This is a genomic window from Undibacterium sp. Di24W, assembly GCF_049340325.1.
Classification (GTDB): Bacteria; Pseudomonadota; Gammaproteobacteria; order Burkholderiales; family Burkholderiaceae_D; genus Undibacterium.
In genome coordinates this window covers 346029-403699 of sequence record NZ_JBMPOP010000004.1, presented here as the reverse complement: position 1 = coordinate 403699, position 57671 = coordinate 346029, and the positions used below count along the sequence as shown (strand labels likewise).

The 57671-nt window shown below is 44.0% G+C and carries 53 protein-coding genes (2 of these 53 cut by a window edge); 46 read left to right on the top strand and 7 right to left on the bottom strand.

Features of this window, described 5'->3' with window-relative positions:
• The 24 genes from ACO0KZ_RS10945 to motD all read left to right on the top strand — a co-directional run.
• Positions 1-756: the 3' portion of an acetyl-CoA carboxylase carboxyltransferase subunit alpha gene (locus ACO0KZ_RS10945; RefSeq protein ID WP_422995188.1), read on the top strand. It extends 219 nt beyond the left edge of the window; 756 of the gene's 975 nt are visible here — the last part of the coding sequence; the start codon falls outside the window, past its left edge; it ends in the stop codon at positions 754-756.
• The gene (gene tilS / locus ACO0KZ_RS10940; RefSeq protein WP_422995187.1) at positions 753-2165 is read left to right on the top strand and encodes a tRNA lysidine(34) synthetase TilS; all 1413 of its coding nucleotides are present in this window, start codon (positions 753-755) and stop codon (positions 2163-2165) included. The genes ACO0KZ_RS10945 and tilS overlap by 4 nt, the downstream gene beginning before the upstream one ends.
• A gap of 40 nt (positions 2166-2205) precedes the next feature.
• On the top strand, positions 2206-2913 hold the full coding sequence (gene dnaQ, locus ACO0KZ_RS10935) for a DNA polymerase III subunit epsilon (RefSeq protein WP_422995186.1): 708 nt from the start codon (positions 2206-2208) through the stop codon (positions 2911-2913).
• A 535-nt stretch (positions 2914-3448) separates the two neighbouring features.
• Positions 3449-3766 (top strand): flagellar transcriptional regulator FlhD, encoded by a 318-nt coding sequence (gene flhD, locus ACO0KZ_RS10930; protein ID WP_315475848.1) that lies wholly within the window; start codon positions 3449-3451, stop codon positions 3764-3766.
• A 48-nt stretch (positions 3767-3814) separates the two neighbouring features.
• Positions 3815-4366 carry a flagellar transcriptional regulator FlhC gene (gene flhC, locus ACO0KZ_RS10925; RefSeq protein WP_422995185.1) on the top strand — a complete coding sequence of 184 codons (552 nt, stop codon included), beginning with the start codon at positions 3815-3817 and terminating at the stop codon, positions 4364-4366.
• Between the two features lie 63 nt (positions 4367-4429).
• Positions 4430-5182, top strand: coding sequence for a class I SAM-dependent methyltransferase (locus tag ACO0KZ_RS10920; protein WP_422995184.1), 753 nt, complete (start codon positions 4430-4432; stop codon positions 5180-5182).
• Between the two features lie 133 nt (positions 5183-5315).
• Positions 5316-6176: a flagellar motor stator protein MotA gene (gene motA, locus ACO0KZ_RS10915; protein WP_422995183.1), complete on the top strand. Its 861-nt coding sequence runs from the start codon at positions 5316-5318 to the stop codon at positions 6174-6176.
• Between the two features lie 17 nt (positions 6177-6193).
• Entirely contained in the window at positions 6194-7111 is a 918-nt protein-coding gene (motB, locus tag ACO0KZ_RS10910; RefSeq protein ID WP_422995182.1) for a flagellar motor protein MotB, read from the top strand.
• Between the two features lie 58 nt (positions 7112-7169).
• Positions 7170-7718 (top strand): chemotaxis protein, encoded by a 549-nt coding sequence (locus ACO0KZ_RS10905; protein WP_422995181.1) that lies wholly within the window; start codon positions 7170-7172, stop codon positions 7716-7718.
• A 50-nt stretch (positions 7719-7768) separates the two neighbouring features.
• On the top strand, positions 7769-8134 hold the full coding sequence (locus ACO0KZ_RS10900; protein ID WP_314862808.1) for a response regulator: 366 nt from the start codon (positions 7769-7771) through the stop codon (positions 8132-8134).
• Between the two features lie 47 nt (positions 8135-8181).
• Positions 8182-10227 carry a chemotaxis protein CheA gene (gene cheA / locus ACO0KZ_RS10895; RefSeq protein WP_422995180.1) on the top strand — a complete coding sequence of 682 codons (2046 nt, stop codon included), beginning with the start codon at positions 8182-8184 and terminating at the stop codon, positions 10225-10227.
• A gap of 88 nt (positions 10228-10315) precedes the next feature.
• Positions 10316-10768, top strand: a complete 453-nt coding sequence (locus tag ACO0KZ_RS10890) for a chemotaxis protein CheW (RefSeq protein ID WP_422995305.1) — start codon at positions 10316-10318, stop codon at positions 10766-10768.
• A gap of 68 nt (positions 10769-10836) precedes the next feature.
• Positions 10837-11724, top strand: coding sequence for a CheR family methyltransferase (locus ACO0KZ_RS10885; protein ID WP_422995179.1), 888 nt, complete (start codon positions 10837-10839; stop codon positions 11722-11724).
• A gap of 3 nt (positions 11725-11727) precedes the next feature.
• Positions 11728-12336 (top strand): chemoreceptor glutamine deamidase CheD, encoded by a 609-nt coding sequence (gene cheD, locus ACO0KZ_RS10880; RefSeq protein ID WP_186942954.1) that lies wholly within the window; start codon positions 11728-11730, stop codon positions 12334-12336.
• Between the two features lie 76 nt (positions 12337-12412).
• On the top strand, positions 12413-13489 hold the full coding sequence (locus ACO0KZ_RS10875) for a protein-glutamate methylesterase/protein-glutamine glutaminase (protein ID WP_422995178.1): 1077 nt from the start codon (positions 12413-12415) through the stop codon (positions 13487-13489).
• 95 nt (positions 13490-13584) lie between these two features.
• Positions 13585-13980, top strand: a complete 396-nt coding sequence (cheY, locus tag ACO0KZ_RS10870; protein ID WP_314862798.1) for a chemotaxis response regulator CheY — start codon at positions 13585-13587, stop codon at positions 13978-13980.
• Positions 13981-14255: 275 nt separating this feature from the next.
• Positions 14256-15470: an EAL and HDOD domain-containing protein gene (locus ACO0KZ_RS10865; protein WP_422995177.1), complete on the top strand. Its 1215-nt coding sequence runs from the start codon at positions 14256-14258 to the stop codon at positions 15468-15470.
• Between the two features lie 320 nt (positions 15471-15790).
• Positions 15791-16942 carry a flagellar biosynthesis protein FlhB gene (gene flhB, locus ACO0KZ_RS10860; RefSeq protein WP_422995176.1) on the top strand — a complete coding sequence of 384 codons (1152 nt, stop codon included), beginning with the start codon at positions 15791-15793 and terminating at the stop codon, positions 16940-16942.
• Positions 16939-19023, top strand: a complete 2085-nt coding sequence (flhA, locus tag ACO0KZ_RS10855; RefSeq protein WP_422995175.1) for a flagellar biosynthesis protein FlhA — start codon at positions 16939-16941, stop codon at positions 19021-19023. The genes flhB and flhA overlap by 4 nt, the downstream gene beginning before the upstream one ends.
• Positions 19020-20309 (top strand): flagellar biosynthesis protein FlhF, encoded by a 1290-nt coding sequence (gene flhF, locus ACO0KZ_RS10850; RefSeq protein ID WP_422995174.1) that lies wholly within the window; start codon positions 19020-19022, stop codon positions 20307-20309. The genes flhA and flhF overlap by 4 nt, the downstream gene beginning before the upstream one ends.
• The gene (locus ACO0KZ_RS10845) at positions 20302-21144 is read left to right on the top strand and encodes a MinD/ParA family ATP-binding protein (RefSeq protein WP_422995173.1); all 843 of its coding nucleotides are present in this window, start codon (positions 20302-20304) and stop codon (positions 21142-21144) included. Before flhF ends, ACO0KZ_RS10845 begins: the two co-directional genes overlap by 8 nt.
• Before the next feature lie 11 nt (positions 21145-21155).
• Entirely contained in the window at positions 21156-21890 is a 735-nt protein-coding gene (locus ACO0KZ_RS10840; RefSeq protein WP_315473022.1) for an RNA polymerase sigma factor FliA, read from the top strand.
• Complete coding sequence (locus tag ACO0KZ_RS10835) at positions 21872-22612, top strand: flagellar motor protein (protein ID WP_422995172.1); 741 nt, start codon at positions 21872-21874, stop codon at positions 22610-22612. Before ACO0KZ_RS10840 ends, ACO0KZ_RS10835 begins: the two co-directional genes overlap by 19 nt.
• Before the next feature lie 15 nt (positions 22613-22627).
• Positions 22628-23413 (top strand): flagellar motor protein MotD, encoded by a 786-nt coding sequence (gene motD, locus ACO0KZ_RS10830; protein WP_422995171.1) that lies wholly within the window; start codon positions 22628-22630, stop codon positions 23411-23413.
• Positions 23414-23501: 88 nt separating this feature from the next.
• On the opposite strand, the gene ACO0KZ_RS10825 is transcribed toward motD, so the two are convergent.
• The 3 genes from ACO0KZ_RS10825 to flgA form a co-directional block, all read right to left on the bottom strand.
• Entirely contained in the window at positions 23502-23990 is a 489-nt protein-coding gene (locus tag ACO0KZ_RS10825; protein ID WP_422995170.1) for a flagella synthesis protein FlgN, read from the bottom strand.
• The gene (flgM, locus tag ACO0KZ_RS10820) at positions 23987-24301 is read right to left on the bottom strand and encodes a flagellar biosynthesis anti-sigma factor FlgM (protein ID WP_422995169.1); all 315 of its coding nucleotides are present in this window, start codon (positions 24299-24301) and stop codon (positions 23987-23989) included. The genes ACO0KZ_RS10825 and flgM overlap by 4 nt, the downstream gene beginning before the upstream one ends.
• 134 nt (positions 24302-24435) lie before the next feature.
• On the bottom strand, positions 24436-25143 hold the full coding sequence (gene flgA / locus ACO0KZ_RS10815) for a flagellar basal body P-ring formation chaperone FlgA (protein WP_422995168.1): 708 nt from the start codon (positions 25141-25143) through the stop codon (positions 24436-24438).
• A 222-nt stretch (positions 25144-25365) separates the two neighbouring features.
• Here flgA and flgB point away from each other — a divergent pair, with 222 nt between their 5' ends.
• The 11 genes from flgB to flgL all read left to right on the top strand — a co-directional run bounded on the left by flgB (position 25366) and on the right by flgL (position 36505).
• Entirely contained in the window at positions 25366-25764 is a 399-nt protein-coding gene (gene flgB, locus ACO0KZ_RS10810) for a flagellar basal body rod protein FlgB (protein WP_422995167.1), read from the top strand.
• Positions 25765-25769: 5 nt separating this feature from the next.
• Complete coding sequence (gene flgC / locus ACO0KZ_RS10805; RefSeq protein WP_422995166.1) at positions 25770-26174, top strand: flagellar basal body rod protein FlgC; 405 nt, start codon at positions 25770-25772, stop codon at positions 26172-26174.
• Positions 26175-26209: 35 nt separating this feature from the next.
• Positions 26210-26878 (top strand): flagellar hook assembly protein FlgD, encoded by a 669-nt coding sequence (locus ACO0KZ_RS10800; RefSeq protein WP_422995165.1) that lies wholly within the window; start codon positions 26210-26212, stop codon positions 26876-26878.
• 95 nt (positions 26879-26973) lie between these two features.
• Positions 26974-28320 carry a flagellar hook protein FlgE gene (gene flgE / locus ACO0KZ_RS10795; protein WP_422995164.1) on the top strand — a complete coding sequence of 449 codons (1347 nt, stop codon included), beginning with the start codon at positions 26974-26976 and terminating at the stop codon, positions 28318-28320.
• 43 nt (positions 28321-28363) lie between these two features.
• The gene (gene flgF / locus ACO0KZ_RS10790; protein ID WP_422995163.1) at positions 28364-29104 is read left to right on the top strand and encodes a flagellar basal-body rod protein FlgF; all 741 of its coding nucleotides are present in this window, start codon (positions 28364-28366) and stop codon (positions 29102-29104) included.
• A gap of 130 nt (positions 29105-29234) precedes the next feature.
• On the top strand, positions 29235-30017 hold the full coding sequence (gene flgG, locus ACO0KZ_RS10785; RefSeq protein WP_422995162.1) for a flagellar basal-body rod protein FlgG: 783 nt from the start codon (positions 29235-29237) through the stop codon (positions 30015-30017).
• A 61-nt stretch (positions 30018-30078) separates the two neighbouring features.
• Positions 30079-30747, top strand: coding sequence for a flagellar basal body L-ring protein FlgH (locus tag ACO0KZ_RS10780; protein WP_422995161.1), 669 nt, complete (start codon positions 30079-30081; stop codon positions 30745-30747).
• 14 nt (positions 30748-30761) lie between these two features.
• Complete coding sequence (locus ACO0KZ_RS10775; protein WP_422995160.1) at positions 30762-31904, top strand: flagellar basal body P-ring protein FlgI; 1143 nt, start codon at positions 30762-30764, stop codon at positions 31902-31904.
• Between the two features lie 21 nt (positions 31905-31925).
• Positions 31926-32837, top strand: coding sequence for a flagellar assembly peptidoglycan hydrolase FlgJ (gene flgJ, locus ACO0KZ_RS10770; RefSeq protein ID WP_422995159.1), 912 nt, complete (start codon positions 31926-31928; stop codon positions 32835-32837).
• A 123-nt stretch (positions 32838-32960) separates the two neighbouring features.
• Positions 32961-35279, top strand: coding sequence for a flagellar hook-associated protein FlgK (flgK, locus tag ACO0KZ_RS10765; RefSeq protein WP_422995158.1), 2319 nt, complete (start codon positions 32961-32963; stop codon positions 35277-35279).
• Between the two features lie 11 nt (positions 35280-35290).
• Positions 35291-36505, top strand: coding sequence for a flagellar hook-associated protein FlgL (gene flgL, locus ACO0KZ_RS10760; RefSeq protein WP_422995157.1), 1215 nt, complete (start codon positions 35291-35293; stop codon positions 36503-36505).
• A gap of 79 nt (positions 36506-36584) precedes the next feature.
• Here flgL and ACO0KZ_RS10755 read toward each other — a convergent pair whose 3' ends face one another.
• Positions 36585-37382, bottom strand: a complete 798-nt coding sequence (locus tag ACO0KZ_RS10755) for a PP2C family protein-serine/threonine phosphatase (RefSeq protein ID WP_422995156.1) — start codon at positions 37380-37382, stop codon at positions 36585-36587.
• Positions 37383-37461: 79 nt separating this feature from the next.
• On the opposite strand from ACO0KZ_RS10755, the gene ACO0KZ_RS10750 reads away from it, so the two are divergent.
• From ACO0KZ_RS10750 to pbpG, 4 genes are all read left to right on the top strand, one after another.
• Positions 37462-37662 (top strand): YdcH family protein, encoded by a 201-nt coding sequence (locus tag ACO0KZ_RS10750; RefSeq protein ID WP_422995155.1) that lies wholly within the window; start codon positions 37462-37464, stop codon positions 37660-37662.
• Positions 37663-37793: 131 nt separating this feature from the next.
• Positions 37794-39818, top strand: coding sequence for an ATP-dependent DNA helicase (locus ACO0KZ_RS10745; protein WP_422995154.1), 2025 nt, complete (start codon positions 37794-37796; stop codon positions 39816-39818).
• Between the two features lie 73 nt (positions 39819-39891).
• Positions 39892-40587, top strand: a complete 696-nt coding sequence (locus tag ACO0KZ_RS10740; RefSeq protein ID WP_422995153.1) for a nitroreductase — start codon at positions 39892-39894, stop codon at positions 40585-40587.
• Positions 40588-40783: 196 nt separating this feature from the next.
• Positions 40784-41866 carry a D-alanyl-D-alanine endopeptidase gene (gene pbpG, locus ACO0KZ_RS10735; RefSeq protein ID WP_422995152.1) on the top strand — a complete coding sequence of 361 codons (1083 nt, stop codon included), beginning with the start codon at positions 40784-40786 and terminating at the stop codon, positions 41864-41866.
• Between the two features lie 70 nt (positions 41867-41936).
• Here pbpG and glnE read toward each other — a convergent pair whose 3' ends face one another.
• Entirely contained in the window at positions 41937-44654 is a 2718-nt protein-coding gene (glnE, locus tag ACO0KZ_RS10730; RefSeq protein WP_422995151.1) for a bifunctional [glutamate--ammonia ligase]-adenylyl-L-tyrosine phosphorylase/[glutamate--ammonia-ligase] adenylyltransferase, read from the bottom strand.
• 338 nt (positions 44655-44992) lie between these two features.
• Here glnE and ACO0KZ_RS10725 point away from each other — a divergent pair, with 338 nt between their 5' ends.
• The 5 genes from ACO0KZ_RS10725 to aroG all read left to right on the top strand — a co-directional run bounded on the left by ACO0KZ_RS10725 (position 44993) and on the right by aroG (position 53982).
• Positions 44993-49297 carry a YhdP family protein gene (locus ACO0KZ_RS10725; protein ID WP_422995150.1) on the top strand — a complete coding sequence of 1435 codons (4305 nt, stop codon included), beginning with the start codon at positions 44993-44995 and terminating at the stop codon, positions 49295-49297.
• A 5-nt stretch (positions 49298-49302) separates the two neighbouring features.
• The gene (locus ACO0KZ_RS10720) at positions 49303-50106 is read left to right on the top strand and encodes a carbon-nitrogen hydrolase family protein (RefSeq protein ID WP_422995149.1); all 804 of its coding nucleotides are present in this window, start codon (positions 49303-49305) and stop codon (positions 50104-50106) included.
• 89 nt (positions 50107-50195) lie between these two features.
• Positions 50196-51656, top strand: coding sequence for a metalloprotease TldD (gene tldD, locus ACO0KZ_RS10715; RefSeq protein WP_422995148.1), 1461 nt, complete (start codon positions 50196-50198; stop codon positions 51654-51656).
• 183 nt (positions 51657-51839) lie between these two features.
• The gene (locus tag ACO0KZ_RS10710; protein WP_422995147.1) at positions 51840-52529 is read left to right on the top strand and encodes a nitroreductase family protein; all 690 of its coding nucleotides are present in this window, start codon (positions 51840-51842) and stop codon (positions 52527-52529) included.
• A gap of 394 nt (positions 52530-52923) precedes the next feature.
• Positions 52924-53982, top strand: coding sequence for a 3-deoxy-7-phosphoheptulonate synthase AroG (gene aroG, locus ACO0KZ_RS10705; RefSeq protein WP_422995146.1), 1059 nt, complete (start codon positions 52924-52926; stop codon positions 53980-53982).
• 60 nt (positions 53983-54042) lie between these two features.
• Here aroG and ACO0KZ_RS10700 read toward each other — a convergent pair whose 3' ends face one another.
• Together ACO0KZ_RS10700 and ACO0KZ_RS10695 are read right to left on the bottom strand one after the other, a co-directional pair.
• A complete protein-coding gene (locus ACO0KZ_RS10700; protein ID WP_422995145.1) occupies positions 54043-54735 on the bottom strand; it encodes a retropepsin-like aspartic protease family protein in 693 nt (230 codons plus the stop codon).
• 15 nt (positions 54736-54750) lie between these two features.
• Positions 54751-55242, bottom strand: coding sequence for a YajQ family cyclic di-GMP-binding protein (locus ACO0KZ_RS10695; protein ID WP_422995144.1), 492 nt, complete (start codon positions 55240-55242; stop codon positions 54751-54753).
• A 195-nt stretch (positions 55243-55437) separates the two neighbouring features.
• On the opposite strand from ACO0KZ_RS10695, the gene murB reads away from it, so the two are divergent.
• Positions 55438-56478, top strand: coding sequence for a UDP-N-acetylmuramate dehydrogenase (gene murB / locus ACO0KZ_RS10690; protein WP_422995304.1), 1041 nt, complete (start codon positions 55438-55440; stop codon positions 56476-56478).
• A gap of 59 nt (positions 56479-56537) precedes the next feature.
• Positions 56538-57671, top strand: the 5' end (the start) of a protein-coding gene (locus tag ACO0KZ_RS10685; RefSeq protein WP_422995143.1) for a Pls/PosA family non-ribosomal peptide synthetase. The gene runs 2868 nt beyond the window's last position; 1134 of the gene's 4002 nt are visible here — the first part of the coding sequence; it begins with the start codon at positions 56538-56540; its stop codon lies off the right edge, out of view.

The following is a 57671-nucleotide window of genomic DNA, read 5'->3' as shown; positions in this document are numbered from 1 at the left end:
TTGGACTACATTTCACAAATATTTACGGATTTCCATGAGTTGCATGGTGATCGCTCCTTCGCGGATGATTTGGCGATTGTTGGTGGCTTGGCTCGTTTTAACGGACAGGCATGTATGGTGATCGGTCACCAAAAAGGTCGCGATACCAAAGAACGCGCAATGCGTAATTTTGGTATGCCTAAGCCCGAAGGCTATCGTAAAGCAATGCGCCTGATGAAGTTGGCTGAAAAATTTGATATTCCTGTCTTTACCTTTGTTGATACAACTGGCGCTTGGCCTGGAATTGATGCTGAGGAGCGTGGACAGTCTGAGGCTATTGGCCATAATTTGTATGTGATGGCGGAGTTAAAAGTACCTTTGATCGCAACTATCATTGGTGAGGGTGGTTCTGGCGGTGCTTTGGCACTGGCGGTTGGTGACTCTGTGTTGATGTTGCAATATGCAACCTATTCAGTGATTTCTCCTGAGGGTTGTGCGTCCATTTTGTGGAAAACTTCAGAACGTGCCTCAGATGCCGCGGAAGCTCTGGGATTGACCGCGAATCGTTTAAAAGCGATGGGCTTAATCGATAAAATTATTAATGAACCCTTGGGCGGGGCGCATCGCGATCCGAAACAGATGTGCGCTTTAGTGAAGCGTGCATTGGCTGACACTTTGCGTCAGTTCCAAGGTATGAAAACGAAAGACTTATTGGCTGCTCGTCACGAAAAATTGATGAGTTATGGTAAGTTTAAGGAAACCCGAGTTGCGGAATGAGTTCATCGCACTTAAACGGTGCTAAGCATTTCGAACAAGTTTTTTTTGCCAGACTTGCTGGCATCATAGAGGGTCAAGTTCCGACTTGTAAGCAAAGTGGCTTTGCGATTGCTTACAGTGGTGGTCTTGACTCAAGCGTCCTGCTCAAGCTCGCATATCGTTTTGCTAAGCAGGAAAACATCCCACTATTTGCCTTTCACATACATCACGGCTTAAGCCCAAATGCTGACGTATGGCTGCGACATTGCCATGATGTTTGTCTTGCGGAAGGTATTAGATTTCGATCGGTGCGTGTTGCAGTCGATTCACGAGGTATGGGTATAGAGTCGGCCGCACGCAGCCTACGTTATGCCGCATTAGGAAAACTTTGTGCGGATGATCAAATTCCTCTCTTACTTACAGCGCATCATCTTGATGATCAGGCTGAGACCATGTTAATGCAGTTGTTGCGTGGCACCGGAGTACGAGGTTTGGCAGGAATGGATCATTTCAATCACGCTGCTTCATTATTGGAGAATGCGGATTTGCTATTGGCTCGTCCGTTACTGCAAGAGACCAAGCAAGCATTGGTGAGATACGCGCAATCGAGCGGGCTCGCGCATATCGAAGATGAGTCAAATACATCAACTTGTTACACCAGAAATGCCCTTAGGCTGTTGGTGATGCCTGAGATTGAAAAAATTGCGCCAGATTTTTCTGAGAGGCTGTTGCGTACCTCCGAGCACGTGCGCTCTGCAAATCGTATCCTAGATGAAATTGCGGAACAAGACCTGGCAGTTTGTCGTGATGGCTCGGATTTGAAAATAGCAGCATTGAGTGCCTTAAGTACTGATCGGGTGACCAATTTATTTCGTTACTGGCTATTGAAGCATGGTTTGCAATTGCCATCGGCTTCTAAATTACGAGAAATGCAAACTCAACTATTTGAGGCTCGTGAAGATGCGCGAGTTACCGTTCCCCATTTAAATCATGTCTTGCATCGATACGACAATAAAGTTAGCTTACAGGATACAAATTGCATCAGTCAATTTGTTGGGGTCTTATGGCACCAGTGGAATGGTGAAGAAAGTCATTATTTTCCAGAGTTGAAAGGGCGACTTTTGTTCAAAAGTGATGAGATAGGTATCGATGCTGAAGTTCTTCTAAAGAGTAAATTAGAAATCCGACAACGCGTTGGAGGCGAACGTCTTCGCCTCGGCAAAATGCGGCCATCGCGTGACATAAAAAGTCATTTTCAGACTTTGCGGATTCCATTCTGGCGCAGAGAGAAATTGCCTTATATATATATTGATAATCGTTTGTTTTATGTAGGTTTAGTCGGTACTGATGCAGCTTTTTTGTGCGAGTCTCCGAGCACAAATAAAGTCAGACTTACCTGGCTTCCTGATCAGACAAGTGTCAGTGTTTGAATTAACGGTATTGAATAATTTAGATAAGAGAGATGAGTCTATGAGCAGACAAATCGTACTAGATACTGAAACCACGGGTTTAAATCCTCGTTTAGGAAATCGAGTCATAGAAATTGGTTGTGTCGAATTACTTGACCGTAAGTTGACGGGAAATAATTTTCATCGCTACATTAATCCGCAGCGTGATTCAGAAGAGGGAGCGCTCGCAGTTCATGGTTTGACCACTGAGTTCTTGAGTGATAAACCAGTCTTTTCTCAGATTTCTGCCGAGTTTGTTGAATTTGTTAAGGATGCGGAAATCGTTATCCATAATGCGCCATTTGACTTGGGATTTTTAAATGCTGAGTTTGAGCGTTTGGGATTGCCTAAGTTTGAAGATCACGTGTCCAATGTAATCGACACTTTAGTTCAGGCAAAAGAACTGCATCCTGGTAAACGTAACTCTTTGGATGCGCTATGTGATCGTTACGAGATTTCAAATTCACACCGTAAATTGCATGGCGCTTTATTGGATGCAGAATTGTTAGCGGATGTATTTTTGGCCATGTCACGTGGTCAAAATAGTTTTAGCATAGAAGTCGAAGAAGAACGGGCAGAGGTCATTACTAAAGTAGTTGAAATCGAAGAGGTTGATTTTAATGTATTAATTTGCTCAGCAAGCTTGGCTGAACTCGATATGCACGAGGACTTAGTCAAGGATATTTCTAAAGCATCCAATGGAAACTGCTTTTGGAAAACGGAAACTTGAGCGAAGACAAGCCTAAACATGGATGAAGCTTTCTTGATTTTTGGAAGTAATTGAAACAATGACCATTAAATTTCATATTTTTTCGATGTTTTCATGCTAAATACCAACAGAAAAAGAAATTTTTTTTGAGCGCCACCCTAAAGTGGCGCTTTTTTTTGCCGTTAAGCTTTGTGGGGTAGGTACAAAAATAATTTAAAAATATTTTCAAGCTAGCCCTAAAGTTTTGCGAATTACTGCCGTTATCAATTTATATGAGCAGTAGTTTTAAATTGCTTTAATCTCTAAGTCGTTGTTTTTATTGGGTTTTGCTTGTGTTGCGCTAAAAAAAGCAAAATACAAATTTCAAATATATATTGCGAATCTTTTTTTGCAATTTTCAATTCATGATCCAATGTAGGATAAATTCCTATTGGGTCTTTCATTATTTTCTGAGTTCAATTCCGTAGTTCCGCTGATACACCTGTATTTTGCTTGGTAACACAATGTATCCCACTGGCAACACATTCTGTCAGGATTAAATAGTGGGAGTGCTAAAATGACACCAAATGATATGATGGCTGAAATTCGCGATGCTAACTTGAGTTACCTCATGCTCGCCCAGCAAATGATTCGTTCGGACAAGGCGACCGCAATCTTTCGTTTGGGTATTGGTAAAGAAATCGCTGATTTGATTGAGGGTTTAAATAATGCCCAAATTTTGAAACTGGCGGGTTCCAATATGATGTTGGCTCGTTTTAGATTTGAAGATAGCTCAATTCTTTGTATGTTGACAAATTACAATAAAGAACGTTCTTTGGCGCATTCTCATGCCGCAATTTTGATGGCTGGCCAAAAAGTCGAAGAAATCGCTTAAATTTTTGATTTGGCGTTCTTAATTGTTTTTGAAGATTGAGGTGTAATCATGGCAACGAAAAGTATCGTAAATGAAGCTAACGAAATTCAGTTGGCAGTAGATTTGGTCAACTTGGGTGCCCGCCTCCAGTTGCTGGAGACAGAAACGTCTCTTTCACGTGAGCGCTTGCTGAAGATTTATAAAGAGTTAAAGGGCGTATCGCCGCCAAAAGGTATGTTGCCATTTTCGACTGATTGGTTCGTTACTTGGCAGCCGAATATTCATTCTTCTTTGTTTATGAATATTTTCAAATATTTGCGTGAGCATGCTGGAATTAGTGGTATCCATGCGGTTGTTAAGGCTTATAGACTTTATCTCGAACAGATGCCGACGCCTGATGGTGAAGAGCCTGTATTGTCATTGACTCGTGCCTGGACCTTGGTTAGATTCTTTGAGGGCAATATGCTGTCATTCGTTAAATGCGAACATTGTGGTGGACAATTTGTTGGGCATACACTTGATTTGCACGATCACTACGCATGCGGCCTTTGCCATGTCCCTTCGAGAGCGGGTAAAACAAAGAAAGCACGGGCACTAGAATTGTCACCAGCATTTGCTTAGTTAGGATAAACTTTGCTCGCTTTAAGTTAGCTTGTATTGATTGACTTGTATGAGGTGGGCAATTTGAAGTTGTCAATTGGATTGAAATCACTGCTCTTGCAGTTGTTAAGCTTGGGTCTGACGTATTTGTTGCTCTTTGCAATTCAATTCTTTTGGGGCGCATCTTTAAGTATTTTTCTTGCACTCTTTCTGCATTGCTGTATCGCTAGTGTCGCTGCGTTAGTGCTGCGTTTCGACTGGTGGTGGGGCGTCATACAGTTTTCCTTTCCCCTTCTTGTTGTTTTTTTTTACTGGCAGAGTCTGCCATCCTTCGTATATTTAATTGGTTTGCTAATGCTGAGCTTGCTGTATTGGTCAACCTACCGAACTCAAGTTCCCTATTATCCTTCTAAATCAACGCTAATCGATCCATTGCTAAATTTGTTGCCCGTTGCTGAACGATTTAATTTTGTCGATCTAGGTAGCGGTATGGGCGGGCTTTTGCTAGATTTGTCTAAGCGCAATCAATTAGGTCAGTTTTCTGGGGTGGAGATCGCGCCTTTGCCTTGGTTGGTGAGTGTGACGCGTGCCCTTTTTTACCGGTCGCCAGTACGATTTTATTTTGCTAATTACATCGATCTGGACTTATCTCAATTTCGCATCGTATTTTGCTATCTATCACCCGCTGCTATGTCAGAGCTTTGGGCGAAAGTTAGCACTGAGATGCTTCCTGGCTCACTTTTTTTGAGTTATGAGTTTGTGGTCCCGGGTGTGGAGCCTGATCTTTGCATTGAATTGGCGCAAGATGGGTCAATGTTGTACGGTTGGCGTATATAATGAAACAACAGAAATATATTTTTTGAGCAATATTCTGGTAAATGTTGCCTCATGCTACCAGATCGCTGGTATTCTTGAGTTGTGGCTCGAAAGCATAAATGTTCGAGAGTAAACAGATTGAGGAGTCTAACTCGTGCTAGTTATTGTGGGTTATATCATCGTATGTGGATCCGTATTTGGCGGTTTTGTGTTAGCTGGCGGCCACATGGCGGTATTGTTTCAGCCTATCGAATTGTTAATGATTGGTGGTGCTGCAGTAGGAGCGGCTTTTGTTGGTAATACACCTAAGTCATTGAAGGCTTCGTTAAAAGCCTTGCCTTCAGTGTTCAAAGGCTCACCGTACTCAAAAGCGATGTACATGGAGCTAATGACGATGCTTTTTGATGTTCTCACCAAAATTCGAAAAGAAGGCTTGATGTCTATCGAAGGTGATATTGAAAAGCCTGAAGAGAGTCCTTTATTTAGTAAATATCCCTTGGTTGTTAAAGATCATCATTTGATGGAATTTCTGTCTGATTATTTACGTCTCATGGTATCTGGAAACATGGATGCATTTCAGATTGAAAATTTAATGGATAACGAGTTGGAAACTCATCACCATGAAGGTGCGATACCTGGACATTTTATGGCTAAACTCGGTGACGGATTGCCTGCTTTTGGTATTGTTGCTGCAGTGATGGGTGTTGTGCATACTATGGAGTCGGTTGGTATTCCTCCTGCCGAGTTAGGGATATTAATCGCAAAAGCGTTGGTGGGCACGTTTTTAGGTATCTTGCTGGCGTATGGATTTGTTGGCCCACTGGCTAGTTTGCTTGAGCAAAAACTAGATGAGTCATCTAAAGCTTTTCAGTGTGTGAAGGTAACGCTGCTGGCGAGTTTAAATGGATATGCACCTGCATTATCAGTCGAATTTGGTCGCAAAGTGCTTTACTCAACTGAGCGTCCTACATTTTCAGAGCTGGAAGAGCATATTAAGCAGTCAAAGTCTAAATAGTCTGACGGACATACAAAATGGCAAATGAGGAACTCAGACCTATTATTGTAAAGCGAATCAAGAAGGTCGCTGGTGGACACCATGGCGGTGCTTGGAAAATTGCTTATGCTGATTTTGTTACGGCGATGATGGCGTTTTTCTTGTTGATGTGGCTTCTTGGTTCTACTGCTAAAGGTAATTTGCAGGGTATTGCGGAATACTTTCAAACTCCATTGAAGGTGGCAATGGCTGGCGGTGATGGAAGCGGCGATAGTTCTAGTGTAATTAAAGGTGGAGGAAAGGATCTTTCACTGCGCGAAGGACAGCAGCGTAAAGGTGAAATTGAAGCGGTTAAAAAAACTTACAATTTGCAGGCTGCAGAAGCTGCTTTAGCAAAAGCTGATGCGGAGCGACTTAAGAATCTCAAAGAAAAAATTGAGGCTGCAATTGAATCAAGTGCCACATTGAAACAATTTAAAAAACAACTACTGTTAGATATTACGACCGAAGGGTTGCGAATACAAATGGTCGATGAAAAGAATCGCCCGATGTTCGCTTCCGCCAAGGCAGATTTACAGCCCTATACTAGGGAGATTTTGCACGAGATCGGTCTTGCCTTGAACGAAGTGCCGAATCGCATTAGTTTATCAGGCCATACCGATGCCGCGCCTTATGGTAGTGGTGAAAAAGGTTATAGTAACTGGGAGTTGTCAGCCGATCGAGCGAATGCATCCCGAAGAGAACTAATTTATGGTGGTATGGATGAGAAAAAAGTCTTGCGTGTAGTTGGATTGTCGTCCTCAGTCTTATTTGATAAAGAAGAGCCATTAAACCCGATAAACCGACGCATCAGCATCATAGTGATGAATAAGAAGGCAGAACTATCTGCATCACAAGATGGTGGGGAAGTTGATCTTGGCAAGCAAATGGAAGTTCCTGTAGAGAGCAAGAAATAAGATAACGGTGATCACTTGATGAAATGCAACCGGTATGTTGCAGAATGGGACGCTAACGATGTCAAAGAGAAAGATGCTCGGATCTAAGGTAAAGCAGCTGTTGGCCGGCGTTTCGGATCACGGTGTGTCTCATTTATTGGAAGTTGAGACAGACTTGATTCAAACCACAATTTTGTTGGCTGAAGCCATAGAAAAGCTTGGAACCAATTTTTTGGATTTACACGCTTCGGTTTTGTCTCAAGAAGAACAGATTAGTATTATTGTCGGAGCAGGACAAGTGCCCGCCGAAAATGTTGAGCGTCTGACTCAAATACAGGCTGATATTGCTCTGCATATAAACAAAGCAGTTACTAGCTTGCAATTTCAAGATCTGACGAATCAATTGATTTCAAGGACTATGCAACGTAGCGCCGGGCTTCGTGAATTGCTGAACACGCTTGATGTGGTTGGCAATGTACTTTCTGCAGACGGTGAAAATGAAGAAATCGAAGGACTTTTAACCGAAGTGACCGGGAAGCTAGAACAACAAAGTGTTGAACTTAAAAATTTATTGCGTAAAACGGTTAATCAAGAGCATCTAAATAGTGGTGATATTGAGTTATTTTAGATTTGCGTTGAGCTGAGAGTTTTTTTCTCAAATTTCTGAATGGAGTGGTGATGGCCAAAACAATTTTAGCGGTGGATGACTCGGGATCTTTGCGTCAAATGGTTGCGTTTAGCTTGAAGGCAGCTGGATACCAAGTCATAGAGGCCGTCGATGGTCAAGATGGTTTGGAAAAAGCCAAGAATCAAGTAGTTGATTTGGTATTGACGGATCAGAATATGCCACGTATGGATGGCTTGACTTTGATTAAATCATTGCGTGCACTCCCTACCTATCAACGGGTGCCAATTTTGATGCTAACTACAGAGTCAAGCGATGATATGAAGGCCAAGGGGCGAGCTGCAGGCGCGAATGGCTGGTTGGTGAAGCCGTTCGACCCACAAAAATTAACCGAAGTAGTGAAGAAAGTTATTGGTTAGTTTGTTTAGCTTTTGCGAAAGTAATCGAGTAAGAATGGGGTGGGACAATGACGATTGACATGAGTCAGTTTTTTCAGGTTTTCTTTGATGAGGCTGAAGAGCTTCTCGCGGAAAAAGAAAAGTTGTTGTTGGGTGTTAATGTAGGCTCTCCAGATGCTGAGGATCTGAATGCCATTTTTCGTACTGCACATTCGATAAAGGGAGGTGCCTCAACTTTCGGTTTAACCGATATGACCGAAGTGACGCACATATTAGAGTCGTTGCTGGATAAAATTCGCAAAGGTGAGATGGCTTTGACCTCGGAGCATGTCGATGCTTTCCTTGCTGCAAAAGACATCCTTAAGATGCAACTGGACGGGCATCGTCTTGGGACGCCAGTTGATTTGGATGCTGTCGGTGACGTTCGTATGCTCTTGCAATCCTTCGCGCAGGAAGAAATTAAAGTAAAGCCAAGTATTGTTGCAGATCTGGGTTCGCATACAAAAGTAGGCAATGAAAATGAAAAATTTCAACACTGTTTCAGAGTTGTTTTCACCGCTGTTGGAAGCGATGATTTAAATTTATTGACTACTGAATTAGGCTTGCTTGGTTCGGTTAAGTCTGAAAAATCAGACGTTGACGGTGCAGTTTTTATCCTAAAAACGAACAGCAGCGAAGATGATATTTTAGCCGTTTGTTCTTTTATTTTGGATGTCGATAAAATCTCAATTACTCCTGAAGAATTGTCTTCGGTAGCTGATGATTCTAGTGGCAAAAGTGAGGAAGAACTTGGCTATGGTTTCTTTCAGCCGCTTGACGAGATGTTCCCACCCGAAGGGAATTTGCAGCCTCAAGAGACCGCTAAGAAAGCTGTTGAAAAGTCCGAGTCCGAGTCTTCAAACCATCCCAAGCACGGTGCAAAGAAAGAATCTGACAAAAATGCTGGATCGCATGAGTCTACGACCATTCGTGTAGGTATAGAAAAAGTTGATCAGATTATTAATTTGATCGGAGAACTTGTTATAACGCAAGCTATGCTAGCTCAGCGAACGCAAGACTTAGACCCTGTGTCTAATGAGCGTCTGCTCAGTAGCGTCGCGCATTTGACTCGCAATACTAGGGATTTGCAAGAAGCAGTTATGTCAATCCGTATGATGCCTATGGATTACGTGTTCTCACGCTTTCCGCGCATGGTGCGTGATTTGGCCACAAAGTTAGGTAAAAAAGTTGAGTTCGTTACTTATGGCGCCTCTACCGAGCTAGATAAGGGTTTGATTGAGCGCATTGTTGATCCTCTGACGCATTTGGTTCGTAATAGCATTGATCACGGTATTGAAATGCCGGCGACTCGCCTAGGAAGTGGTAAAACTGAATCGGGACGGCTTTCATTGTCTGCTGTTCATCAAGGTGGCAACATTGTTATCGAAGTTTCTGACGATGGTGGTGGTTTGCATCGTGAAAAAATTCTTGGTAAAGCAAAACAAAATGGATTGGCTGTCTCTGATTCGATGTCAGATTCAGAGGTGTGGCAATTAATATTTGCACCAGGATTTTCGACTGCTGAAGTTGTTACTGACGTCTCAGGTCGCGGTGTTGGTATGGATGTTGTGAAACGTAACATTTCGCAAATGGGCGGTGTTGTTGACATCCGTTCAGCAAAAGGTTTTGGTACAACCATCACCATTTCATTGCCTCTAACTTTGGCAATTTTAGATGGGATGTCGATCAAGGTGGGTGAGGAGATTTATATCTTGCCGCTTGGGTTTGTAGTGGAGTCTTTACAGCCTAAGCCCGAAGACATAAAAGAAATTAATGGCAAAGGGCGTGTGATCAAAATTCGTGAGGAGTACTTGCCTTTAATTCCTCTATACGAATCGTTTAATATAGAGCCCTGTCATACAGATCCCTCGTGTGGCATTACTGTGATTGTTGAGGTTGATGGAAAGAAAGCTGCCTTGTTTGTTGATGATTTGGTAGGGCAACAGCAAGTCGTTGTAAAAAATATTGAATCTAATTATCGAAAAATTCCAGGAATTTCAGGTGCGACTATCTTAGGCGATGGTGGTGTTTCTCTAATCCTTGATGTTGCAGCCTTGCTGCGCTCTGTACGATAGTTTTGAATTAACTTTGGTTGATGGGGAATTTAACATGGCACAAAATTCTGATAGTTCCGTAGCAAATGGCATCGCAACGCAAGGGGAGATGAATACGAATGAGTTTTTGGCTTTCACCCTTGGAAATGAAGAATATGGCATTGATATTTTGCGAGTGCAGGAGATTCGTGGTTACGAGGCTGTGACTCGTATCGCAAATGCACCTGAGTTTTTGAAGGGCGTCATTAATCTGCGCGGGATTATTGTTCCAATCGTTGATATGCGTATCAAGTTCAATTTAGGCACCCCTACCTATGATCAGTTAACAGTAGTCATTATCCTCAATATCGGTACACGTGTGGTTGGAATGGTGGTCGATAGTGTATCTGATGTTATGACATTACTTCCTGAGCAAGTTCGTCCAGCTCCTGAAATGAATACGACTTTTAACGATGATTTTTTGATTGGCCTCGGTACTCTTGAAGAGCGCATGCTAATTTTGGTTGATATTGAAAAATTGATGTCAAGTCCAGAAATGGGTCTAATGGACCATGCTGGCTAAAAAGAAACCTAATGTTTATGAAAGTTTTCTAAAGTAAGCATAATTTAATTTGGGACAGGAAAATTTGGATGGCCAAGCCAGCAGAACGGTCGGAAGGCGAGAAAGAATTCTTATTTAATCATCGGGATTTTGAACGGGTTCGTGACTTAATTTATCGTCGTGCTGGAATTTCCTTGTCTGAGAGTAAGCAAGAAATGGTATATAGTCGTTTGGCGCGACGTTTGCGCGCGACGGGAATTGTGTCATTTACGACTTATTTAGACCTGTTAGAGCGTCAGAGTGACAGTGACGAGTGGGAAGCTTTCACCAATGCATTAACTACAAACTTGACATCGTTTTTTCGCGAAGAACATCATTTCCCAATTTTGGCCGAGCATGTCAAAAAGAAAAACGGTCCGATACGTATTTGGTGCTCAGCAAGTTCGACTGGCGAAGAACCGTATTCGATCGCGATAACTGTTTGCGAAGCTTTGCATACCACAAAGCCAAACCTGCAAATTGTAGCTACTGATATTGACACCAATGTATTAAGTGTTGCTGCACGCGGTGTTTATAACATTGATCGATTGGAGAAAATGGCGCCGGAGTTGGTGCGAAAATACTTCCTTAAAGGTCGTGGAAATAATGAAGGAACCGTGTTGGTTAGGCAGGAGTTACGCGATTTGATTTCTTTTGAAGCATTAAATTTGCTTGATGATAGATGGCAGATACATGGTGAGTTCGATGCGATATTTTGCAGAAACGTTATGATCTATTTTGATAAGCCAACACAATCCAATATATTGAAAAAGTTTGTTCCTTTGTTAAAGGCGGATGGATTGTTGTTTGCTGGTCATTCTGAGAATTTTTTGTATGTCTCTGATGATTTTAAATTACGTGGAAAGACGGTTTACGTACTGGCTAGCCAGGAGGATAAGCATAAGAAATTAAGTTCTTCTGATCAAAATAAAAGGTGATCCATGAGTCAGTTTAGTGAAGAACACTTTGCAACGAATGTCTATTACGATAGAACTTTTGATTGTGATGCAGCAAAAATATTGCCTGGCGAATTTTATTTTACTGGTAAGGATATGTTGATCGTCACAGTATTAGGGTCCTGCGTGTCTGCATGTATCCGTGATCGGGTATCCGGCGTTGGGGGCATGAATCACTTTATGTTGCCTGATGGCGGTGAGAATTCTGATAATCCCGTCTCAGCTTCAATGCGCTATGGAACTTATGCGATGGAAGTATTGATTAATGAATTACTGAAAGCTGGTGCCCGTAGAGAAAATATGGAAGCAAAGGTGTTCGGCGGTGGTAATGTTTTGCGCGGATTTACGGCGATTAACGTGGGCGAACGTAATGCTAAATTTGTTTTGGATTATCTTCGTATGGAAAGAATGCGTGTTATTGCAGAGGATCTGAATGATATTTATCCACGAAAAGTCTATTTTTTTCCTCGAACTGGTAAAGTTTTGGTGAAGAAGTTAAAAGTTGAACATAACGATACTTTGAAAAAACGTGAACTCGATTATGCTAGTCGTTTGAAGAGCGCACCTGTTGGCGGTGATGTGGATTTGTTTTGAGACTAAATTCAAAATATATATGTATCTGGTTTAATGATGCGAATTCATTTTAGAAGAATACTTAATGGCGGCATCAATGAAAATTAAGGTTTTAATTATTGACGACTCCGCGCTAATCCGGAGTATTTTGTCAGAAATTATTCGAAGTCAACCGGACATGGAAGTCGTGGGTGTTGCACCTGATCCATTGGTTGCAAGGGAGTTGATAAAACAATGTAATCCAGACGTGCTTACTTTAGATGTCGAAATGCCCAAAATGGATGGTTTAGACTTCTTAGAAAAGTTGATGCGCTTACGCCCAATGCCGGTGATTATGGTGTCATCACTGACTGAACGTGGGTCTGAAATTACGATGCGTGCTTTGGAACTAGGGGCTGTCGATTTTGTTACTAAGCCGAAGTTGTCTATCCAGAGCGGGATGAATGAGTATGCTCATGTGATTACGGATAAAATAAGAGCTGCTTCGAAGGCAAGAATTCGTGCAAGAGCAATCGCCTCCAGTACCCAAAGTGGTCAAGCCTTGTCGGTATTGCCGTCGGTCAAAAACCCGTTGGTTAGTAGCGAAAAATTGATTATCGTTGGTGCATCGACAGGTGGAACGGAGGCGATTAAGAATTTTTTGGTTCAGATGCCGTCTGATTGTCCCGGAATTTTGATTACTCAGCATATGCCAGAAGGTTTTACTAAGTCGTTTGCAACAAGGCTAGATGGTTTATGCAAAATATCGGTATCAGAAGCTCGAGGTGGTGAACGGATTTTGCCTGGGCATGCTTATATTGCACCTGGCCATTCACATTTGTTATTGGCTCGAAGTGGAGCAAATTATGTAGCAGAGTTGAGTACCGCAGATCCTGTGAACCGTCATAGGCCTTCTGTTGATGTATTGTTCCGTTCTGCGGCAAAGTCTGCGGGGAAGAATGCAGTTGGTGTGATCCTCACGGGAATGGGTAAGGATGGCGCGGAGGGAATGTTAGAAATGAAGAATTCTGGTGCGTATAATTTTGCGCAAGATGAAGCAACCTGTGTAGTATTTGGGATGCCGCGTGAGGCAATTGCGGTTGGTGCTGTCAATGAAGTGGTTCCACTCAACGATTTACCTCACCGAGTGCTTCATTACTTGGATCAACACGGTAGTCGAGCGTTGCGTGTTTAATCCGGATTCATGGATTTCTGCAAATTGCATACCCAAATAAGTCTATATAACCGATAATATGTACTACTGTCCTTTGTGAAATTATGGAGTAAGTTATGGCTGATCAAAACCTCAAGTTTTTAGTTGTAGATGATTTTTCAACTATGCGTCGTATTGTGCGTAATCTTTTGAAAGAACTTGGATACTCCAATGTTGACGAAGCTGAAGATGGCGCGCTTGGATTGGCAAAGTTAAAAGGCGGAGATTTCGATTTTGTGATTTCTGATTGGAATATGCCCAATATGGATGGACTGACCATGTTGCAGCATATTCGTGCTGATCCTGCGTTGGCGAAGTTACCTGTATTGATGGTTACAGCTGAGGCGAAAAAAGAAAACATTATTGCTGCTGCTCAAGCCGGTGCAAATGGTTATGTGGTGAAACCATTTACTGCTGCGACTTTGGATGAAAAGCTCTCAAAGATTTTTGAAAAATTAGGTAAACCTGCGTAAGTTGTTTAGGTTGAATTGAGGTAACAATCATTATTGGGTCTGCCGACCGTCAAAAGTGCAACGCATATTGATATTTGTGTGGCATTTTGGCGTCTACATGGACAATATTGATTTCAAAATCAAAAAACTAATCATTCATTTTGTACTTTTGAAATAGCTCGATTTTCGTGTTTTGGCATTTTATTCTTCGTATTTCGAATGCTGGAAAATACGAAACCCAGTCAATACTAGGTGAGATAGACCTAGATTTCTAACTAGAAAATAACCGTTAATTTATGAGTGATGTAAATTTCATCGTTAGAGAACCATTGTTAGACCCAGCGCAGCGGGTGATTGGTTTTCAATTGTCTTGGCAGAGTGGCGCAAAAAATGCCGAGATGGATGTCTCGACTTTGAGCTCTTTGATGTCTTTCGTTGCAGCAGAATTTCATGACGATGAAAAAGGTTTTCTTTTAGGTGACAGCCTGATTTTTTTGGAAGCTGTTCCTGGTCTGTTGCAAGCCGAAGGTTTACGTCAACTTTCTGCAAAGAACACGGTTTTGATTTTCTCCAAACGATATTTTGGTGATCCAGCAAGTTTGGAGGCTATCAAGGAGTTGCGAACTCTGGGTTTTGGAATTTGCCTGCGCAATGCGGATATCAGCGCATTAGAGCGGTCCTTCTTTTCCCTAATCACACACATGGAAGTCCAGCTTGACGCTAGTAATTTGGCGTCTCAGGCAAAGATGTATGCAGCGTTAAAGCAATCTAATGTGCAAATGGTGGCTCGCAATGTCGGAAGCTGGCAGGATTTTGATGCTTGTGCAGCCTTAGGTTTATGTAGCTTTGTTGGCAAATTGCATTTGACGCCGCGACCAAATCTGACACAAAAAGGCTTAAATACTACTCAGACTACGATACTTCAGCTGATGGAAATGATACGCAAGAATGCAGACATCCAACAGCTAGAAACTGTAGTAAAACGTGATGCAGCCTTGGCTTATAAACTTTTGCGTTATATAAACTCCGCCGGCTTTGGTTTGCGTACTGAGATTCAGTCGCTTAAACATGCAGTCACCATTCTAGGCTATAGCCCTTTATACCGTTGGTTATCTTTACTTTTGGCAACAGCCAGTACTAATGGAAATTCACCTGTTTTGTTAGAAACAGCCATTATTCGTGGGCGTTTCGCTGAAATGCTTGGACAACCATTTATGTCTAAAACAGAAGCTGAGAATTTATTTGTGGCGGGTATGTTTTCATTGTTAGACCGTTTGCTTGGTCTGCCTATGGAAGAGGTACTATCATCAATCCAATTGCCAGAAGCTGTGGTTGAAGCGTTGGTATCACGTAGCGGAGCCTTTGGGCCTTATCTGGCGCTCGCAGAAGCGTGTGAATTAAATAGTATGCTCGTACAATCTTTGGCAGAGTCCTTGAAGATCAATCATGACGATGTCAACAAAGCGCACCTTTCAGCCTTGGTCTGGGCAAAAAATATTGCTTCTGCTTAGTTCTTTTTGAGAAGCTTTCTATGCGGTTTTAAAAATCGCATTTCATTCTAATGTTTGTAGTGGCCGAACTATAAAATGCGGAAAGCATTTTATGGTTCGGCCATTTTTGTTTTGATTTTGTTTTTACCCTACTCAATTTCTGTTCACTTTCTAATCAGATACTTTTCTAAGAAATATTTGGGCTCTCCGTTCGTCGCCCCTGATTTCTTTGTAAGAAGTAAGGGGTGAATCACTGTCTATTCGGTTGATGTCAAACGGCACTTTTCGTTAATAATTTGTCCTACAGAAATAGTGTTAGTGCAGATCCAAACGGAAAAGAAATGGCTGATGACAGTGGATTAGAAAGAACCGAACCGGCCTCGCCTCAGCGCCTTGAAAAAGCACGCGAGGAGGGCGATGTGCCTCGTTCGAGGGAGTTATCTACCTGCACAGTTTTGCTGGCAGCTGGAGGCGGTTTGTTCGCATATGGTGACGGTTTGTTTCGACAACTTGAAAAAAGCTTAATTACTGGAGTGTCATTTGAGAGGGTAATAGCGTTTGATTCCACTTTTCTTTTGACTAGGATCCAGAATATGGTGGAAGAGGTGATGTTGGCTTTCATGCCTGTTGCCGCATTATTATTGATTACGGCACTCGCTTCTCCTTTGCTCATAGGCGGATGGCTATTTAGCTTTAAGGCTCTCGAGCCAAAATTTTCTCGGCTTAATCCTATCGCGGGTTTGGGTAATTTGGTGTCTGCACAAGCTGGCATCGAACTGGTGAAATCAATCTTAAAAACGATCTTGGTCGGCGTGATTGCATGGGTTGTCGTAATGCGTCAAAAAGATGAAATTTTTGGTCTGGTTCATGAATCCCTACAACAAGGTAGTGCGCATGTTGGTCATATGCTAGGTGTTTGTTTCCTTGCGATTGTAAGTGGATTAGTGTTGATTGCTGCGATCGATGCGCCATATCAAATGTGGGCTTATGCGAATAAGTTGAAAATGACCCATCAAGAAGTCGTGCAAGAATCGAAAGAAGCAAACGGTAATCCGCAAATTAAAGCCAAGATTAGGGCACAACAACGTGAAATGGCACGTCGCCGTATGATGGCTGAAATTCCAACTGCCGATGTCGTCGTTACTAACCCAACTCACTTTTCAGTTGCGCTGAAGTATACCGATGGTTCTGGTGCGCCGCGGGTTGTAGCGAAGGGCGCGGATGCTGTCGCCGCTAAGATCCGCGAAATCGCCAAAGAAAACAATGTACCCATTTTAGAGTCACCGCCTTTAGCTCGTGCACTACATAAACACACCGAGTTAGGCGATGAAATTCCTGAGGCTTTGTATGCCGCTGTGGCTGAAATTCTGGCCTACGTATTTCAGCTCAAAACTTTTAAAAAGGCAGGTGGTTTGCCACCCCAAGAACCAAAAAATATTCCTGTACCTGACGGTCTCGATCCTTTGTCGATGAAAAGTGAAATGCCAATATGAATGCCTTAAAAATTCCTAGTTGGATATCTGGTATGGGGAGCAAAGCACTTGCGGCTCCCGTATTAATCATCATGATGTTATCGATGATGATTTTGCCTTTGCCCGCATTTGCTCTAGATATCTTCTTCAGCTTCAATATCGCGCTTTCTATCATCATATTGTTGACCAGTCTTTATACGGTACGACCATTGGAGTTCATGGTTTTTCCTACTGTTTTGCTGGTTAGCACAATGCTGCGTTTGTCATTGAACGTGGCATCAACTCGTATCGTTTTGACCGAGGGTCATACCGGACCAGATGCCGCTGGTAAAGTCGTTGAGGCATTCGGACATTTCTTGATTGGCGGAAATTACGCGGTCGGTATTGTTGTCTTCATTATTTTGACCATCATTAATTTCATGGTCGTTACCAAAGGTGCTGGCCGTATCGCAGAAGTTGGTGCTCGTTTTGCATTAGATGCTATGCCAGGTAAACAAATGGCGATTGACGCAGATTTGAACGCAGGTCTGATTGGTGAACAAGAGGCTCGTAAGCGTCGTACTGAAGTTGCTCAAGAAGCAGAGTTTTATGGTGCGATGGATGGCGCGAGTAAATATGTGAAAGGAGATGCCGTCGCGGGCATCATGGTAACCATCATTAACATCGTTGGTGGGTTGGTCGTAGGTATGGTGCAGCACGATTTGGATTTTGCTAACGCTTCAAAGATTTATACTCTGTTGGCAATTGGCGATGGCTTGGTAGCACAGATTCCTTCACTGATTATTTCTACTGCTGCGGGTATCGTTGTGTCGCGTGTTGCCAGCGAACAGGATATTGGCAATCAGTTTATTAATCAATTGTTTGCAAAGCCTCAAGTGCTGTATATCACCGCGGTCATTATTGGTGGTTTGGGTGTTATTCCAGGAATGCCACACATCGCTTTCATTTTGCTAGCGGCAGTTTTAGCGGGAGGTGGTTATTTGATAGAGAAGCGAGCTGCATTGCCTGCCATAGCAGATCAAGCTCCAGCTGTCGCCACACCGGCACCGGAAATGGAAGAGGCAACCTGGCAAGATATCCTCCCCGTGGATACCCTCGGATTGGAAGTCGGCTATCGCTTAATTCCTTTGGTTGATAAAACACAAGGCGGCGAACTGTTACGCCGGATTAAAGGAATACGCAAAAAATTTGCACAAGACATCGGCTTCTTGTCGCCTCCCGTCCATATTCGCGACAATTTGGAATTGAAACCTAGTGCCTATCGCATCGCCTTGAAAGGTGTCGAAATCGGTACCGGCGAAGCGAATATGGGGCAATTTCTAGCAATTGATCCTGGAATGGTCTCGGGTCAATTGCCTGGTATTCCTACTGCAGATCCCGCATTTGGTTTGCCCGCAGTATGGATTGATGCAGCGACCAAAGAACAGGCGCAGTCTATGGGTTATACCGTGGTAGATGCAGGAACGGTGATCGCGACGCATTTGAACCATTTAATTACAAGCAATGCCTCGGAATTGTTGGGGCGTCATGAGGTTCAGCAACTGTTAGATCACTTAGCCAAAGACTCTCCAAAACTAATCGAGGATTTGACACCGCGCGTTCTACCGTTATCGACGATTCAAAAAGTACTGCAGAATTTGCTGATTGAAGGAGTCCATATTCGTGATATGCGATCGATCGTTGAAACAATGACTGAGTTTGCAACTCAAACTCAAGATGCTAACGAACTCACGGCACAAGTCAGAATTGCTTTGGGGCGTGCGATTGTGCAACAGATTTTCCCGACTGGGAACGAACTCAGTGTTATGACTTTAGATAACAAATTAGAGCGTCTGTTGATGCAAACTTTGCAGGGTAGTGGGGTCGATGGTGCCAGTATGGAACCTGGCCTTGCCGATACTTTAGCGATGCAGACTGAGGTCGCAGCACAACATCAACAACAATTGGGGTTGACGCCTGTGTTACTCGTACCGGGTCCGCTGAGGGTATTAATGGCGCGTTTCTTGCGCCGTAGCCTTCCCCAAGTAAAAGTCTTATCTCACGCAGAATTGCCAGAAACAAAAACTATACGGGTTACTAGCCTGGTTGGAGGACAGTTATGAACGTTAAAAAATTTATTGCGCCCACTTCACGCGAAGCACTAAGAAAAGTTCGTGCGGAATTAGGTGATGATGCGGTTATTTTATCGAACCGCAACGTCGATGGTTTGGTTGAAATTTTAGCGATGAATGACAGCATGCTAGGATCTATCATGCCAGATCAGGCCAAGGCGCAGGCACCAGTGAATACGCCACAGTTCAATTCAAAAGCGCATTTAGTCGAAACAAAAATGGAGGCCTCCGGTAATTTGTGGGAGATGGGATCGGCGGCTCAAAGAGCACAAGTGATGCCTAATGCAGGAACTAGTCAGGCAGAGATGGCGTTGATGATGAACGAAATCCGCTCAATGCGAGGCATGCTAGAGAACAAAATGTCGGAGATTTCTTGGCTCGGAACGCAGCAGAAGGCACCGCATAAAGCCGATATTTTGCGTGAGCTATTGGCGACGGGCTTTAGCGCAAGTTTGTCGCGCCATCTGGTTGAGAGAATGGCTGACTCTGAAAATGCCATTTCCGGTCTTGAATGGATTAAATCAGTTTTGGTAAAAAATTTGTCCGCTATCAATAACGAAAACGAAATCCTAGAGCGTGGCGGCGTGTATGCACTTGTCGGTCCAACTGGCGTAGGAAAGACGACCACGACGGCAAAATTGGCGGCTCGCTGTGTGATGCGGCACGGCCCCTCAAAATTAGCTTTGATCACGACTGATGCTTACCGTATTGGTGCCTATGAGCAGTTGAGAATTTATGGAAAAATTCTAGGCGTCATGGTCCATTCAGTAAAAGACGAAGCTGATTTGAAAATTGCCTTGCGTGAACTCAAGGATAAACACACTGTATTAATTGATACAGTGGGTGTTAGTCAACGTGACAAAATGGTGACAGAACAAGTTACGATGTTGTCTGGTTCCGGTGTCGATGTGAAACGCTTATTGTGCCTCAATGCGACTTCGACAGGCGAGACTTTAAGTGAAGTGGTGCGCGCCTATAAAGGTAATGGTTTGTCCGGTTGTATACTCACTAAATTGGATGAGGCGGCAACTATAGGTGGAGCGCTGGATATTGCGATTCGTCAAAAATTAAATATTTATTATGTAGCCAGCGGTCAGCGCGTACCTGAGGACTTACATGTCGCAAATAAACAATACTTGGTTGATCGAGCCTTTAAGTTAAAGCGTGAAACTTCAGCTTACAAGTTTGAAAATGACGAGCTACCTTTATTGATGTCGGCTAGTACTTCGTTTGCGAATCTCACAAACCTTGAGAAAGCAGAGGCGCATCTTGGCTAAATTTGATCAGGCTGAAGGTTTGCGCCGCATGCTGGAATTGCCTAAGCTACGTGTTCTTACTTTTATGTCAGCACTACCCGCAGAGGAACGAAATGGAACACTCATTAATTTGTCGGCGACCTTTGCCCGTAGTGGTAAAAATACGTTGATGGTTGATGCAAAATCAACTAGCTCGACGTTAAGTGCGTGGTTGAATTTGAAATCTGATCAGACCTTGTTGGAGGTGGCAAGACATCAGCGTACAATGGATGCAGTGATAAAAGAGGTTTCACCAGGATTGTCTGTCACGAAAGTCGCTAATATCATTCCTAAATCTTTAGGATTGCCACAAAGCGGATATCGTGAATTGTCAAAGGTGTTTGACCTAGCTGCAAATAGATCCGATTTGGTTGTGGTCGATTGCGAATTGAACTCCGACGATTCGTTTATTTTGTCCTCATTTGATGATAGTGAAATGTTGATTCAAGTGTCGACTGATCCAGCAACGATCACTAATGCCTATGGCTTGATCAAACGCCTGAACAATCGCTTAGGCAGACGCACTTATAATATTGTGGTATCCGGCGCGACAGAAGAGCAGGCTCAACGTGTATTTTCGAATCTGTCGCTAACCGCTCGGCGCTATTTGGCAGTAGAGTTGAACTTTGTTGGCTACGTACCTGAAGATATGTATTTGAAGCGAGCCACTGAATTGGGGCGAGCCGTGATTGACGCTTTTCCATTGTCTAAAGCAGCAAATGCTTTTGTTCGCATGGCGGACAAACTGGTGTCTTCTGCGAGTGGAAGTTTTCAATTGAATTCAATACCTGCTTTAGGTGCTCATTTGGAGTATTAACTAGTTTATATATGTACACAGCAAGCGGCAAATCAGATAAAAATTCTATACTTACTGAGCACGCTCCGTTAGTGAAACGTTTGGCTTATCAATTGAAAGCACGTTTGCCACCCAGTGTTGAAGTGGATGATCTGGTTCAGGCTGGAATGATAGGCTTGCTAGATGCAGTGAATCGTTATGAAGACAATCACGGTGCACAATTTGAGACTTATGCTATCCAGAGGATACGTGGCGCTATGTTGGATGAGCTGCGTAGTAGCGATTGGTTACCACGAGGTGTGCGCCAAAACATGCGCAAAATTGAAACTGCGATGAATGAGCTACAACAAAGGTTGGGGCGACCACCTATGGAAACCGAGGTTGCCAAACACTTGAAACTCAATCTTATCGACTATCAAGAGTTATTGGGTGAGAGCGGCGGACATCAACTTTTGTATTACGAAGACTTTCATGACGCGGACACGAAAGAGCATTTCCTCGACCATTTTTGTAGTGATGAGCGCTCGGGTGATCCCTTGCAAGACTTGTTGCATGGTGATTTTCGCGATGCGGTAGTGTATGCCATTAATAATCTCCCGGAACGTGAGAAATTATTAATGGGCTTGTACTATGAGCAAGAACTGAATTTGAAAGAAATCGGCGCGGTCATGGGTGTTTCTGAATCGCGGGTATCGCAATTGCATAGTCAGGCAGTGGCGAGGTTGAGGGCATCTTTGAGGGAGCGCGCGTGGACCGGGCTAGCTTAATTGGTATTATCCTTGTTGTTGCAGGCATTCTCTCTGGACAGGTCTTGGAGGGCGGACACCTTTCATCTTTGCTTCAGCCTGCAGCTTTCGTGATTGTGGTGGTCAGTACCATAGGCGCGGTATTGCTTCAAAGTCGCCTGCCAACTTTTATACGTGGTATCAAATTGCTCAAGTGGATTGCAGTGATGCCCGAGGATAAGAGCAAAAAAAATGTAACGGATGCGTTGGTCTGGAGTGTGGTTGCGCGGCGTGAAGGATTTTTGAGCTTGGAACGCTATATTAGTTCTTCAAAAGATCCATTTATAGAAAAAGGATTAAAGCTGGTTATCGATGGGGTCGATCCCGAACGGCTTAAAGAAATTCTTGATGTTGATATCGCTTTCTATGAAATGGAGCAGCGGCAGGCAATTAAGATCTGGGATGCTGCTGGCGGTTATTCTCCAACCATTGGTATTTTGGGTGCGGTTCTAGGGCTGATTCACGTTATGGAGAATCTCTCTGATCCAAGCAAATTAGGTAGCGGTATCGCTGTTGCGTTTGTCGCAACCATTTATGGTGTGGGCCTCGCGAATCTTTTTTTCCTGCCCGTCGCGAATAAATTAAAAGAAATGGTGGGAAGAGAAGTTGTCAGGCGTGAGATGTTGGCAGATATTTTTTTTAGTATAGCGCAAGGCGACAGTCCACGAATTGTTGAAGAGCGACTGTCGAATCATCGGACATAAAATTACATCTTTGATATGGCACGTAAAAAATACGCAGAAGAACCAGATAATCATGAACGTTGGCTAGTATCTTACGCCGACTTTATGACCTTGTTGTTTGCTTTTTTTGTCGTGATGTACGCAATATCTTCTGTCAATGATGGTAAGTATCGAGTGCTTTCTAATGCTTTGAATGGAGCGTTTGGAGCCGTTGTTGTCCCAGGTGGCGTTATTCCAGACTTAAAAAATTCTCAAACTTCCTTGATTGATAAATTTCCGGTAATTAAGCCGCGGAATGCCGAGTCTTTGCGCAAAGAACGCGAGAAAATGACTACTGTTGCTAAAGACATTTTGACCGTCTTGGAGCCATTGGTACGAGAGGGTAAAGTTCGAGTTACTCAAACGAGTCGCGGCGTTTCAATTGAAATTAATGCTAGTTTGTTATTTGCACCCGGTGAAGCAAAGTTAAATGCTGACTCCATCCAAGCACTAAACGCTATTGCTCAGGTACTCAAAGCTGACAACCATTCGATTCAGGTTGAAGGATTTACGGACAATGTGCCAATTAAGAACTCTACCTTTCCATCTAATTGGGAATTGTCAGCGGTGCGTGCCAGTAGAGTTGCGCGCCTGTTTATGGAAAACGGCGTTGATGAAAATCGTATGACTGCGGTAGGGCAAGGCCCCAAATTTCCTGTTGGCTCGAATGATGTACCTGAAGGAAGGGCGCGTAACCGCCGCGTCACCGTTACCATTCTAGCAGTGTTACCAGAGACGCCAGTTGATGTGCCTGTTAATGGCATTAAGGCGACACTGCAATAATCGAAATGACTTGGGTTCGTTATTAAATTTGAATTTCTGACTTTACACTTTTTTGAATTGGCAGTTTCGCTGATCCATCAATATTGAATTAGCCAGCAACGATACCACGGCCAGCGCTTGGACTATTCTTTGATTGTCCATCCGCGCCATACATAGAGCCGGTCTGATTGTTTTGTTGAAGTACATTTAATGCACTTTGATTACGACTGAGTTGACGGCTGATTAATAAGCCATTGGTGCGATTTTTTTCTTGTGCTTCGCTAGAGATGGAAAGCAATAGTTTCCAAGTTTCTTCTATCTTGGCGTCATTTGTTGGGGCTGAAAAAAAATCTTGCATTCCTTTGGCGTCTGGTGTGTAACCCACAGAAGTTAAGAATAAATTTCTATTTTTTTCTAGCTCAATAATTTGCATTAACACGTTATTTTTTTCGGGTGTGATCGTTCCCAGTTTTTCAGCTTCGTTATCTGTTAATACTGCTTGTTCCTCCATAAGAAGCTGATCCAACGAACGCATTAATACAACTTCATCATCTAAAAATTGTTGTAATTTGCGTGAGTTGGTTAATCCGTCGTTCATGTTGGTTGTCTTCTTGAGTTGAGTAAATCTTTAACGGTTTCCAAAAGGCCATCGGCAACTTTTTCAGCGTCGACCTGAAAACGGCCTTCTGAAATCGCTAATTTAATTTCTTCTACTTTCTTAGCCTCAAAAACTGCAGAGCTTGCCTGCGTATTTTGCAATGCTTGTAGCTGCACTGAAAGTGGGGAAATTTGAACATTAATTGAAGGTGTATTTGCCACCTTCGCATTGTCTCCTGCTTTATCCGCGCGTGGTGCAGGCGGGCTCGTTGGCAGGCCTTGCGTTGAATTGAGAGCGTCATTAATTTTCACAGCGGCACCTTTGGGGTTGGATTTACATACATCTACATCCATTATAACGGCGCACTTATTTTAAACTTTAATCTTATTTAAGCAAATCGCCATCGTGTTCATTTGGTAACGTTTTTTTTGAGTGTAAGCTAGCTTTAATTGACCTCGATAACTCCACCCACCCTAGCTATCCCTGAAATAATTTGTCCACCCGCTGTTTTCGCTTTGGCGACCTGGCCTTCCGCTGCATTGTTGAGGGCAGTTGCTTCATTCGATACCGTGAATCCATTACCGGAACTACTTACCTTAATCGATTGACCCTGCTGAATTACTGGAATGAGTTTAAACATTTCTTTTCGCAGGTTGACCCCCGCTGGATAGTTAGCCAGCATGGTTTTGCCTATTGCTTGCTTTTCGTCGGTAATAGTACCCGGGGGGAGACTACTGATTTCACCCTGAATCTTAACGAGATCCTGCTCAGTCAACATCTGTCCCATGCTGACTGCTTTGTTGGTGACAAAATAGCCACCAGATACCTTTACATTTGCACCAAGATAAATCGTCCATGGTTTTGGTGTGCTGCATTGCACGCCTATAGTGATTTTACCCCAAGCTTTACTTCCCGGCGTTAAGAACGGAACTAGCTGATCACAGGCTTGTAATTTAAGTCGTGGATCTAACTTATTCACGGTAATTTCGACTTTTCCCTCGTTTTCCTCTAGTAGCTTAGTTTGATTTTTTAGAAAAATCTCAGCCTCTCGTATGATCGTGGCTGAATCAATATTTTGTGTGACTTGTGCGCTCAGATTGAACGCCAACGAGCAAGTGAAAAAAACACATATAAGTTTCTTTAGTTTCTTCATAGCGCGACTGATTCATTCCGTGATGTTGCTGAACATAACCAAAGTGTAGGCCGAAAGTTTCCTTTCTATTGCTTGAATAGATGGACTTTTAGTGGGTTTATCTAGGTATTGAATCTGAGCCCCGAGTACTACTATGCATGGTAACGAAAACCGCAATACGTTCGAATCGTGATTTTGTTGTGGTTCGTGATACGAGCCGAGAGGAAGAAGTGAAAGGGAGTAATGATGAATAAGCTTGATGATTACATGCGTTTTCACCAGTTGGCACTGTCTGTTCGAGGCCAGCGTCAGCAATTGCTCGCTTCAAATATTGCGAATGCTGACACTCCGAATTATAAGGCTAGAGATATTGATTTTGGTTCGGCAATGCACGCTGCTCTTGGTAAAACAAACGGTGCACAAGATTTGACAAAAACTGCTCAGGCACATTTGAGCCAACCGGGAACCATTGCTGGTTTGCCACCTGCCTATCGTAAAGAAGTTCAAGGCAATGTAGACGGCAATACCGTAGACATGGATGTTGAACGTAATGAGTTTACTGAGAATGCTTTGCGCTATGAGGCAAGTTTGACAATTATTAATATGCAGATCAAAGGTCTGCTATCTGCTATTCAGGGGTAATGACTATGTCCTTATTTAAAATATTTGATGTCTCTGGATCGGCAATGAGTGCGCAGGCGCAGCGTTTAAATGTGGTGTCTAGTAATCTTGCGAATGCTGATAGTGTGACCAGTGCAAATGGACAACCATATAAAGCTAAGCAAGTAGTTTTTAGTGCGGTGCCAAGCGCTAATGCTGCTTCAACATCCGTCAAAGTAACTCAAGTCGTAGAAGATCCCAATCCACCAAAAATGATGTACGACCCAAAACATCCCTTGGCTGATGAAAAGGGTTACGTGGCGATGCCAAACGTGAACGTGGTTGAAGAGATGGTAAATATGATTTCGGCATCACGCTCCTATCAAACTAATGTGGAAACGATGAATGCAGCGAAATCCATGTTGTTAAAGACGTTGAGTATTGGCCAGTAAGTTAATGAACACCTTAGTTTAGTGAGGCAAAAATTATGAGCACAGTGAATACACAAGCCGTCGATCCCAGTTTGCTAACATCGATGAATGGCGCACGCAGCACCAAAAGCACGGCGCAAGATGCACAAGATCGTTTCATGACGCTGTTAGTGACACAGATGAAGAATCAAGATCCCCTAAATCCCTTGGATAATGCCCAAGTTACTAGCCAGTTGGCACAACTTTCGACCGTGACAGGTATAGATAAGCTGAATGAAACCATGATCGCCATGAGTGGTAACTTTAAAAGCAGCCAGAATTTGCAGGCGGCTAGCATGATAGGGCATGGTGTGGTGGTGCCTGGCTCTAATGTTGAATTAAAGGATGGTAAGTCAGTTTTGGGATTTGACTTGCCACAAAATGCGGACAAAATCCGTGTCCTGATTAAAGATCAATCAGGAGCAGTTGTAAAGACTATCGATTCCAGCAGCATGACCAGTGGTTTCAATTCTGTGGTTTGGGATGGTAAAACTGATGCTGGTGGAAGCGCGCCGAACGGTAACTATAAATTTGAAGTTACGGCCAGCGCAGGAGAAACCAAACTCACGGTGGCGCCCTTAAGTTTCGGTTTAGTATCGAGTGTGTCATTCGGTAGTCAGGGAACGATGTTGAGTGTGCTCAATACAGGTGAAGTAGCGATGTCGGATGTGCGACAAGTATTTTGATTTGAGATTAAAAAAAGTTTTGTCATTTTGTTTTCAGATAGTGATCAGCATAGAAATTTTTTAGCGCTATTTGCCCACAGCAGAGGAGATGTATCATGGGTTTTCAACAAGGTTTAAGTGGATTAAATGCCGCCTCCAAATCATTGGATGTCATCGGAAATAATATTTCGAATGCAAATACGGTTGGATTTAAAATGGCGCAAGCGCAGTTTGCTGATGTGTATGCGAACTCGCTTAGTGGTGCTGGTGGCGGTGGCGCAGGTATTGGTGTCAGAGTGCAAACCGTGGCGCAGCTGTTTACTCAAGGGAATATCTCATCCACTAATAATCCTCTTGATATTGCAATTAACGGTGCTGGATTCTTTAGAATGTCTACGAACGGTGCTATTACCTACAGCCGGAATGGGCAGTTTTCCTTGGATAAAGACGGTAATATTGTCAATGCACAAGGCGCCAAATTAACCGGTTATTCGGCAGACACCAATGGCGTGTTATCAACGGGCGCCGCAGTCCCGATTAATATTAATACTAGCGATATTCCACCCAAAGAAACCGATACAGTAAAGGCGCTTTTGAATTTGGATTCACGTGCGTTGGTGCCTGGTACCAAGCTTCCAGTGACTGCACCGCCGGTCATTACGCCGGTCGCTTTTTCATTGACTGATCCGCTTTCTTACAATAATGCGACTTCGGTAGCGGTTTTTGATAGTTTGGGAAATTCTCATGTGTTGCAAACATTTTTTGTGCGACGTGATCCCGTAACGACGGCGCCTACAGCGCCAGCTACTTCTGAGTGGGATATTTATGCTGCGGTCGATGGGTTGCGCGTTCCAGCTGCTCCAGCTGCACCTGCAGTCCAAGTTCCAGTTGGTTTTGTTGGATTTGATAATTTAGGTAAATTGACGAAAGCTACCTCGGTATTGGCTGTTGCGGCAACAGATCCCAATGCGATTGCTATTGCGGTTCCGGTCGGTACAGGTGCAGTAACACCTATCTCTACCCCAACTATTTTGTTTGACTTTACCGGTACCACTCAATTTGGTGCAGCGTTCAGTGTAAATGCGATTAAACAAGATGGGTATACGTCTGGTAAATTGTCAAAATTCAATACGGCAAAAGATGGCACAATCGTTGGTAGTTATACCAATGGCAAAACCTCGGTGCTTGGCCAGGTAGTCTTAGCAAATTTTACCAATCCAAATGGACTGCAATCACTTGGTGATAACCAATGGACAGAAACGGCAACGTCTGGTCCATCTTTGGTTGGCCCTCCAGGCTCTGGTAGTTTAGGTCTATTGACTTCCAATGCAACCGAAGATTCGAATACTGATTTGACCGGTGAGTTGGTCAATATGATTACGGCACAGCGTGTCTACCAAGCGAATGCACAGACCATTAAAACCATCGATCAGATTTTGCAGACCCTGGTCAATTTGCGTTAATTTTTTTCTTGTTAGTATTTTGAATTGAAGTTGGGAGCGTGCGATGGATCGATTAATTTACACTGCAATGACGGGGGCGAAACATATCCTGGAACAGCAGGCGACCACATCGCACAATCTCGCGAATGCGACCACGACAGGATTTCGCGCTCAGCTTGATTCGTTTCGGGCAGTACCTGTCGTTAGTGAAGGTATGCCAACACGTGCTTTTGTCGTGGACGCAACGGTAGGAACAGATTTTGCCAGCGGTAGTCTACAGAATACCGGACGTGAACTTGATGTGGCAATTCAGGGAAAAGGCTGGCTTGCGGTACAGGCAGAGGATGGTACTGAAAAGATGACACGTCATGGAAGTCTGAAGGTTAGTGAAAATGGCGTTTTGCAAACTCACAGTGGGCTCACAGTTCTGGGTGATGCTGGGCCAATCACAATTCCACCCGAGGTAACGATCGCAATTGCTAAAGACGGCACTGTCTCTAGCGTTCCTATGGGGACTAAGCCGAATGCTGTTCAAGTATTGGGACGACTAAAGTTGGTCAATCCACCAGAAACAAATATTGTGCGTGATGCCGATGGTTTGTTTAAAACTAAAGATGGGGTTGTACCTGATCCAGATGCAACGGTTTCTGTTGCCGGAGGCATGCTCGAAGGCAGCAATGTGAATGTGGTTGAATCTATGGTGAGCATGATTAATCTGGCACGTCAGTTTGAAATGCAGATGAAGTTGTTGACCAATGCCGAGAGTAACGCAACAAAAGCCAGTCAGATCTTTACATTGACTTAATGCGAGTTATTGCACAATAAGGTACTGATTAGACAAACCCTTTATTGATTCATTGGAGTCATAAGGTTTCGATAGGTGTCTGATTAGGTGTCTGATAGGCGCCGCAGGTATGCATTAATAGGAGAAGGACATGATACGCTCATTATGGATCGCGAAGACTGGCTTGGATGCACAGCAGACGCAGATGGATGTGATAACGAATAATCTCGCGAATGTTAGTACAACGGGTTTTAAGCGCTCGCGCGCGGTATTTGAAGATCTTCTGTATCAGACTGTGCGTCAACCAGGCGCACAAAGTTCACAACAAACTCAGTTACCTTCTGGCTTGCAGCTCGGTGTAGGCGTGCGTCCGGTTGCAACAGAGCGTATTTTCACGCAGGGTAATTTGCAGCAAACCGGCAATAGCAAAGATTTGGCGATTAATGGGCAAGGTTTTTTTCAAGTGCTGATGCCAGATGGTACGACGGGTTATACAAGGGATGGATCGTTTCAAGTCGATAACCAAGGTCAGATGGTGACTTCAAGTGGATTTGTCATTCAACCAGCCATCACGATCCCAGCTAATGCACAGTCAATTACAGTTGCTCGCGATGGTACTGTATCAGTTACACAACCTGGTTCTGCCGCACCAGTACAAGTCGGTTCTATACAGTTGGCGACGTTTATTAACCCAGCTGGGTTAATGGGTCTTGGCGAAAATCTTTATGTTGAAACCGCAGCATCAGGCAACCCGGGTACGAATGCCCCGGGTACGAACGGCGCGGGTTTGTTGGTGCAATCATTCATTGAGACATCGAATGTCAATGTGGCCGAAGAATTAGTGAGCATGATACAAACTCAGCGTGCCTACGAAATCAATAGTAAGGCGATTACAACCTCAGATCAGATGTTACAGCGATTGTCGCAACTCTGAAGCTTAGTCAACTAAGCTGAGTTGATCACTTAAAGAAATCGTTGAAAGCGAAGAATCTAAAATGAACACTACAAAATTTATCGTCGCATTCATTGGCCTAACGTCATTGTTTGGCTGTGCGACAACACCTCCTGCAATAAGTCATCAATCAGGTGTGGTTCATGCTCAGACCGCAAAAAATCAACGTGAAGCAAATGGCGCGATCTTTCAGACAGCGAGCTACAGGCCTTTGTTTGAAGATGTCAAAGCGCGACTAATTGGCGATGTGCTGATAATCTCGATTAGTGAGAATACCTCTGCCACTAAGGCGGCAGGTGCGTCCGGCAGTAAATCAGGGAGTGCTGCATTCGCTGCGCCGACTATTTTAGGTATTCCTGCAAGCACAACAGCGAAAGCCTCGATTTCAACTTCTGCGTCTACGAAGTTTGATGAAAAAGGTGCAGAAACTGCGAGTAATTCTTTTTCAGGAACTATCGCGGCAACTGTTATTGACGTGCTGCCTAATGGTAATTTGTTAGTCAGTGGTGAGAAGCAAATCGCATTCAACAAAGGCGCTGAGTATGTCAGATTTTCTGGCGTCGTCAACCCACAAACAATAACTGCTGCGAATTCTGTGTCTTCTACTCAGGTTGCCGATGCACGCTTTGAATATCGTTCTACGTCACGTGTCGACCTTGCCGAAGTTAACTCTTTGCTGACCCGTTTCTTTTTAAGTTTTTTGCCGTTTTAAGTTGAGAATTCAATATGAAATCGCATAGTCAAACCAATTCAAAGCGCTATCCGTTTTATCGAGCCGTGTATGCCGTTTGCTTGTTGGGGGCAATGCTTATGCCGCAGATGAGTCAGGCGGAACGTCTCAAAGATCTGGCTGGTATTCAAGGCGTGCGTCAAAATCAATTGATGGGTTATGGTCTAGTCGTTGGTTTAGATGGTAGTGGTGATCAAACGACGCAAACGCCATTCACGGTGCAAAGTATTATTAGTATGATGCAGCAGATGGGTGTGTCGATACCAGTTGGCACCAGTCTACAATTGAAAAATGTTGCCGCTGTCATGGTGACGACATCATTACCACCTTTTTCGCAGCCAGGACAAACTTTGGATATTACTGTGTCGTCCATGGGTAACGCGAAAAGTTTGAAGGGCGGTACTTTACTGATGACCCCGTTGAAGGGCGCTGATAATCAGATTTACGCGATGGCACAAGGAAACATCTTAGTTGGTGGTGTTGGTGCTTCTGCCAATGGTAGTAAAGCGCAAGTAAATCACCTGAGCGTTGGGAAGATTTCCGGCGGCGCTACAGTTGAACGCTCGGTGCCCTCGCCTTTGGGACATGGTAATTCCATTCAATTGGAGTTAAATACAGCCGACTTTTCTACCGCTAGCCGTGTAGTGGAGGCGATTAATCAAAAGTTTGGCCCAGAAACTGCGGCAGCCGTTGATGGGCGCGTAATACAAGTAAAAGCACCGCAAGTCAATGATCAGCGGGTGGCGTTTTTAGGTACATTGGAAAGCATAGAAGTAACGCCTGCGCAGACAGCAGCAAAAGTAATTCTAAACGCGCGAACTGGTTCTATTGTGATGAATCAATCAGTGAGTCTTGAGACTTGCGCTGTTGCCCACGGCAACTTAAGCGTGGTTATCAATACTGACAATGCGATAAGTCAGCCAAATGCTCTAAGTAACGGTCAAACTGCTGCGACACCCAATTCGACTGTTGCGATTACTAAAGAGGGCGGGCAATTGTTGATGTTAAAGGCTGGTGCCAACTTGTCTGATGTAGTGAAAGCGCTCAATTCAATTGGAGCTACTCCGCAGGATTTGCTTGCCATTTTACAAGCTATGAAAGCATCAGGCGCCTTGCGTGCTGATTTGGAAATCATTTAGCCTTTTTTGCGAGTGAATGTAATGATTGGTCGAGCTGATTTATCTGAAAAGCTTGCTTTTGATAGCAAGGGGTTAGACGCTTTGCGTCAAGCATCAAAAGATAACTCTCCCGAAGCACTGAAAGCAGCTGCGACACAATTTGAAGCGCTGTTTGTTAGCATGATGCTCAAATCAATGCGGCAAGCGGGTGGTCAGGACGGCATGTTCGATAATGAACAAAGCAAGATGTATACTTCCATGTTGGATCAGCAATTGTCACAAAAAATGGCAAGTCGCGGTATAGGTTTAGCCGATGCAATGGTAAGGCAGCTTTCGAACAATGCGATGACACAAGCATTGCAGTCGGAGAGTTCACCTCCAGTTCCTTTGGGCGGGTTAGGTGGTGTGAATCAATATGCACAACAACAGACATACGTTGCAAAAGCCGAACAGTTGCTTGATTCGGTTGGTAGTATTAATTCTAACTCTTCTGCTCGTCACGTTCAGGAGTTCACGCAAAAGTTGGGACCTCATGCAGAATTAGCTGCTCAGGGTAGTGGTATCCCAGCAAAATTTATGCTGGGTCAAGCCGCCTTAGAGTCTGGTTGGGGGAAGCGAGAGATTCGAGCAATGGATGGCTCGGCTAGTCATAACGTATTCGGCATCAAGGCTACTGGTAATTGGAAAGGCCGCACAGTTGACGCGATGACTACGGAATATACCAATGGTGTAGCTTATCAAAAAGTTGAAAAATTCCGTGCTTACGATAACTACGGTGATGCATTTAAAGATTATGCAAAACTCATCAGTGACAATCCGCGATACCAATCAGTATTGCAAAGCGGTGGAGATGCCTCTCAGTTTGCCTACGCTTTACAAAAAGCTGGCTATGCAACCGATCCGCATTATGCGCAAAAGTTGACGAAAGTTATACAGCAATCGTTCTCGGGCTGATCCCATTTGAGTTTTGAATTAAAGTTTTCCTAGATTAACCCGTTACATTGAAAGACGGTAGGCTGTAATGGGATCCCGTATTAGTATTAAAAAGATCGATATTTTGAGTGAATAGGTTGAATTATGGGCACCAATATCCTAGGGATTGGCCAAAGTGCGTTGGCGGCGGCGCAGATGGGAATTGCGACTGCAGGTCATAATATTGCCAATGTCAATACACCCGGTTACAGCCGTCAACAGTTACTTCAAAGTGCCGCTGCTGCACAAAATGTGGGTGGCAGTTTTATTGGACAAGGCACCGTAGTGGGTGAAGTTCGTCGTGTGTATAACCAGTTTATTGCACAACAAGTCAATACAACGCAATCCTCTCAAAACTATTCGGCCGCATACTTAAATCAAATACAACAGATCAGCAACTTAGTGGCGGATCAATCTGCGGGTGTTTCTCCAGCGCTGCAAGAATTTTTTAGCTCGATACAAAATTTAGCTATCAGCCCTAATGGCACTGCGGGCGCGGCAGCACGCCAAGCTGTTCTTTCTACTGGTTCGTCCTTAGCATCCCGTATTCAAAGCTTAGGTGGTCGTCTTGATCAAGTTTCTGAGGACGTTAATAATAGAATAGGTCAAACCGTTACTAGTATTAATGCTTTTTCAAAGCAGATTGCAGACTTAAATGATTTTATTGAAACAGCTCAAGCAATTTCAGGTGGTGCTGCACCGAATGATTTGCTTGATCAACGCGATAACGCTATAACAGAACTGAGTAAGTTAGTTAACGTTACAGTGGTGGATCAGGGTGGAAAATACAATATTTTCATGGGTACTGGTCAACCATTGGTATTAGGCGCTAAAGTTAGTGTTTTGCAACCTACTAGTTCTCTTACTGATCCGAGCCGCATTCAAGTGTCTTACGAAAGCAACGGGACTTTGGTTCAATTGAATGAACAAAGCCTTACAGGAGGTGAGCTTGGAGGTTTGTTTGCCTTCCGATCGAATTCTTTAGATACTGCTAGAAATTCCCTCGGTAGAATTGCGGTTTCTATAGCTACCGAATTTAATGACCAACATAAGTTAGGTCAAGATTTAAATGGGCAGGCGGGCACCGATTTTTTCTCTATCAAGGGACCAGTATCAACTCCAAGTGCTATTAATACAAGCGCGGCGAATATGTCAGTATCGTTTTCCGATGTTGGCGCATTAACGACGAGTGATTATCGGGTTCAATACTTGGCCGGCGTTGTCCCTGCGCCGAATTATTTTAAAATTACCAGAGTTTCTGATGGAAGTGTAAGCACCTCAACAACTTTGCCTGCAGTGGTGGATGGTCTCAGTTTTAATTTGGCAGCGGTGGGATCACCCGCTGCGGTTGTGACACCTGGTCTGAATGATGAGTTTATGGTGCGACCAACCGCGTTGGCGGCGTCGTCTATTAGCATGGCGCTCACAGATACGAGTAAAATCGCGGCGGCAGTACCAGTGACGACCAGCTTGCCAAGTACGAATTTGGGTACAGGTAAGTTCAGTTCAGGCGTAGTTAACTCCTTGGTTTCAGGAACTAGTAACTCTCCAAATGGTGTAATTGGGTCGATCGTAGTAGGTGACTCCTATAAGAGTTCTACCTTGACGCCGGCGCTTAACTTAACTTTTGCAACAGGCCCCAATAGTTTGGCCGGTTTCCCTCTTGGAGCTTTAGTCTCTGTTACAAATGCGGGCGTAACCTCCAACTATCAGGTAGCTGCTGTGGCGGCGCCTGCTGCAACGCCTCCTCAAGTTGTAAATGTTCCTTACACCAGTGGCGCTACCGTTACTTATGGTGGCGTCAGTTTTGTTATTAAAGACAATCCAGCTGCACCTGCTGCTGGCAATACCTTTACTTTGGGTAGCTCTTTACCCATTACGCCCACAAAACTAACGTATAACTCCGGAGGTAATAATTTCACCGGATTCCCTGCGAACGCTAACGTAACCGTTAAAAATGGCAATACAACGACATCCTATGTAGCAGGTTCCGCGATACCTTACATCGAAGGTTCGACCATCAGTTTTAATGGTTTGAGCTTTAATGTGTCAGGTGCTTACGCCAACGGTGATGTGGTTAATATCACGACTAATCCTTCAGGTTCTGGCGATAATCGTAATGCAGGTTTATTGGCTGGATTGCAGACGAAAAATACAATGGCATCTGGGACAACGAGTTTTCAAGGTGCGTATGGCCAATTCGTGAGTAGTGTAGGTAATAAAGCGCACGAATTGGAAGTGACAAATAAGTCGGAAACAAAATTACTTTCGCAAGCTTTGCAAGCGCAGCAGTCCGAGTCTGGTGTGAATCTCGATGAAGAAGCTGCGAATTTGCTACGTTATCAGCAAGCCTATCAGGCTGCTGGTAAATTAATGCAAATTGCCAGCCAGTTATTTGACGCGATACTTGCGATAGGAAGATAAGAGGGATAATTATGCGTATCAGTACCAATACTATTTATGAGTCTGGTGGCTCACGTATAAGTGACTTGCAAGTTGGATTAAATCGAACCCAACAACAGATTGCTTCCGGTCGTAGAATATTGAATCCATCAGATGATCCAATTGGATCAGCGCGAGCCTTAGTCATCACGCAGACTGATGCGGTCAATGATCAACTGGCAGTCAATAGAAAAAATGCGGCAAATACTTTGAGCATCGCGGAGGACACGCTAAGCAACGTTACCAATGTTTTGCACAACGTGAAGACTCTCGTGGTCAGTGCGGGGAATGGTGTTTTATCCGACCAGGAACGCGGTTATATTGCCAATGAGTTGCAAGGTAATCTTGATCAGTTGTTTGGTTTTGCTAATGCTACCGATGGTACTGATGGCTATCTTTTTTCTGGCTTCTCCTCGACTACAGCGCCCTATACAAAAACGCAGGGTGGCGCACAGTATAATGGTGATCAGGGCGGAAGATTCTTGCAAGTAGATACCTCTAGACAAATTCCGATCAGCGATATTGGTTCTGCCATTTTTGGAAATATTCGAACCTCTAATGGTCAGTTTAATGTTCGCCCTAACCCGTCCAATGTTGGACAAACAGTCGCAACTGCTTCGATCAATGTGCCAACTACAGCCAATTTAACTGGCAATAATTATGAAGTGGCGTTTGATAATACTGGAGCAAATTTCACAGTTACCAATAAAACCACCGGTGTTGTGGTTGTTCCTAGTACTGCTTACACTAGTCCACAAACAGTGACGGTTGATGGTATGGATATCACTTTGACCAATACTCCGGGCGCGCCTGGTCCAGGTGATAAATTCTCGATTCAGCCCGGTAATCAAAATATTTTTGAAACTATTACAGATTTAATTAACACTTTAAAATCGCCGACTGGCAACGTACAACGACGATTAGAATTGACTGCGGATCTAAGTCAAGCGAATTCCAATATCGATAAATCTTTGTCGAATGTTTTATTGGCACGCACGGGTCTTGGTACATCGTTGAAAGAATTAGAAAATTTAAATAGTGCAGGCGACAGCATGGGCGTCATTTATAAGCAAGAATTATCAGCATTGCAAGACCTTGATTATGCAAAAGCGATTACCGAATTAAATCAAAATCAAGTGGTGTTACAGGCGGCACAGCAGTCTTTTGTTAAAACGTCGTCACTTTCTTTGTTCAACTATCTCAACTAAGGTTTGTTGCGATTTAGAAAATATAAAAAAAGCCCCACTAAATAAGAATCTAGTGGGGCTTTTTCAATTGCTAAACAAATTAATTGGCGCGAGTCATTTTCTCTGCAATATAGTTTTTTTGCTCTACAGGCGGCGAGACGAGTTTTACAATAGCGAATGAAACATTATCACCTTGAGAGTTTGCTCGTTCCCGTGCTTTGCGTATCATGAGTTCAGAGGCTTGACGGGGCGTGCTGGCACCCACTGCTACTGATAGTTCGATGTCTGCGAAATAATGCCATAAACCGTCTGAGCACAACAGAAATGAATCGCCCGCTGTCAGATCGTCTTTCTCACCAAATGTCACGTATGGGATGGCATTTTTTGAACCTAATACATTGACTAATACATTGGACATCTTATGGTTTTTTGCTTCTTCCGGCGTGATTGAACCTTCATCAACCAAGCGTTCGACATAAGAGTGGTCTTTGGTTCGCTCAGCAAAATTGGGACCGGAAAAACGATAGAGGCGGGAATCACCAGCATAGGCCCACACGGCCTTTTCAGGGGATATGACCAAGGCGACAAAGGTACTGTGCGGTTCTTTTTCTGATGAAACCGCCGACAATTTAATCACGGTGTGTGCTTCATGGACGATGGCTTCCAGCATCGCTTTAATGTCATTGCCAGGAAAGAATTCGTCAAACAACATTTTTGCTGAGCGTACTACTTGCTCCGCAGCAATAGCGCCACCACTCTTGCCCCCCATGCCGTCAGCAACCACCGCCATCATGTGGCCTGGCGCGTTTGGTGCTGCAAATAGAGCCACCCGGTCTTGTTGTTCTTTACGATCACCGATATGTTGAGCGGTGCCAGCTTCGATCTTATATTGGCTCATACGTCTTGGTAGATTACACTAGTCGAAATTTCCGAATTTTTTAAATTAACTTTTTGCATTTTACTCGCTCTTACAGCTTATGGACCATACAAATCAAATTCGAATGCGTATTTGTGAATTAGAAGTAGAACATCGCGATCTCGACTCCGTCATTGAAACAATTACGAGGGACCCTGATCACGACGAATTGCAGTTGCGCCGCTTGAAAAAACGCAAATTACAACTGAAGGATTACATATCACTATTGAAAATGCAACTCTCTCCTGACATTCCGGCTTGATAAACCCAGTTGAGTTGCCAATTTAGTTGATAGCCAAACGTCATTGTCCCTGCTTTCGGCTGTTTTTTTTGCTCCATCTTCAATTGCAAATATGGAGTTTGTTTTTTTGTTGTGTTTGATTGTGCCTTATTTTGACAGAACCTAATTTAAATTCGAGTGACAATGGAGTTCACGACCGGGAAGTCCAACAGATATTCGGCGAGTCTGGTGTGTTAAGTGCTTCGATCCAAGGCTATCGCCCGCGCGAGGCTCAAATAGAAATGGCGAAAGCAATTGCCTTTGCGATTGAAAATCAAAAGACTCTGCTGGCTGAAGCTGGTACTGGCACCGGTAAAACTTTTGCTTATCTTATTCCCGCTTTATTGTGGGGTGGTAAGGTCATTGTCTCCACTGGTACAAAAAATCTACAGGACCAGCTGTATTTACGTGATATTCCGACCATAAAAAAAGTATTGAAGGCGCCAGTCTCAGTTGCGCTTTTAAAAGGTCGTGCGAATTACCTTTGCCATTTTCATTTGGAACGTACTTTGCAAAATGGTCGCCTGACTTCGCGTGAAGATGTTGGATATTTACGTGATATTTCTCGTTTTATAAAGACCACGAGCAGTGGCGATAAAGCGGAGCTGGCGAGGGTGCCTGAGACCGCCGCGGTATGGAATCTGGTGACATCAACGAAAGATACTTGCATGGGGTCCGAGTGCCAGTATTATCAGGATTGCTTTGTCATGAAAGCGCGTAAGGAAGCGCAGCAGGCTGATGTGGTAGTGGTTAATCACCATTTATTTTTCGCGGATTTGGCATTGAAAGATACGGGAATCGCGGAGTTACTTCCTTCTGCAAATACCGTAATTTTTGATGAGGCGCATCAATTGCCGGAAACAGCCACTTTATTTTTTGGTGAATCAATTTCAACGTCGCAGATTTTAGAACTGTGCCGTGATAGCTTGGCAGAAGGTTTGTCGCATGCGCGTGATGGTGCAGAATGGGCAAAAATTGTGACGCCGGTAGAACGTGCCGCACGTGATTTACGGCTTTGTTTTGCACAGGATTCGATCAGGATGTCGCTGCAACAAATCGCGCCGTCAAGTCCTTTCTTTCCCGCACTCGAAACTTTGAAAGATAGCCTCGGTGATTTGATTGGCGTTTTGGAAAAACAAGCGGAACGTGCGGAAACGATAGAACAATGCCGGGTTCGAGCAGTCGATTTACAAACTAGATTAGACGATTGGCGCGAGCTCGATCCGAACGCAAAAGAGAGCAAAGGAAAACCTGAATGCGTATTGTGGGTCGAGGCTTATTCAACTTCCTTGCAATTAAATAAAACGCCGCTATCCATTGCGCCGATTTTCAATAAACAACGTGAAGGCGTACCACGTACTTGGATATTTGCTTCGGCTACCATGGCGGTGAAAAATGATTTCAGTCACTATGTATCGCAGATGGGTTTGTGGGACGAGCCTGCCCGGACTTGGCCCAGCCCATTTAATTACCAAGAGCAAGGTATTTTGTATGTACCTGATGGCATGCCGCAGCCCAACTCCAGAGAATACACCGACGCGGTAGTGGATGCTGCTTTGCCAGTAATTGAAGCGGCTGGAGGGCGCACCTTTGTTTTGTGTACGACAAATAAGGCGGTCAAACATTGTGCTGAAAGGTTGAAAGACGAATTTACTAAACGTGATTTGAACTTCCCTTTGTTCGTACAGGGCGATGCGGGGCGTACCGAGTTACTGGATCGATTTCGGGCGTCTGGTAATGGCGTATTGATTGGTAGTCAGAGCTTTTGGGAAGGTGTCGACGTACGTGGTGAAGCCTTATCTTTGGTGGTCATTGATAAACTACCGTTCGCGCCGCCAGATGATCCGGTGTTAGCAGCGCGTATAGAAGCGATGGAAAAGAAAGGATTGAATGGTTTTGTTCATCATCAATTGCCAGAGGCGATCATTAATTTGAAACAAGGTGCAGGCCGTTTGATTCGTGATGAAACGGACCGTGGCGTGTTAATGATTTGTGATCCCCGCCTTATTTCTAAACCATATGGCAAACGCATTTGGCAAAGCTTGCCTGCGTTCGCACGTAGCCGAGAACTTCCCGTGATCTTAAGTTTTTTTGCCGAGTTGGAGAAAGCCCGTACTGCAAAACTAAGCCAAGTGTGATGAGCCACATTCATCAGCTTGTAGAGAATTTACAAAGTTAAAAAACTGAAAGATCAGTTGAAAGGAAGCAGGAATGATTTCAAATCCCGTGCAAGAAACTGTGGATCAGGTAATACGCTCTCGTCGTTCGTTGCGAGCTTTTTTACCAACGCCTATTGCAGCTGAAGATATCCAGTCAATACTGGAGGTAGCAGCACGAGCACCATCTGGTACGAATACCCAACCTTGGAAAGTATTTGTGTTACGGGGGCAGAGTTTGCAGCGACTTTCTGAGGCAATTCTTGCTGCACACAATGACCTCGAAGTGGCTAAGACGCACACGGAAGAGTACAAGTATTATCCAGTCGAATGGCGTAGCCCTTATATAGACAGGCGACGTAAAGTCGGTTGGGATTTGTATGCCTTACTTGGTTTGACTCGAGAGAATAAGCTAGGCATGCATATTCAGCATGGACGTAACTATCAATTTTTTGACGCACCGGTGGGTCTGATCTTTACGATAGACCGTATTATGGAACAGGGATCTTGGTTGGATTACGGTATGTTTTTACAAAACATCATGTTGGCAGCACGCGCTAGAGGTTTGGATACTTGTCCACAGGCCGCGTTTACACAATATCACCAAATTATTGAAAAACACTTACAGTTGCCTGAAGATCAGATGGTGGTTTGTGGCATGTCTTTAGGATTTGCTGATATGACTAAGGTAGAAAATACTTTAATTACTGAACGTGCCGCTTTGACTGAATTTGTGCAGTTTCTTGATTGAGCCTAGGTTTTATCATAGTGCGCATGTCGTTTTCATATTGAAAAATGCAGAAAGATATATTTTGTTTATCTCATTTGTTTCAAACTTGTAGATTTGATGTGAAGAAGCCGCGCTAAGTCTTTAATTCTCTTGCGAATTATCAAGAATTTGCTACACTTCGTTCCATTAGGAAATTTTTTGTCTCAAGGAGTATTACATGGTTGCACTAAGTTTGAAGTCTATGGTGAAATCTATGTTCGGTTTATCTATTTTTCCCTTCAATAAGTCTGCGCTAACTGTCCTAGCTATTTCTTCTGCACTGCTTGTTTCTCAAGCTCAAGCAGCCTCGAATTCACACCATCATCGCGTTAAAAAAGCACACGCGACTAAGAGCGGTTCACATAAGTCCAAAATTGCTCACAACAAAGTATCTAAAAAATCCAAGCAAAAAGTATTGACGGCAAAGGCCTCAAAACAACGCCACGTGTTGCAATTGGCTGAAGATACACGCCCGAGTGCGGGTGATATGGCAGGCTTGAAACACATTGATGCTTTGGCATTAGCCTCGAACGTCGCGTTCGTTGTCGATCAAGATAGTTCCAAGGTTTTGTTTGAAAAAAACGCAGAAGTTTCTCTCCCAATCGCCTCCATTACTAAATTGATGACAAGTTTGGTAGTTGTGGAAGCGAAACAGGATTTGACTGAAATGATCGATATCACGGCAGATGATCTCGATAAAGAAAAGGGCACGGGTTCACGCTTAGCGATAGGTGCTAAGTTATCTCGTGCAGATTTATTGCATATTGCACTGATGAGTTCGGAAAATCGTGCAGCCTCTGCTTTGGGGCGTAGTTACCCTGGTGGTTTGCCAGCCTTCGTTGCTGCGATGAATGCCAAGGCAAAGCAATTGGGTATGAATGATACCTCCTATGTCGACTCCAGTGGCTTGTCGAGTAAAAATGTTGCAAGCGCACGTGATTTGGTCAAGTTGATCAACGCTGCTTATCAATATCCTTTGATTCGTGAATACTCGACCGACTCGAAATATGCGGTAAATCCTAAAGGCAAGCAATTGCTCGAATATGGTACAACCAACAAATTAGTGGCGAGCTCAGATTGGAATATAGGTCTGCAAAAAACGGGATATATTGCAGAGGCAGGGCGGTGCTTAGTTATGCAAGCAATTATCGAAGGTCGTGCCGTGGTAATGGTATTCCTTGATTCTAAGGGGAAATACTCTCGATTGGCGGACGCTGGACGTATCAAAAAATGGATTACGGCGATGCATCCTCAAGGCTAATAAGATTTCGTTTGAAATAAAAAAAGGCTTTGCATTGCAAAGCCTTTTTTCTTTTGGTTGACGCAAATCGTTACATAAATAAAACTTCCCATAATGCTTCGCTGGCGAGAATAACTTGTACAACTTTTTCAGTTTGGACGCGCGCTTTTTCTTCTCCCTGTAGTCGAATATTGTGCTGGTATTTACGTAGCACTCGATACGTATTAGCGGTTTCTTGTGCTAGCGTCGAATCGATTAAGCTGAGTTCTCCACAACGTTTTAATAGGGCAATATTGCCGATATTTCCGGTTAATTCGGGATAGTCGTGCGCATGTCTGAGCACTAAATATTGCACCATGAATTCTATGTCTATCATGCCGCCATGGTCATGTTTAAGGTCAAATAAATCAGTGCGATTGACATTCGCTTCACGCATTTTTTTACGCATGCTGATTACTTCGGATTTTAAGGCTTCATGATCGCGTGGCAAACGTAAAACTGTTTCTCGTATTTGTTCAAATTTGGCGCCAATTTCTAGGTCTCCAGCACAAAAACGTGCGCGAGTAAGCGCTTGATGCTCCCATAGCCAGGCGGATTTTTCTTGGTATCGCTCGAATGAGTTGACGGAAGAAACCATCAGTCCACTCGCACCATCTGGGCGTAAAGCGATATCAATGTCGAACAATACCCCGGAAGAAGTATGTGACGTCATCCAAGTGATGAAGCGCTGGGCCAATTTTGCATAGAGTGCCGGTGCCTCTTGATCTTCATCGTCGTATAAGAAAATGACATCGAGATCCGACGCATAGCTTAGTTCTTTACCGCCTAATTTTCCATACGCGATGACGGCAAATCGTGGCGTTGCACGATGGCGATTCGGGATGCTTTGCCACACGGCTTGGATCACTGCATCCACAACAATGTCAGCCAATTTTGATAAGGCATCGGCCAAGTGCTCTACACTTAATCGGCCTTCTAGATCTTGTGCCAATAAACGAAATAATAGTGCATGGTGCATTTCGCGCAAGGTGTCTAATTGCATTTCAATATCACCATCTTGCTGCTGCAGTTTTTGGCCTAGCTCCGCACTAAATGCATCCCAGTCCGGGGCTTGGTGCAATACGGATTCATCGAGTAATTCATCAAGCAAGATAGGATGACGACTAAGAAATTTGGCGGCCCAATCACTTGCATTCATCATGCGGATAAGACGTTCTAATGCATGGGGAAACTCGCTGAGTAAGGATAAGTAGGCACTACGACGCGCAATTTGCTCCAAGAAGTCGAGCAAGCGCGGCACAGTTTCTGTTTGTCCTTCAGTTTGTTTGGATAGAATAGTCAGTGCTTGGTTGATCAGCCCTGTCATTTTTTGTTGGCTAGCATCTGATAAAGATTGCATTTTTGTAGATTGCCAAGTGCTTGCTAGTCGTTGTGCGACAGCTTTGGCTTCTTGGAAACCTAAACTTTGTAGATGCAACTCTATCGTTTCGACGGCATCTGGGTCGGAGAGATTAGGTGCATCTAATTGCTCCGTTTGTTTGTCTGATTTGTCTTTGAATATCGCGTCAAATTGTTCTGCCACAAACTGCATATGAGGGATTAATATGGTATTTAATGCGGCTACATTTGGGTAGCCCATCATTTGTGCAACGATATGTTGATCTTCAAGCTTAGCAGGGAAGATATGGGTTTGCGTATCGTCGAGATACTGCAATCGATGCTCTACGTCACGTAGGAAAGTGTAAGCTTGCATCAGCTGCACAACGACTTGTTGATCTAGTATACCTTTTTCCGCAAGTGTTATTAAAGTCTGTCTGGTAGAGCGGTCACGCAAAATCGCTTCGCGTCCACCACGTATCAATTGGAACACTTGTGCCAAGAATTCCACTTCGCGTATGCCACCGCGCCCTAATTTGACGTTGATACCGCGGTCTGGGTGCCTGGTTTCCTGACGAATGACTTCTGCGCGGATTTGATGGTGCATATTGCGTAGTGAATCGATTACGCCGTAGTCGAGGTAACGTCGATATACAAATGGAAAAATAATCTTATCCAATGTTGCAATGTGATTGGCTGTGCCAGTAATAGCGCGCGCTTTGACCCAGGCGTAGCGTTCCCATTCACGTCCTTGAACCAAGAAATAGTCTTCGACCATGCTAAAACTCGCAACTAAGGGGCCAGAATTGCCGTTGGGGCGCAATGCCATGTCAACTCGGAATGAGAAACCGTCTTCCGTTATTTCTGAGATCGCAGCGATCAATTTTTTGCCGAGGCGACTGAAAAATTCATGATTCGATAATTCCCGTTGTCCCGGTCCAGGAAGTGTCTCACCATTTTCGTAATAACAAAAAATGAGATCGATATCAGAAGACACGTTTAGCTCGTGCCCACCTAGTTTTCCCATGCCTAAAACAATTAATTCCTGCACTTCACCACTTTCTTCACCCATTGGTTGACCATGCAACGCCACCATTTCAGTCATAAGGTGTTGCAAATGCGTCTTTACTACAAAATCTGCGAGCTCACTGATAGCGGTGACGATGTCGTTCAGTTTTGCTAACCCAGTCAAGTCGCGCACGATTAAACTGGAAAGTACGAGGTTGCGGGTGCGACGCATTGCGGCAGCTAAATTAGCGCCTTGCGTCATTTCGTTTTGTAAAATTTCGCCAAAAACGGTCGGGCTCAGGGATAATTGCGTTATATTCTCTAGCTCTTGCATTCTTGTGCTTTTGGCATTCAGCCAACGACTCAAAAAGCGTGAACGTAATGCTGGGTGTTGTGGTTCAGATAATGCAAAAGAAGAATTCATAGTGTTGCGATCAATTGGTGGCAAATGGCAAGAGCAGGCGTGATGTTGAGAAGGTCATCACATAAACCTAAATGCATTGTAAAGGCAGACTGTAGAATCACAAATACATGTGTTGATTTAAGTTAATACTGGTGTAACTAGGCAAAATAGTGGTCAATTGTGCTGTGAATTGATACTCTATGTCACATTTATACAGATACCCACAGGCGGGCAATTTTGATTTTTTTATGAAGAAGTAAACGGGGGAGTATGCGGCTGTTTATAGTTTTACTGTTGTCATGGTTCTTAATGTTACTAGGCACCCTGTTTCTTGACATTTTGTTTCATTTTAAGATTTTTTGTCCGGCTCCAACGTGAAATTGGAATCGTCACAATCATCCCTATCGACAGAGAAGCAACCGCAAGATAGTGTGCGCGGCTGGCGTAAAGTCGTCCGCAGTGTTCGTGGTACATGCTTTGCTGCCGCCTGCCACAGTGGTCGAGGTTTGAAAAAGACTTTCGCCATTGCGATGAAATGCTTGCTAGTGCTGTATTTCCTATTCGCCATCTTGTTTTTGTTGTTGCGTTACGTCGTTCTGCCAGGTCTTGAAAATTACAAAACCGACATAGAGCAATTTGCCAGCCGTAAAATGGGTCGACAAGTTCAGATCGACAAAATTCAGGCTGGATGGCAAAACTTCAACCCACAGTTGACGCTAAATAATGTCGTCATTCACGATCAATTGTCGAAACCTGCGTTGAGCTTGCCTGAAGTTCGCACCAGTATTTCTTGGTGGTCCTTGTTGGTATTAGATATCAGATTCGACAAAATAGCAGTACTTAAACCTAGTTTGAAAGTGCTGAGAGACCGCGAAGGCACAATTCAGGTTGCCGGTTTTCCCATCAAACTCAAGCAACAAGTTAACCAAGATGAGGCGGGCATCGATTGGGTTTTGGCGCAGCATCAAATAAGTATACAAGATGGACAAATCAGTTGGGATGATCAATTGCAGGAAAATCCTGTCTTAGAATTGAATGAAGTCAATTTTGTACTAGAAAATCAATGGCATAAACACCGCTTTGCACTGCGCGCTAAACCACCTGCTGTGTTAGCCGCACCGGTGGATATTCGCGGTAGCTTTACGCAATCCGTTTTTGCCCATAAAAAATCAGAACTAGTATCTTGGTCGGGTGAACTATATTCCGATCTCAGGAAAGCGGATTTGCCGCTCATACATCAATATTTTCCTTTGCCAGTTAAGCTTGATAAGGGCGTAGGGACTTTACGTTCTTGGCTGAAAATGGATCGAGGTCGTATCGTGGACTTTACTGCTGATGTACGTTTGCAAGATGTACTTGGGAAGTTTCGCCGCGATTTGCCGATTCTGGACATGGCACAAGTGAGTGGTCGTATCATCGCTTCTGAACGTATTGCTGATAATAACCGATACATGTCGTGGATGCTTGGACAGGCAGGGCATAGCTTGGCTCTGGTCGACTTTTCTATGCAAACCCGCGATGGTTTGCTCTTGCCCGCAACCACACTAAAGGAAACGTTTACCCCAGGTGAAAAAGGACAAGGTGAAAAAGTTGAACTCTATGCACAATCGCTTGATCTCCATTCGTTAGCTAATTTTGCTGAACATTTGCCTATTCCTTTGGATCAGCGACGCTTGTTGATAGATGTCGCACCAAAAGGTGTATTGAAGGAGTTCAGTGCACGTTGGCAAGGCAGTTTCCCCGAAATTTCTAGCTATAGCATTAAAGGCCATTTCAGTAATTTAGAAATGCAACCACAAAAGGCGCAACTTGCACGTCCTAAGGTAGGCAAGACACCAGCGAAGGCGGCCGTACCAGCGATACCAGGGTTTGATAATTTATCCGGCTCAATCGATGCGAACGATAAAGGCGGCAGTTTTACTTTGGATTCTCATGATCTCGTGCTGCAACTGCCTAGTTATTTTGTTGATCCTTTGATGCCATTTAAACGCTTGCAAATGCAGGCTCAGTGGCAGTTCGCTGCCGATGATAAATTATTGTTTCAAATTCATGGTATGGAGTTCGAACAAGATGGCGCGATCGCTTCTTTGAGCGGTAAACATGTGTTGTCTATGCGTCAGCAAGATTTGGGGGAAGTCGATATCAGTGGCCGTTTGAATGGTTTTGATCTGAAAACGATCAATCGCTATATTCCAGCACATACGCCAGATGATTTACGTTTTTGGTTGAGTAATGCTTTGCTAGATGGGACTGCCAACGATGTCGTTTTTCGACTTAAAGGACCCCTGACGCAGTTTCCATTTCATCAAAAAGAAGGTCGAGCGCTAGAACAGGGAGAGTTTTTGGTCAAGGGCAATATCCAAGCAGGTAAATTGAATTTTTTGCCGGGAGCATTTGCTAAAGACGGGGCAGCGCCTTATTGGCCGATGATAGAGAACATCAAAGGAAGTTTTGTTTTTGATCGTGCCCGTATGGAAATTCGTGCGGACAGCGGCATGACTAATGGCGTCACTGTCTCAAAGGTAAAAGCTATTATTCCAGATTTGGTGGAACACAATTCTGTATTGCAGATTGATGGGATTGCTAGTGGAGGATTGCAAAATATGCTTGGCTATGTCAAAGCCAGCCCGGTTGATGATTGGCTGGGAAATTTTTTACATGACACGGTCGCGACTGGGAATGCACAACTTGGTTTAAAGTTGCAGTTGCCTTTGCACACGATTATTGATTCGAAAGTGCAGGGTGTTCTGCAATTAGGTGGAAACGATACAAACTTGCAACCAGATTTGCCATTGATCACGGGTTTAAACGGCCGAATCGAGTTCAATGAGCGCGGCTTAAATCTGGGTAATTTAAAAGCTTCGATGTTGGGTGGCGCTGTGCAAGCAAGTGGTGGTACTCAGAAAGATGGCGTGATACGTATTAAGCTGGATGGCGTTGCCAACGCAGATGGAATACGTAAACATTTTGCCGATGTCGATTTGGGTGGACTATTGACTGGGTTGAATGGCGAGAGTCGCTATTTCACACAAATAAATGTTAAACAACGTCAGACGGAAGTGATTGTTGAATCTGGATTGCAGGGATTAGGGTGGAATTTGCCTGCTCCATTGAACAAAGCTGCCAATGACAATTTAGCCTTGAGATTTGAACTCCTGCCAGATGGGACAGGTCTTGCTGGGGAATTGCGCGAGCAAATTAAACTGAGCGTGGGGAGTCGTCTCAACGCCCATTATCAACGTAAAAAGTTAAATGAAAAAAATGCGAAATGGCAAGTGACACGAGGCAGCATTGCGGTGAACGCGCCGGCAATCTTGCCAGATAATGGGCTCAGCGTGCACGTCGAGACAAAATCTTTGAATGTTGATGATTGGCGCCGGCTGTTGGAGAAAAATACAAAACTCCCCGAAACGAATAGTGTTAGCGCTGCAAGTAATCTACAGAATACACAGGTGCAGCAGGTCGATCGGAAAAAGAATCCTGATATCGCACAGTACCTCGAACCGAATAGTTTTTCCGTGTCGACGGATGAGTTATTTTTATTCGGCAAAAAGTTAGACAATATTGTGTTAGGTGCTTCGCATCAGTTTGGCTTGTGGCAGGCAAACTTAGATTCTAAGCAGGCATCAGGTTATCTAACTTGGAATGGCTTGGGCAATCAACAGTCTAATGGGCAATTAACCGCACGTTTGAACCGCTTGATGATTCCTAAATCCGCTGCATCAGATGTCGGTGACTTATTGGAAGCAAAAAACACGACAAAACAAATTCCTAATCTTGATATCCAAGTCGATAATTTTGAATTGTTTGATAAAAAGTTAGGGCGCTTAGATTTGTTCGCTAGCAATAGTTTGGCTGCGCTGGGACGAGAATGGCATATCGATAAACTAAATCTAAAGAATGACGATGCAGAGCTCAATGCTAGCGGCAAATGGGTGGCAAGAGCTAATGATAGCCAGACGAATTTGCGCTATGTTTTAGATATCGCAAACTCCGGCAAGCTTTTGGATAGGTTGGATTTTCTGGGAGTGATGCGTGGTGGTAAAGGACGACTAGAGGGCGATTTGGAGTGGAGAGGTTTACCCTTTGATATTGATATTCCTAGTCTTAGTGGACAATTACAACTGAAGTTGGCAGCCGGACAGTTTTTAAAGGTTGATCCGGGTGGTGCGAAGTTATTAGGTGTATTGAGTATGCAGTCATTGCCACGACGATTTACTCTGGACTTTGGAGATGTGTTTTCGGAGGGTTTTGCTTTTGATAGCATTGTTGGAACCGCCAAAATTCAACATGGAATTGCAAGCACTGATAATTTGAAAATGAGTAGTGTCAGCGCAGCTGTTCTAATGGAAGGTTATGCAAATATTGCAAAGGAGTCGCAAGATTTACATGTGGTGGTGATTCCTGATTTTAATGTGGGTGCCGCCTCTGTGGTTTATGGTTTAGTAGTCAATCCGGTGATTGGCTTAGGTACGTTTCTCGCACAGTTGTTTTTCAGAGACCCCTTAAAACGTGCGTTGACTTATGAACTTCAAATCACTGGCCCTTGGAAAAACCCTGTTGTCACCAAGATAGAAAATAAAGAGCGCCAGCAAATTTTGGAGAAGCAAAAAGCAGAGCAGTCGAAAGCGGAACAAGATAAAAATAAGGCAGAAGTAAAATAGGGACTATGATGAAAATCGCTGCGATACAAATGGTGTCGGTATCTCATCCAGACATTAATATCCAAACGGCAAAACGTTTACTGGAACGGGCAAAACTAGCCGGTGCCGAACTCGCTGTTTTGCCTGAGTATTGGTCGATCATGGGCTTGCGTGATACCGATAAGCTTGCTTTTGCAGAGGAAGCTGGGCTTGGGGTCCTGCAGGATTTTCTATCTCAGATGGCGCGAGAGCTGCAGATGACTATAGTGGGTGGTACTATTCCCTTAAAGTCCGACGATAGTCATAAAATCTATAATGCTTGTCTGGTGTTTGACCGCAGCGGATCGCAAATTGCCCGCTACGATAAAATTCATTTGTTTGGTTTTACCAATGGTGAGGAAAGCTATCAGGAATCAAACACCATACAAGAAGGTAATGACATCGTTAGTTTCGATAGCATGATAGGCAAAGTCGGGTTGGGTATTTGTTATGACCTGCGTTTCCCTGAATTATTCCGCAATATGGGCGCATGTAATTTGTTGATTTTGCCAGCTGCGTTTACTTATACAACAGGCCAGGCGCATTGGGAAATTTTGTTGCGTGCCCGCGCGATTGAAAACCAATGCTATGTACTGGCTTCAGCGCAAGGCGGCACACATGATAGTGGTCGTCGTACTTGGGGTCATAGTATGCTCATCGATCCTTGGGGCAAAGTGTTGAATTGTCTAGAAGAGGGGGAGGGAGTCGTCGTCACTGATCTGGATTTGGAAACGATACAAAAAATCCGCGGTAACTTACCCGCTTTGAAACATCGGCGCTTTACTTGTTAGCAAGGTGTTCCCATTGCAAACATCTGCACGAAATGCTCTACAATAAGCGAGTTAATAGCCAATATGGCCGCCAATAAAGACTGAAAAACATGACACCATTTGATTCAAATTTAAAACATCTCGCAATCGCTCGCGATATTCTTCTTACTCCTTTTGGCCTCGATGAAGCTAAGTTATCGTCTGCACTGAAAACCATGTTTACGCATAAAATTGATTATGCTGATTTGTATTTTCAGTTCACTAAGAATGAAGGTTGGAGCCTGGAAGAAGGCATCGTTAAGACGGGTAGTTTCTCTATAGATCAAGGCGTTGGCGTGCGTGCTGTGTCGGGCGATAAAACGGCATTCTCGTATTCCGACGAGATATCAGAACATGCTTTGTTAGAGGCAGCAGCTGCAACACGCACTATCGCACGTGCTGGTTCTGGCAAAATTCAAGTTGCTTCCTCTATGCAAGGTATTCAAGGTCATAATTTGTTTTTGCAAGATGATCCTTTGGCCTCTTTCGACGCAACACAAAAAGTTGCTTTGTTAGAGCGCATAGAAAAAATTGCGCGCGCTAAAGATCCACGTATCGTACAAGTGATGGCGAGTCTGGCAGGTGAATACGATGTGATTCTAGTAGCTCGCAGTGACGGCGTCATCGCCGCTGATGTCCGTCCATTGGTTCGTATGTCGTTGACTGTAATCGCAGAACAAAATGGACGTCGTGAGACGGGTTCTAGTGGTGGCGGTGGTCGTTACAACTTCTCGTATTTTACTGACGCAATTCTTGAGCAATATGCTGATGACGCAGTGAAGTCGGCTCTAGTGAATCTGGATGCACGTCCAGCGCCTGCTGGTCCAATGACGGTGGTGCTCGGCTCTGGCTGGCCAGGGGTTTTATTGCATGAAGCGATTGGTCATGGTTTGGAAGGTGATTTTAATCGTAAAGGTTCTAGTACTTTTGCTGGTCGTATCGGCGATAGAGTAGCTGCCAAAGGCGTCACCGTGGTTGATGATGGCACCTTAGAGAATCGTCGAGGTTCCTTGAATATTGATGACGAAGGTAATCCTACGCAATGTACAACCTTGATTGAAGACGGAATTCTCAAAGGCTATATCCAAGACACGATGAATGCGCGCCTGATGAAGATGCCCGTCACAGGTAATGCACGTCGGGAGTCGTTCGCACATTTACCTATGCCACGTATGACGAATACGTACATGCTAGGTGGTGACAAAGACCCAGGAGAAATTTTAGCTTCAGTAAAAAATGGTTTGTATGCGGTGAATTTCGGTGGAGGTCAGGTTGATATCACCAATGGTAAATTTGTCTTTTCTGCCAGCGAAGCCTATATGATCGAAGATGGTAAAGTGACTTATCCAGTAAAAGGTGCAACTTTAATCGGTAATGGTCCAGATGTATTGAATCGTGTGTCGATGATAGGCAATGACATGCGTTTGGATTCTGGTGTCGGCGTCTGTGGCAAGGAAGGACAAAGCGTGCCTGTGGGTGTGGGACAGCCCACTTTGCGTATTGATGGCTTGGTCGTTGGCGGAACGGCTTGATAGTTAGTTGAAGAAGTACCAGCACTAAAGCAACGGCAAAAGTTCGTATTGTCTATACATCTTTTTGCCGTTGATTGATTGTCAAAAATCCTTTATTTTTGCGACAAGTATTGAATTTGACTTTGTGTCTTGAATAGATAGGATATTGTGATTACAGTGTCTTTTTTCTATGAGAGGATCAGCATGTCTAAACTTTCCTTCAATCAAGGCTCCCCACAATTTATTCCCTTGAGTACCTTTCGCGCCTATCCAGAAAGTGAGATGGAGGCGCGGGCGGCAGATTTTTACCAAGAGCTCGCACGACGTAAAACCATACGAGAGTTCTCTTCAGAGCCCGTGTCACGTAAAGTGATAGAGCAATGTTTGTTGGCAGCAGGTACCGCTCCGTCTGGCGCAAATCATCAGCCTTGGCATTTTGCCGTAGTTAGCGATCCCGAGTTAAAACATCGCATCCGCGTTGAAGCGGAAATCGAAGAACGTGAATTCTATGAACGCCGCGCGCCGCAAGAATGGAAAGATGCGTTAGCGCCGCTGGGCACAGATTCAGACAAGCCTTTTTTAGAAGTGGCACCGTATCTGATAGCAATCTTCGGTCAAAAAAGTACCTTAATGGATGATGGCACTGCAGTTAAAAATTATTATGTGCCCGAGTCAGTTTCAATTGCCACCGGATTCTTGATCGCAGCCTTGCACCATGCGGGTTTAGCGACATTGACGCATACGCCAAGTCCAATGGGGTTTTTGAATGAGTTATTAGATCGCCCAGATAATGAAAAACCTTACATTTTGCTGGTCGTCGGTCATCCTGCGGATCACTGTATGGTGCCGAATATACGCAAGAAAGCTTTGCATGAGATCGCAACTTTTCTGTAAACGTATAGGCGTTTGAATATAAGCTTATTTCGTAACTCATGGTTAGCTTCAGGCCTTTTGCAGATTTACGCGCATAATCAGATAAATTGCTTGCCAATAGCGTGCTGATGTTGTTATAGTCGTTCCATTAGATCACGAGGTTTTCATGAATTTTGCACGATTTTACTTTCACTTTTACTTTAGCTATTCCAACCTTAAGGCGGTGGAGAAGCGGTAAGTTCACGTAGAAGCAAAATCAACGTACATAGAACCCAACCGATCCAAAAAAACCGCCAAGCTTGGCGGTTTTTTTTTGCCCTTTGAAATCAATTTATTAGGGCACCGGATAGGTAAAGCCGATCAAACAATTTTTTCTAAACACATTTTTATCTAACTGAAACTTCGGGAAAACATCATGCAACGCACAGACGATTTACGTATTCGAGAAATGAAAGAGCTGCTTCCACCTTCGCATTTAATTCGCGAATTTGCCTGCTCTGATAAAGCTTCAGAAGTAACAGCCAATGCACGCGGCGCACTGCATGATATTCTGCAAGCGAAAGACGATAGAGTCATGGTGGTAATTGGGCCATGCTCGATTCACGATACCAAAGCAACCTTAGAGTATGCGAAGAAGCTTGCTGAAGCCCGCGTGAAATTTGCTGGTGAGCTGGAAATCGTGATGCGTGTGTATTTCGAAAAGCCACGCACCACCGTTGGTTGGAAAGGATTGATTAATGACCCGTATATGGACAACAGTTTCCGAATTAACGATGGACTGCGTATCGCACGTGAATTGCTATTGAATATTAATGAACTTGGCTTGCCGGCTGGTACTGAGTACTTGGATATGATCAGTCCACAATACATCGCCGATTTAATTAGCTGGGGCGCCATTGGTGCGCGTACCACGGAGTCACAAGTGCATCGTGAACTCGCTTCTGGCTTGTCATGTCCGGTTGGTTTTAAGAACGGAACCGATGGAAACGTCAAAATCGCGGTTGATGCAATCAAAGCGTCTTCACAGCCACATCATTTTTTGTCTGTCACCAAAGGTGGTCACTCTGCGATTGTGTCGACTAATGGAAACGAGGATTGCCACATCATTTTGCGTGGTGGCAAGACGCCAAACTATGATGCTGCCAGTGTTGACGCAGCGGCGAAAGATATTGCAGCCAATGGCCTACAACCGCGCATTATGATCGACGCCTCACATGCAAATAGTTCCAAGAATCCTTTGAATCAAATACCAGTGTGCGCTGATATCGCTAATCAAATAGCAGGTGGTGATCAACGTATCGTCGGCGTCATGATTGAATCTAATTTGGTCGCAGGCCGTCAAGATTTGGTTTCTGGTAAAGAACTTGTTTACGGCCAGTCTATAACGGATGGTTGTATTAATTGGACAGATAGTGAGGTGGTTTTGCAGGGACTGGCTGACGCAGTAAAGCATCGTCGTACACTTGTTGCATAAATGGTGAAAAGAGTTGAGCTTCTTTAGGTTCAACTCTTTTTATTCAAGCTATCTTTAAACTTACATTTTCTTAGTAAGCACCATTTGCTGGCCTTCGCGGACCATACTGAGTCGTTTTAAGAAAGACATGCCAAGCAAGCAGATATTGAGATCACCTTCGTGTATCGATGCTTCAACTTGAAACAACTCTATATCACCGACTTTGATCGAGTCGAGCTTGATTATATAAATTGGCACGATGCCATTGGCGGTGTTGGATCGTGCTCGCAGTCCTTTGCGGTAATCAATTCCTAATCGTATGGCTTCTGATGCTGGAATCGCGACAAAGGTAGCACCAGTATCAACTATCATGCGCAGGCTGCTGCCACCATTGATTTGCCCTTGCGTAAAAAAATGTCCTAGTTCATTGGCATGTAAGGTAATGCTAGCGGTTTTTGACTCATTATTACTGCGCATTCCGCCTTGGCCAAGATACAAAATTTGTCGCTTGCCTTCGACTTCTATCGTCACACTATTGCTGGTGCTAGCAATTAGTTTAGTAGTGCTATCGATACTGCTACCGATAGCGTACATTTTTGGTGCTTTACCATCTATCACCAACATGGCTTTTCCATTGCTTAAAGCGACCAAACTGATATCAGCAGCAGCCGAGGCATTAATGCTAATGAAGCAGCTCAAAAAGCAGCTAAGGATGAAGCGACTGCTTACAAAAGCATTGCCAAGACTTAGTCGTCTTGATTTGGGGGAAATCATGCTGGTTTCTTTAAGTTAATCGCGGAAATTATTAAATTCCAAGGGCAGGTCTTTAATTTCCTTGCGCAACATCGCCATTGCAGCTTGTAAGTCATCTCGCTTAGTACCTGTTACACGCACAGCATCACCTTGGATACTGGCTTGTACTTTCATCTTACTATCTTTGATGGCCTTAACGATTTTTTTTGCGTCTTCTGTTTGTATGCCATTTTTGACTTTGATGACTTTCTTCACCTTGTCACCACCGATTTTTTGCACGTCACCGATATCGAGGAAACGCACGTCAACACCGCGTTTGCCCATGGTTTGGGTGACTTCGATCATGATTTGATCAAGATGAAAATCTGAGTCGCCAAAAATCGTAATTTCACGCTCTTTGTCTTTAAGTTCAACCTTGGCGCTAGTACCTTTCAAATCAAAACGATTCGTCACAACCTTATTGGTTTGTGCAATCGCGTTTTTGACTTCTTCCATATTGGCTTCGGAGACGGTATCAAATGATGGCATGGGTTTTCCTAACTGATTAATTGAAAATTTTTATCGTGGCTCGCACCAGATTTGTACTGATGTGAAGGAAATCTCCTGAAACTAGGGTCTTTCCCTGCAGAGACCCTATTTTAACAAAAACTAACACCGACTTTATAGGCAATTTAATGTAAAACTAAAGGTAAATTACTTATTCCCGACTATAATCTTATGTCTATGAAACCTGAATTTACACTACAGCAAGATGTTTCGCTGCAAAGCTTAAATAGCTTTGGAATTAACGCGCAAGCACATCGATTTCTCTGTATTGAAAACCTAAGCCAGTTGCAAGCACTATGGCAACAAACTCAAGCGGACGCTGAGCTTGCAGCCCTGCCACGCTTAGTGCTTGGTGGAGGGAGTAATGTTGTGTTGTCGGATCGCTTGCCACATCTCGTTTTGCATATGGCGATTATGGGGTGTGAACTGTTGGATGAAACAGAAGATTGTTTTATTGTCCGCGCCGGCGCTGGCGAAAACTGGCACGAATTCGTACTTTGGACCTTAGACCAAGGTTTTGGTGGTTTGGAAAATCTTTCTTTAATCCCAGGTACCGTCGGTGCTTCCCCAATTCAAAACATAGGCGCTTATGGTCTTGAAATGCAGGATTGTTTTCATAGCTTGACTGCTTTTGATTTTTCAACTGGCGAATTAAAGACTTTCTACAAGCAAGACTGTGCTTTTGATTATCGAGACAGTATTTTCAAAAGTGGTGAGCAAAATCGTTTTGTGATTGTTGATGTTGGTTTTGCTTTGCCAAAACAATGGCTGCCACGTTTAAACTATGGCGATGTGGCGAAGTATTTGCAAGAGCATGATATCGATGAGCCGACCCCAATAGACGTCAGCAACGCGATTATTGCGATACGTCGAAGGAAATTGCCTGATCCCGCAGTGGTCGGTAATGCAGGGAGTTTTTTTAAGAATCCTATTGTTTCTGCAGAACTAAGAAACAAAATATTGCAGCAACATCCGAATTGCGTGAGCTATCCACAAACCAACGGTGAGTTTAAGTTGGCAGCTGGTTGGTTGATCGAACAATGTGGCTGGAAAGGTCTTCGCCGCAAAACCGTTGGCGTCTACGAAAAACAGGCCTTAGTGTTGGTTAATCTTGGCGGTGCAACGGGTGCAGAAGTTAGAGCCTTGGCACAAGACATTCAAGTTGATGTCTGTAGAAAATTCGGCGTCCAACTTGAAGTCGAACCTGTATTTGTGTAAACCTTAAATCAAAAAATAAAATAGACGATGTGGAATTTTCCCATCCAAGAAAATAATCAATGAAATCAGATAGCAATATTTTGTACGGTAATGTACAGCCCGAATTAATCAAATCCGAGTGTTTGGCCGATTTGCTTGAGGCGACAATTCAAACATCGCCAAAAAAAATAGCACTTTCTAGTGATCATGAACAGATTAGTTACGCCGAGCTAGGTGTACGCGCTGATCTGGTAGCTCATCATCTTGTTCAAGCAGGCGTGAAGCCAGGTGACATACTCGGCTTGTGGTTGCCGCGCGGGATAGAATTATTGGTGATGCAAGCTGGGATCGCGAAGAGCGGTGCGGCTTGGTTGCCATTCGATGCGGAAGTGCCAGTGGATAGAATCGCGGTTTGCCTTGACGATGCGCAGGCAGTAGGCTTGTTAACTGCAGATGAATTCCTGCCGCATCTTGAGCAATTAGGGAAACCTATTTTCACAGCAGCAAATTTGTCACGTGCGGTGGATACGCAATTGTGTAAGCGCGGCGCTGTCGATGTGAATGACCCAGCGTACGTAATTTACACCTCTGGATCAACTGGCAAGCCAAAAGGAATCGTCATCAATCAGGGCAGTATTTGTCACTTCTTACGTAGTGAGAATAGCGTCTTGGGAATTAGTGTAGATGATCGTGTCTATCAAGGTTTTTCAGTGGCATTTGACATGTCATTTGAAGAAATTTGGATCAGTTATTTAGTCGGCGCGACTCTATGGATTGCGCCCAAGGAAGTCGCGCTCGACCCCGATGCATTGCCACGTGCGTTGATCGCCAATCGGATTACCGTATTGCATGCAGTGCCTACCTTGTTGGCTTTGTTTAGTATTGATGTTCCTTGCCTGCGCCTGATCAATCTTGGTGGCGAGATGTGTCCGGCCAGTCTGGTAGACCGGTGGGCGGTGAATGGGCGCAAGATGTTTAATACCTATGGGCCAACCGAAGCTACGGTTTCTGCCAGTCTGGCACCATTGCACGCTGGCGAGCCAGTCACGATAGGTATTCCTTTGCCGAATTATGGTTTGCTAGTTATCGACGCCGATGTTGAAAAAGGATTGCGTTTGTTAGAGCGTGGTGAGACCGGAGAGCTTTGCATTTTTGGTCCAGGTGTTTCGGCGGGTTATCTTGGTCGTCCTGATTTAACCGCGGAAAAATTTTTG

Coding starts and splice junctions, on each gene's coding strand:
- motB (WP_422995182.1), top strand. CDS start 6,194: ATGGCAAATGAGGAACTCAGACCTATTATTGTAAAGCGAATCAAGAAG.
- cheD (WP_186942954.1), top strand. CDS start 11,728: ATGAGTCAGTTTAGTGAAGAACACTTTGCAACGAATGTCTATTACGAT.
- ACO0KZ_RS10890 (WP_422995305.1), top strand. CDS start 10,316: ATGAATACGAATGAGTTTTTGGCTTTCACCCTTGGAAATGAAGAATAT.
- ACO0KZ_RS10900 (WP_314862808.1), top strand. CDS start 7,769: ATGGCCAAAACAATTTTAGCGGTGGATGACTCGGGATCTTTGCGTCAA.
- flgB (WP_422995167.1), top strand. CDS start 25,366: ATGATGAATAAGCTTGATGATTACATGCGTTTTCACCAGTTGGCACTG.
- flgC (WP_422995166.1), top strand. CDS start 25,770: ATGTCCTTATTTAAAATATTTGATGTCTCTGGATCGGCAATGAGTGCG.
- flgL (WP_422995157.1), top strand. CDS start 35,291: ATGCGTATCAGTACCAATACTATTTATGAGTCTGGTGGCTCACGTATA.
- flgJ (WP_422995159.1), top strand. CDS start 31,926: ATGATTGGTCGAGCTGATTTATCTGAAAAGCTTGCTTTTGATAGCAAG.
- aroG (WP_422995146.1), top strand. CDS start 52,924: ATGCAACGCACAGACGATTTACGTATTCGAGAAATGAAAGAGCTGCTT.
- flgK (WP_422995158.1), top strand. CDS start 32,961: ATGGGCACCAATATCCTAGGGATTGGCCAAAGTGCGTTGGCGGCGGCG.
- ACO0KZ_RS10775 (WP_422995160.1), top strand. CDS start 30,762: ATGAAATCGCATAGTCAAACCAATTCAAAGCGCTATCCGTTTTATCGA.
- ACO0KZ_RS10800 (WP_422995165.1), top strand. CDS start 26,210: ATGAGCACAGTGAATACACAAGCCGTCGATCCCAGTTTGCTAACATCG.
- ACO0KZ_RS10875 (WP_422995178.1), top strand. CDS start 12,413: ATGAAAATTAAGGTTTTAATTATTGACGACTCCGCGCTAATCCGGAGT.
- flhB (WP_422995176.1), top strand. CDS start 15,791: ATGGCTGATGACAGTGGATTAGAAAGAACCGAACCGGCCTCGCCTCAG.
- ACO0KZ_RS10720 (WP_422995149.1), top strand. CDS start 49,303: ATGATGAAAATCGCTGCGATACAAATGGTGTCGGTATCTCATCCAGAC.
- tldD (WP_422995148.1), top strand. CDS start 50,196: ATGACACCATTTGATTCAAATTTAAAACATCTCGCAATCGCTCGCGAT.
- ACO0KZ_RS10710 (WP_422995147.1), top strand. CDS start 51,840: ATGTCTAAACTTTCCTTCAATCAAGGCTCCCCACAATTTATTCCCTTG.
- cheY (WP_314862798.1), top strand. CDS start 13,585: ATGGCTGATCAAAACCTCAAGTTTTTAGTTGTAGATGATTTTTCAACT.
- flgF (WP_422995163.1), top strand. CDS start 28,364: ATGGATCGATTAATTTACACTGCAATGACGGGGGCGAAACATATCCTG.
- flgG (WP_422995162.1), top strand. CDS start 29,235: ATGATACGCTCATTATGGATCGCGAAGACTGGCTTGGATGCACAGCAG.
- ACO0KZ_RS10840 (WP_315473022.1), top strand. CDS start 21,156: ATGTACACAGCAAGCGGCAAATCAGATAAAAATTCTATACTTACTGAG.
- ACO0KZ_RS10780 (WP_422995161.1), top strand. CDS start 30,079: ATGAACACTACAAAATTTATCGTCGCATTCATTGGCCTAACGTCATTG.
- ACO0KZ_RS10885 (WP_422995179.1), top strand. CDS start 10,837: ATGGCCAAGCCAGCAGAACGGTCGGAAGGCGAGAAAGAATTCTTATTT.
- ACO0KZ_RS10755 (WP_422995156.1), bottom strand. CDS start 37,382: ATGAGCCAATATAAGATCGAAGCTGGCACCGCTCAACATATCGGTGAT.
- flhA (WP_422995175.1), top strand. CDS start 16,939: ATGAATGCCTTAAAAATTCCTAGTTGGATATCTGGTATGGGGAGCAAA.
- ACO0KZ_RS10700 (WP_422995145.1), bottom strand. CDS start 54,735: ATGATTTCCCCCAAATCAAGACGACTAAGTCTTGGCAATGCTTTTGTA.
- flgE (WP_422995164.1), top strand. CDS start 26,974: ATGGGTTTTCAACAAGGTTTAAGTGGATTAAATGCCGCCTCCAAATCA.
- dnaQ (WP_422995186.1), top strand. CDS start 2,206: ATGAGCAGACAAATCGTACTAGATACTGAAACCACGGGTTTAAATCCT.
- glnE (WP_422995151.1), bottom strand. CDS start 44,654: ATGAATTCTTCTTTTGCATTATCTGAACCACAACACCCAGCATTACGT.
- cheA (WP_422995180.1), top strand. CDS start 8,182: ATGACGATTGACATGAGTCAGTTTTTTCAGGTTTTCTTTGATGAGGCT.
- motD (WP_422995171.1), top strand. CDS start 22,628: ATGGCACGTAAAAAATACGCAGAAGAACCAGATAATCATGAACGTTGG.
- tilS (WP_422995187.1), top strand. CDS start 753: ATGAGTTCATCGCACTTAAACGGTGCTAAGCATTTCGAACAAGTTTTT.
- ACO0KZ_RS10825 (WP_422995170.1), bottom strand. CDS start 23,990: ATGAACGACGGATTAACCAACTCACGCAAATTACAACAATTTTTAGAT.
- flgA (WP_422995168.1), bottom strand. CDS start 25,143: ATGAAGAAACTAAAGAAACTTATATGTGTTTTTTTCACTTGCTCGTTG.
- flhF (WP_422995174.1), top strand. CDS start 19,020: ATGAACGTTAAAAAATTTATTGCGCCCACTTCACGCGAAGCACTAAGA.
- ACO0KZ_RS10750 (WP_422995155.1), top strand. CDS start 37,462: ATGGACCATACAAATCAAATTCGAATGCGTATTTGTGAATTAGAAGTA.
- ACO0KZ_RS10740 (WP_422995153.1), top strand. CDS start 39,892: ATGATTTCAAATCCCGTGCAAGAAACTGTGGATCAGGTAATACGCTCT.
- flhC (WP_422995185.1), top strand. CDS start 3,815: ATGGCAACGAAAAGTATCGTAAATGAAGCTAACGAAATTCAGTTGGCA.
- ACO0KZ_RS10905 (WP_422995181.1), top strand. CDS start 7,170: ATGTCAAAGAGAAAGATGCTCGGATCTAAGGTAAAGCAGCTGTTGGCC.
- murB (WP_422995304.1), top strand. CDS start 55,438: ATGAAACCTGAATTTACACTACAGCAAGATGTTTCGCTGCAAAGCTTA.
- flhD (WP_315475848.1), top strand. CDS start 3,449: ATGACACCAAATGATATGATGGCTGAAATTCGCGATGCTAACTTGAGT.
- ACO0KZ_RS10695 (WP_422995144.1), bottom strand. CDS start 55,242: ATGCCATCATTTGATACCGTCTCCGAAGCCAATATGGAAGAAGTCAAA.
- ACO0KZ_RS10865 (WP_422995177.1), top strand. CDS start 14,256: ATGAGTGATGTAAATTTCATCGTTAGAGAACCATTGTTAGACCCAGCG.
- pbpG (WP_422995152.1), top strand. CDS start 40,784: ATGGTTGCACTAAGTTTGAAGTCTATGGTGAAATCTATGTTCGGTTTA.